The sequence below is a fragment of the Pseudarthrobacter sp. HLT1-3 genome, assembly GCF_059383535.1.
In genome coordinates, this window is the sequence record NZ_JBWZCJ010000014.1 from 54,417 (window position 1) to 112,087 (window position 57,671).

Consider the following 57,671-nt stretch of genomic DNA (forward strand, 5'->3'; position numbering starts at 1 on the left):
AGCCGGCTACGTCGGCGAGGACGTCGAGAATATCCTGCTGAAGCTGATCCAGGCCGCTGACTACGACGTCAAGAAAGCCGAACAGGGCATCATCTATATCGACGAAATCGACAAGATTTCGCGCAAGAGCGAGAACCCCTCCATCACCCGGGACGTCTCGGGCGAGGGTGTGCAGCAGGCCCTGCTGAAGATCCTTGAGGGCACGGTCGCCTCGGTCCCGCCGCAGGGCGGCCGCAAGCATCCGCACCAGGAATTTATCCAGATCGACACCACGAACGTGCTCTTCATCGTCGCCGGCGCCTTCGCCGGACTCGAGGAGATCATCGGGTCCCGGTCCGGACGCAAGGGCATCGGCTTCGGTGCGCCGCTCAACGAGGTCAAGAACAACACAGACTCCTACGGCGAGGTCATGCCCGAGGACTTGCTGAAGTTCGGGCTGATCCCGGAATTCATCGGCCGACTCCCGGTTATAACCACTGTGTCCAACCTGGACCGGTCGGCGCTGATCCAGATCCTGTCCACGCCCAAGAACGCCCTCGTGAAGCAGTACCAGAAGATGTTCCAGCTCGACGGCGTCGAACTTGTCTTCGAAGAGGAAGCGCTGAACACGATCGCCGACCAGGCGCTCGAACGCGGCACCGGCGCCCGCGGACTCCGCGCCATCATGGAGGAAGTCCTGCTGCCGGTGATGTTCGACCTACCCAGCCGTGACGATATCGCCACCGTGGTCATCACCGAAGACGTGGTCTCCAAGAAGGCCGAGCCCACGATGATCGCCCACGACGTCAAGCGCCGCAAGTCCGCCTGATCCGGGAGAATTCTGCTCCGGATCGGCCCTGACCCGGAATAAACGCGCCGTAGCGGGCGCTGAAGCTTGTGACGCGCCCGGCTGCACGCCGCAGCAGCGCACCCTTCCCTCGGACTTCCTTAGGAGATCACCTGTGTCTGAATCCCCGACCACCCAAGCAGAGACCACTCAAGCAGAGAACAAGGCCGACTTCTGGTTCGACCCGATGTGCCCGTTCGCCTGGGTGACCTCACGCTGGATCGGCGAGGTGGAAGGCGTCCGCAACATCAGCATGGAATGGCACGTGATGAGCCTTGCCATGCTGAACGCCGGCCGCGAGGAGCTCCCGGAGGACTACAAGGCATTCCTCACCAAGGCCTGGGCGCCCGTGCGGGTCATCACAGCCGCCGCGGAACAGTACGGTACCCAGTACGTCAAGGCGCTCTATGACGCCATGGGCACCAAGATCCACAATGAGGGCAACAAGGACATCGCCGAGGTCATCAGCAAGTCCCTCGCCGAGGTCGGCCTGCCCGCGGAGCTGGCGTCAGCAGGCGAGAACGACGACATCGACGCCAACTTGCGCACGAGCCACGAGGCCGGCATCTCGCTGGTGGGCCAGGACGTGGGCACCCCCATCGTGGCCTTCAACGGAACCGCCTTCTTCGGCCCCGTACTGACCCGGATTCCGCGCGGCGAGGAAGCCGGACGCCTGTGGGACGCCTCGGTAACCCTGGCCTCCTACCCCTACTTCTTTGAAATCAAGCGCAGCCGGACCGAAAGCCCTGAGTTCAACTGAGCGGTCTTTAACCAGCGTCGTGCGGGTGGCTGCCGCTGGCCAAAAGACGCTTAGGAATTACTGTGATGTAGTTCTTTCGCGGCCCTTGCGCATCGTGTGGAGCGGGACAACAATAGTACTTACCCACTTCGAAAGAAGCGGGACGCAGAAACCAAAGATTCAGTGACACTCATCCGACGCAGCCTTCGGCAAAGTCAGATGATGGCTACCAGTGACGAGGTAGGAAGACCTGAAAATCTAAGGATTCTGCCAGGTTGTCTAAGACGTCACGTGACAATCGAAAAGTCGAAGCCCCACCAACGGCAAAACGCTGATGGGGCTTCCCCTTTGCCCAAAAGCAGATTGACTCAAAACAGTTCAGCCAACGCACAGCTCAGCCAACGAACTGGGTGCCATGAGCAGTGAACCGATCGCCAGCTACGCCCTGCTGTCCGACTGCTCCTCGGCAGCCCTGGTCAGCGCGGCTGGCTCCTTGGACTGGCTGTGTTTCCCGCGCTTTGACAGCCCCTCGGTCTTCGGGCGGCTGCTGGGCCCGGAGGCCGGCTTCTGGTCGATCCACCCCGTCGGTGCCCACACCTCCACCCGCCGCTACCTCGGCCCCACGATGGTGCTGGAGACGACCCACACCACCGCGAGAGGCAGCGTCACCGTCACGGATGCCCTCGTGCTCGGCGACGGTAAACGGGGCCACGACCTGGGCTCGGATTCACCCGGGGCCCTACTCCGCCAGATGGCCTGCACCGCGGGGACGGTCGAGCTCGAGATCACCATCCGCCCCCGTCCGGACTACGGCCTCACCCGGCCCCGGTTGCGCGCAGTCGACGGCGGCTTCTTGGCCAGCGCGGGAAGCCAGGCACTTGCCGTCTCCAGCGCGGTTGCCTTCGACCTCCGGGAGGGCACAGCGAGGGCCCGGCTCATTCTCACCGCCGGCGACGTCACGGGCTTCGCCCTCCAGCACTACTTCGCCCCAGACGGTGTCCCCTCCGTCTGGAGCCAGTCCGACATCAGCCGCCGGCTCGCCGACACCGTGCAGGGCTGGACCAGCTGGTCGGAGATCCACCAGAGCTACCGTGGCCCCTGGCAGGACCTTGTCGACGGCAGCGGGCGGATCCTGCAGGCCCTTACCTACTACCCGACCGGAGCGATCGTGGCCGCCCCGACCACTTCGCTGCCGGAGGTGCCCGGAGGCATACGCAACTGGGATTACCGGTACACCTGGATCCGGGATGCCAGCATGACCCTGCAGGCACTCTGGGTGGCCGCCTGCCCGGACGAGGCAGGGAAGTTCTTCCAGTTTCTCGCCACGGCGGCCGCACGCCAGCTGGCCGGCGGGGAGGAGCTGCAGATCATGTTCGGCGTCGGCGGCGAACGCGAGCTGCCCGAACGAGTTCTGGCGCACCTGCCCGGCTGGCGCGGCAGCGCCCCGGTCCGGGTCGGCAACGGTGCGTGGGACCAGCGCCAACTCGACGTCTACGGTGAACTGCTCGACGCCGCCGCCACACTCCCGGAATACCTCGCCGCGCTCGCACCGGACACCCGGCGGTTCCTCGCCGACGCCGCAGACGCGGCGGCTGCACGCTGGCGCTCGACCGACCACGGCATCTGGGAAGTACGCGGGGAGCCACGCCACTACCTGCACTCAAAGCTCATGTGCTGGGTCGCCGTCGACCGGGCCATCAGCCTCGCCGGGATCCTCGGGACACCCGAGCGGGTACCGCGCTGGGCCGAGGCGCGGGAGCAGATCGCGGGTTCCATCCGCAGCGAGGGCTGGAGCCCCGCGGCGAACGCCTACACGCAGGCCTATGGCTCCGAGGACCTCGACGCCTCAGCGCTGATGCTCGCCATCGTGGGGTTCCTCCCCGCGGACGATCCGGGCATGCGTGCCACGATCGAGGCGGTGGAGCAGCGGCTCACCGATCCCCGCGGCCTCGTCTACCGCTACCGGGCCGATGACGGGTTCGCGGGCGAGGAAGGGACCTTTTTGTTATGCACCTTCTGGCTGGCGCAGGCCCTGGCCCTCGCCGGGGAAACCCGCCGCGCCCGGCGAGTCTTCGAACGGGCCGCCGGTTTCGCCACTGACCTGGGCCTGCTGGCCGAAGAGGTCGCACCGGACAGCAACGAGCTGCTGGGAAACTTCCCGCAGGCGTTCAGCCACATCGGCCTGGTCAACGCGGCCTGGGCCATCGGCGAAGCCGAGGCAGACGCCGGAGTGAATCTGCTTAGCTCCTGAGAAGTCCGGCGCGGCGTAGCCAGGATTCGATGTCCGGCCCTGCGCCCTGGACTTCCATACGGTCAAGGCTAAGCGGGCCCGAATCCATTGACCGCCTCCTGGCCGAGACATCAGTCATTCCGGCTGTAAACCAGATCGAGCTCCACCCCTACCTCCAGCAGAAGGAACTCCAGCGCCTGCACGCCAAGCACGGCATCCTCACCCAGGCTCGGTCGCCCATCGGCGGCATCACATCCTACGGCGGCGCCGAGAAGAGCGCCTTCGAGGACCCCACGCTGCTCAAAATCGGCCGTGAGCACGGGAAGTCGGCCGCCCAGATCATGCTGCGCTGGCACCTGCAGCAGGGCCGCTCGGCCATCCCGAATCGGTCAACCCTGGGCGCATCGCCGAGAACTTCGATGTCTTCGATTTCGAACTCACCGAGCAGCAGCGCGCCGCCATCGACGCACTCGACACCGGCGTGCGCGGCGGACCGGACCCGGACAGCATCACGCTCGAAACCTATGGCGTGCCCATCCCGGAGGCCTAACCCGGAGGCCAGTTACACACAGCGCGAGCCGACGTTCTTCCGGGCCCACACTAACCAGCACCAAGGGGTGCCGAACCAGACCGGTTCGGCACCCCTCCTGTCTCCGAGAATCCCGCGTCAGGATCCCGCCAGACGCTAGGCTAGACGCTACGCCTCGGCAGGTGCCAGAACGACGTCGCTCACGGTCAGTTCGCCGTCGCCGACCGCCAGGGTCAGCTCCCGGGCGTTGGCAGCAGCCTTCAGGTCGGCCAGGCCCGCCTTCAGCTGCGTGGTGAGGGATTCCGAGCCCGTGATGGTCGCGGACAGCACCTCGGTGCGTTGCTTGACCTTGGCCTCCGACTTGGCCTTGCGGATGCCGCTGAGCGCAGATCCCACCGTGGCCAGCAGCGTGGTGTCGCCGTCGGTCGCTACTGCGGAGGGCCAGGCGGCCCGGTGCACCGAGCCGGTGCGCCACCAGCTCCAGACTTCCTCCGTGGCGAACGGCAGGAACGGTGCGAAGAGGCGCAGCAGCGTGTCCAGGCTCGTCGCCAGCGCCGCGAGCACGGAAGCCTGCTCGGCCTCGCCTGCGGCACCGTAAGCGCGGTCCTTGATGAGCTCCACGTAGTCATCGGTGAAGTGCCAGAAGAAGCTCTCGGTGATCTGCAGGGCCCGGGCGTAGTCGTAGCCCTCGAACGCCTTGGTGGCCTGCTGGACCACGTCGGCGAGCTGGGCCAGCACCGCCCGGTCCAGGGTGTTGCTGAGCACGGAAAGGTCCCCGGACACCACGGAATTCTCGGTGGCGCCCAGGTTCAGCACGAACTTGGAGGCGTTAAGCAGCTTGATCGCCAGCCGGCGGCCGATCTTCATCTGGGCGATCTCGTAGGCCGTGTCCGCGCCCAGCTTGGCCGAGGCCGCCCAGTAACGGACGGCGTCCGAGCCGTACTCCTCGAGCACGTCGGTCGGGACGATCACGTTGCCCTTGGACTTGGACATCTTCTTCCGGTCCGGGTCCAAAATCCAGCCGGAAATTGCGGCGTGCTTCCACGGCGCGGAGTCCTGCAGCGCGTCGGCGCGCACCGCGGAGGAGAACAGCCAGGTCCGGATGATGTCGTGGCCCTGCGGTCGCACGTCGAAGGGATAGACCTTGGCGAACAGCGCCTCGTCGGTGCTCCAGCCGCCCACGATCTGCGGCGTCAGCGAGGACGTCGCCCAGGTGTCCAGCACGTCGGCGTCGCCGGTGAAGCCGCCCGGCAGATCGCGCTGGGCCTCCTCATATCCGGGGGCCGCGTCCGCTGCCGGGTCCACCGGCAGCTGCGTGTCGGACGGGACGATCGGAGCGGCGTAGTCCGGGTTGCCGTCGGCGTCCAGCGGGTACCAGACGGGCACCGGCACGCCGAAGAACCGCTGGCGGGAAACGAGCCAGTCGCCGTTCAGCCCGGAGATCCAGTTCTCGTACCGGGAGCGCATAAAGGCCGGGTGGAAATCGATCTCGTGGCCGCGGGCAATGAGCCGTTCGCGGCGTTCCGCGTCGCGGCCGCCGTTGCGGATGTACCACTGGCGGGAGGTCACGACCTCGAGGGGCTTGTCGCCCTTCTCGAAGAAATTCACCGGGTGCATGATCTTCTTCGGCTCACCGTCGAGGAGCCCGGCGGCGGTCAGGAGCTCCACCACCCCTTCTTTGGCGCTGAACACGGTCTTGCCGGCGATCGCCGCGAAGCTGGCGCGGCCCTCGTCGGTAGTGATCCACTCCGGGGTCTCGCCGACGATGCGGCCGTCGCGGCCCACGATCGCGCGGGTGGGCAGCTGCAGTTCACGCCACCAGGTGACGTCGGTGAGGTCGCCGAAGGTGCAGACCATGGCGACGCCGGAGCCCTTGTCCGCCTTGGCGAGCGGGTGGGCTTTGACCTCCACCTCCACGCCGAACAGCGGGGACGTGACTTTCTTGCCGAACAGCGGCTGGTACCGTTCGTCGTCGGGATTGGCCACCAGGGCGGCGCAGGCGGCCAGCAGTTCCGGGCGGGTGGTCTCGATGTAGATTTTTTCGCCGTCTTCGGTGAAGAACGGGTACCGGTAGTAGGCGCCCGCGACCTCGCGGTCCTCGAGTTCGGCCTGGGCCACCGCGGTCCGGAAGGTGACGTCCCACAGGGTGGGCGCCTCGGCCATGTAGGCGTCGCCGGCGGCGAGGTTCGCCAGGAAGGCGCGCTGGGAGATGGCCCGGGACTTGTCGTCGATGGTGCGGTAGGTCAGGTCCCAGTCCACGGACAGGCCGAGGGTCTGGAACAGGTTCGCGAAGACCTTTTCGTCCTCGACGGCGAGTTCCTCGCACAGTTCGATGAAGTTCCGGCGCGAGACGACGTCGAAGTCGCGCTGGTTCTTGGCGGGCTCGGCCGGGGGACGGTAGTCGGCGTCGTACGCGTGGGTCGGGTCGCAGCGCACTCCGTAGTAGTTCTGCACCCGGCGCTCGGTGGGCAGGCCGTTGTCATCCCAGCCCATCGGGTAGAAGACGTTTTTGCCGGTCATCCGCTGGTAGCGCGCCATGACGTCGGTCTGGGTGTAGGAGAACATGTGGCCCACGTGCAGCGAACCCGACGCCGTCGGCGGGGGAGTGTCGATCGAGTAGACCTGCTCCCGGGTGGTGTCCGGGTTGAACTTGTAGGTCCCTTCGTCAAGCCAGCGCCGGGTGAGGGCGTCTTCGAGCCCCTCCAGGGCCGGCTTGTCCGGAACGTTGATGGGGGCGGTGGTGGGCGTGTCTGTACCCTGCGTGTCTTCAGCCATGCCGCAATTCTTTCACGGTCCGCGCGCACAGACCGCCGTGCCTGCCGCCGGTGCCGGCGTAGCATGCGCAGATGGAGACATTCGCCGGGCCCTTCGCGATCAAGCGCATCTATGACGAACCCGCCGACGACGACGGCTGCCGGGTCCTGGTGGACCGGCTCTGGCCGCGCGGGATCAGCAAGGAACGCGCGCAGCTTCAGCTGTGGCTCAAGGAGGTGGCGCCCTCCCCGGCGCTGCGGACCGAGTTCGCGCACATGCAGGAGCGCTTCGCCGACTTCCGTGCCGCTTATGAGGCGGAACTCGACGGCAACCCGGCCGTCCAGACGCTGCGGGACCTGGCCGCCGAGCACGGGAAGGTGACGCTGCTGTTCGCGGCGAGGGACCCGCAGGCCAACCACGCCCGGGTCCTGCTGGAGTTCCTGGCGCGCTGACCGCTCCTGCGGCAGCCGAGTTCATCCTGGTTCATCCAGGTTCTCCCGTGGGGAGCCCGGCGCGGGTGCCCGGGGCTTGCCGTTAGGGTGGTGCCATGACTGAAGGAATCCAGAACAAAGCAGCAGTTGTCACCGGCGCGAGCACCGGAATCGGCGAGGCCACCGTGCGCGCGCTCCGGGGAGAGGGCTGGGCCGTGTACGCCGTTGCCCGCCGAGCGGACCGGCTGGCGGCGCTCGCCGCGGAAACCGGCGCTGTCGCCCTTCCGGCGGACGTGACTGACGACGCCGACATCGCCCGGCTCCTCGATGAGGTGACCCGCGCCGGCGGCATCGACACGCTCATCAACATCGCCGGCGGTGCCCGCGGCGCGGACAAGGTGGCCGAGGCCAAGACCGAGGACTGGGAATGGATGTTTGAGGTCAACGTCCTGGGCACCATGAAGCTCACCCGGGCGTTCCTGCCGATGCTGCGCGCCGGCGGTGAAGGCACCGTCCTGAACCTGACCTCGACGGCGGGACTCTCCGCCTATGAGGGCGGCGGCGGGTACAACGCCGCGAAGTTCGCCCAGCACGCCCTCACCGGTGCCCTGCGCCTCGAGGAGGCCGAGCACAACCTCCGGGTGATCGAGGTGGCACCCGGCCTGGTCCAGACCGAGGAGTTCGCCCTGAACCGGCTCGGCGACCAGTCCGCGGCCGCAAAGGTCTACCAGGGCGTCGAGAAGCCGCTGACCGCGGCAGACGTCGCCGACGTCGTCCGGTACGCCGTCACGGCGCCGCACCATGTCAACCTCGACCAGATTGTGATCCGCCCGGTCGCGCAGGCCGCGAATTACAAGCTGATCCGCAAGGCCTAGCTTCGTACCCCGGCGAGGCGTTCACTCGGCGGCCGGCGCTTGCCCGGCAGCGGCCCTTACCGGCACCAAAGCAGCAACGCGGGGTCACTTTCGGCCCATAAACCGGGGTTTTATGGGCCGAAAGTGACCCCGCGTTGCTTGGCCTACCCGGTTGCTTGGCTCACCGGGCGGCCGGGACGGACAGGGTCGCCGTGATGGCGGCGTGGTCCGTGCCGGGCACCCGGTGCACCGAATAGTCGGCGCTGCGCACCGACGGACTGGTCACCAGGTGGTCGATGGTGATGCCGGGGAGGAACAGGTCCTCCATCGGCCAGGTCGGGACCAGGCGTGAACCCTCTGCCATTCCCACGTCCACCATGGCCCGGCCACCGTCCTGCAGTACCCGGCGGAACTCGGCATGGTCGTAACTGGCGTTGAAATCACCGGCCAGCAGCACATTCCCGGAGCGCGATGCCAGCCGGCCGAGAGCGGCGAGGTCGTTGCGCCACTTCGGCAGGCCCACGCCCACCGGAGCCCTGGCATGCACGTTCGTGAGCTCGACGACGGCCCGCTGTCCGCCGGATTCGGCGGTGAGCCGGATCATCTGCATGTTGAAGTGCGAGCCAGGTACTGTCCCGGCGGCGACCAGCCGGTGGGCTGAGAAGACGGCGCTCCCGGAGGCCCTGCCGGCGGGGGCACTGATCCTGTTCGGGAGGAGTTCGGCCAGGCCGGCCTCCGCCAGCCGGTCTTCGAGCGCCTGCGTGTATTCCTGGACCGTCAGCAGGGTGATGCCGTTGTCCCGGACCAGCCGGACGATTTCCGCGGCGTCCGCCTTGCCAAGTTTGGCGTTCAGGCTCATCGTGCGCAGCTCCACCAAGCCCTGCCCGGACGCAGGCCCGGAACCCGCTCCGGAGCCAGCCGCGGGATCCGGCACGGCCCGGGCGTAGTCCAGCGGGACCAGCCAGAAGAGCTGCACTGCGACGAGCCCCGCCGCGGCGCCGGCCAGCCAGCGCCGCCGGCCCATCACTGCGAACAGCAGCGAGGCGCCCGCAGGCAGCACCAGCCACGGTGTGAAGGACACCAGTTGGACCACGGTGATGGGCCATTCCCGTGGCACGGCACGGAAGACCGAGACCACCGCAACGGGCGCCGCCGCCAGCCCGGCCAGCAGCCGCCAGCGGGCCGCCGCCCGGCCCGCGGGCGTTCGCGGGGCCGCATGGCCCCGGGTCCGGAACATCATGGGATTCAGTGTAGGCATTGCGGGCCCGTTCCAGTTGTTAGACTTCTGGTAGCAGCTTTGACCCGGCCATCACCGGTGAGCTTCCGGAAGAACGCCCCGACGCCAGGACTTTCCTGCAACTTAGTGCGCCAGGGCCGGTAGAACCGGACGGGTAAGCCCGTCACAGCAGTCAATGAGCGGCCGACGCCGGCGCTTCCTCGTTTACGGGGATCCGGCGACGGTAAGTGAGGTGGTACCGCGGTGCCGGCGTTGTCGAAAGACAGTGCAGGGGCCGTCCTCGCATCCTGAATGAACCCATTTGTTCACTAGCTCAACCCAGGATGTCGAGATGACTTATTACCCGAAGGCCTCCGCCGCAGCTTCCGGCGCGGGCGCCACCACCTCTGCTTCCAACACCTCTGGTGTGTCGGCCTCCGTGAAGTTCCCGGAGGTCGAAGAACGCATCCTCAAGTACTGGGATGAGGACGGCACCTTCCAGGCAAGCATCGACCAGCGCGACGCCGACCTTCCCGGCGGCGCGCCCGGCAGCAACGAATTCGTCTTCTACGACGGCCCCCCCTTCGCCAACGGCCTGCCGCACTACGGCCACCTGCTCACCGGCTACGCCAAGGACCTCGTGGGCCGCTACCAGACCCAGCGCGGCCGCCGGGTCGAGCGCCGGTTCGGCTGGGACACCCACGGGCTGCCCGCCGAACTCGAAGCCATGAAGCAGCTGGGCATGACGGACAAGACCCAGATCGAGGCGATGGGCATCGACAAGTTCAACGACGCCTGCCGCGCGTCCGTGATGAAGTACGCCGATGAGTGGAAGAGCTACGTCACCCGCCAGGCCCGCTGGGTCGACTTCGAAAACGACTACAAGACGCTCAACGTCGAGTACATGGAGTCCGTGCTCTGGGCCTTCAAGCAGCTGCACGAAAAGGGCCTGACCTACAACGGCTACCGCGTGCTGCCGTACTGCTGGAAGGACGAGACCCCGCTGTCCAACCATGAACTGCGGATGGACGACGACGTCTACAAGAACCGGCAGGACCAGACCGTCACGGTGACCTTCCCGATCACGGCGGGGGAGTCGGAGCTGTCGCGGCAGCTCGCCGGCGTGCAGGCCCTGGCCTGGACCACCACGCCCTGGACACTGCCCACCAATCTGGCGCTCGCCGTCGGGCCCGGCATCGACTACGCCGTGCTGCCGGCCGGCCCGCACGGCATCAAGGCCGCCGCAGCCGACGCGCCCGTCAGCGGCAGCTTCCTGCTGGCAGCCGAGCTGCTGGGCACCTACGCCAAGGACCTCGGCTACGGCGACGGCGCCGAGGGCGTGGCGGCCGCCGAGGCCGCCGTCACCTCCCGCCACACCGGCGCCGAGCTCGACGGGCTGACGTACGAGCCGCTCTGGGACTACTTCGAGGACGCCGAAAAGTACGGCACCGAGAACGCCTGGCGCTTCCTCACCGCCGACTACGTCACCACCACCGACGGCACCGGCATCGTCCACCAGGCCCCCGCCTACGGTGAAGACGATCAGAAGGTCTGTGAAGAAGCCGGCATCCCGGTGGTCCTGTCCGTGGACGAGGGCGCGAAGTTCCTGCCGCTGTTCGGCCACGGCGACCTCGCCGAGATCGCCGGACTCCAGGTCTTCGACGCGAACAAGCCGATCACCCAGGTGCTCCGCGCCCAGGGCCGCCTCGTCCGCCAGGCCAGCTACGAGCACAGCTACCCGCACTGCTGGCGCTGCCGCAACCCGCTGATCTACCGTGCGGTGTCGTCCTGGTACGTCGAGGTCACCAAGTTCAAGGACCGGATGTCCGAGCTGAACCAGGAGATCAACTGGATCCCCGGCAACGTCAAGGACGGCCAGTTCGGCAAGTGGCTCGCCAACGCCCGCGACTGGTCCATCAGCCGCAACCGCTACTGGGGCAGCCCCATCCCGGTCTGGCAGTCCAGCGACCCGGACTACCCGCGCACCGACGTCTACGGCTCGCTCGCCGAGATCGACGCCGACTTCGGCCGGCTGCCGCTGAACAACGCCGGCGAGGTGGACCTGCACCGTCCGTTCATCGACGAGCTGACCCGCCCGAACCCGGATGACCCGCGCACCCCGGCGGAAGGCCAGTCCGTGATGCGCCGCGTCGAGGACGTCCTGGACGTCTGGTTCGACTCCGGCTCGATGCCCTACGGCCAGGTGCACTACCCATTCGAGAACGAGAATTGGTTCGACACGCACAACCCGGCGGACTTCATCGTCGAGTACATCGGCCAGACCCGCGGCTGGTTCTACATGCTGCACATCCTCTCCACCGCACTGTTTGACCGGCCGGCGTTCCGCAACGTCATCAGCCACGGCATTGTGCTGGGCTCGGACGGGCAGAAGATGTCCAAGAGCCTGCGGAACTACCCGGACGTTTCCGAGGTCCTGGACCGTGACGGCTCCGACGCGATGCGCTGGTTCCTGATGTCCAGCCCGATCCTGCGCGGCGGCAACCTTGTGGTCACCGAGCAGGGCATCCGCGACGGCGTCCGCCAGGTCATCCTGCCGCTGTGGAACGTGTACAGCTTCTTCACGCTGTACACGAACGCGGCCGGTGGAGCCGGTGGAACAGAGCCGGGGTATGACGCGAAGCTGCGCTATGACGGCTACACCGACACCCTGGACCAGTACCTGCTGGCAAACACCGGGGACCTGGTCCGGAACATGACCGCGGCCCTGGACAGCTACGACATCTCCGGCGCCTGCGACGAACTGCGCAGCTACCTGGACATGCTCACCAACTGGTACGTCCGCCGCAGCCGCCAGCGCTTCTTCGACGAGAACGTGGACGCCTTCGACGCGCTCTACACCGCACTGGAAACGGTGTGCCGGGTTTCGGCCTCGCTGCTGCCGCTGGTCTCCGAGGAAATCTGGCGCGGGCTTACCGGCGGGCGCTCCGTCCACCTGGCCGACTGGCCGGACGCGGAGCTGTTCCCGGCCAACCCGGGCCTCGTCCAGGCGATGGACCGGGTCCAGCAGATCTGCTCCACCGGCTCCTCACTGCGCAAGGCCGCGAACCTCCGGGTGCGCCTGCCGCTGCAGGAACTCACCGTCGTGGCACCCGGCGCGGCCGCGCTGGAAGGCTTCGCCGCCGTCGTCGCCGATGAACTGAACCTGCGTTCGGTCCGCCTGCTCGACGCCGAGAGTGCCTCCCCGGAGGAATTCGGCATCGAGCAGAAGCTCGTGGTGAACGCCCGGGCCGCGGGCCCGCGGCTGGGCAAGAACGTCCAGCAGGCCATCAAGGGTTCCAAGTCCGGCGACTGGTCCGTTCAAACAATCGACGGAGTCGACGGAGTGGTCACCGCCGGCGGCCTGGAACTCGAGCCGCAGGAATACACCCTGGAAACCGTCGTGGCCGAGGCCGCGGAGGGCGAGGGATCCCGCGCCGCCGCCGTTTTGCCAGGCGGCGGATTCGTAGTCCTCAATACCGAGGTCACCCCGGAGCTCGAAGCCGAAGGCGCGGCCCGGGACATGGTCCGCGCCATCCAGCAGGCCCGCAAGGACGCCGGACTCAACGTCAGCGACCGGATCCACACCACCGTCACCGCACGGCAGGACGTCATCGACGCCCTGCTGGCCAACGCGGAGCTCGTCAAGACCGAAACCCTGACCCTTGAGCTGGAAACGGTTCCGGCCGACGTCAAGGAACCCCAGGTCAGCGTTGCCAAGAAAGTTGAGGCCTGAACCATGACCGACGAATTCTCCGTAGAAAGCGTCTACGCCGAACTGCTGGGCCGCGCCCCGGAAAACAAGATGGAGCCGCGGCTGGCCCCGCTGCACCGGGCGATGGACATCCTGGGGGAGCCGAACAAGGCGTTCCCGATCATCCACGTCACCGGCACCAACGGCAAAACCTCCACCGCCCGCATGATCGAGGCGGGGCTGCGCGCCCACGGCCTGAGCACCGGGCGCTACACCAGCCCGCACCTGTCCAAGGTCACCGAACGGATCAGCATCGACGGCGAACCGGTGTCGGATGAGACCTTCGTCCGGATCTGGGACGAGATCCGCCCGTACCTGGCCATCGTGGACGGCGAACTCGAGGCCGAGGGCCAGCCCCGGCTAACCTACTTCGAGTGCCTTACCATCCTGGGTTTCGCGGTCTTTGCCGACCAGCCGGTCAACGTCGCCGTCATCGAAGTGGGCCTGGGCGGCATCACCGACGCGACCAACGTCGGCGACGGCCAGGTCTTTGTGGTCACCCCGATCTCGCTGGACCACACCGAACTGCTCGGTGACACCACCGAGGACATCGCGCACGAAAAGGCCGGCATCATCAAGCCCGGCGGCTTCCTGGTCAGCGCCGCGCAGCCCCGGGACGCGGCCCAGGTCCTGCTGGACAAGGCCCAGGAAACGAACGTCCCGTTCCGCTTCGAAGGTGTCGAGTTCGGCGTCGAATCCCGCACCGTCGCCGTCGGCGGCCAGATGGTCACCATCCAGGGCATCGCCGGCCGCTACGAGGATCTGCTCATTCCGCTGCACGGCGCGCACCAGGCCGAGAACGCCGCCGTCGCGATCGCTGCGCTGGAGGCGTTCTTCGGCGCGGAAAAGCCGCTCGACGCCGAAATCGTGCAGGAGGCCTTCGCCTCCGTCACCTCGCCCGGGCGCCTCGAGGTGGTGCGCACCGCCCCGACGCTCATCGTGGACGCCGCGCACAACCCCGAAGGCATCCGGGTCTCGGCCGAGGCCATCCACGAGGCCTTCAGCTTCACCAAACTCGTGGTGGTGGTTGGGGTCCTGCGCGAAAAGGACGCCGAGGAAATCCTCCGCCAGCTGAAGGAATCACTCGGCGACCTGGCCGCCGAGTACTGCTTCACGCAGTCGAACTCGCCCCGAGCCGTACCGGCCGAGGACCTCGCGGAACTCGCGGTGGAGCTGGGCTTCGGCGAGGACAATATCCACGTGGCGGAGAAGCTCGACGACGCGATCGAGTGGGCGGTGGAACGGGCCGAAGCCAACGAAGACCTCGCCGGCGGCGTCCTCGTCACCGGTTCCATCACGCTGGTCGCGGAAGCACGGATCCTGCTCGGAAAGGCGGACGCCTAGACCATGGCGAAACTCACCAAGGCCCAGCGCGAATGGCGCCCGGGCATGCCCAAGAAACGCCGCTCCACCAAGGTCATGTTCGCGTCCACGGTGCTGCTGCTCGAAGCCTTCGTGGTGCTTTTCGGCACGCTGACCGTGTTCGGGCTGCGGCGGGACGAGTTCCCGCCGGCCCTGATCTTCTCCGTCGGGATCGCGCTGTGCCTCATCTACGCCTTCACCTGCGCGGTGCTGTCCAAACCGTGGGGCGTGGCCCTGGGCTGGGTCCTGCAGATTGTGCTGATCCTGACCGGCATCCTGGAGCCGGCGATGTTCCTCGTCGGCGCCCTGTTCGCCGTGGCATGGTGGTACGGGATCCGCACCGGCATCCGGATTGACCGCGAGGCCGCCCAGCGCGAACGCGACCAGGCCGCCTGGGACGCAGCCCACCCCGAAGACCAGAGCAACTAGACTTATTTCCAACCCACCCCCAACGCATTGGAGCAGCTGTGAGCATTGAGCGCACCCTCGTCCTGATCAAGCCCGACGGCGTCACCCGCAACCTGACCGGCAGCATCATCGCCCGGATCGAAGCCAAGGGCTACACCCTGGCCGAGCTCAAGAAGGTCAACGCGAGCCGTGAACTGCTGGAGCAGCACTACGAGGAGCACGTGGGCAAGCCGTTCTACGAGCCGCTCGTCGAGTTCATGCTCAGCGGGCCCGTCGTCGCAGCCATCTTCGAGGGCCACCGCGTGATCGAGGGCTTCCGCTCGCTCGCCGGCACCACCGACCCGACGACGGCGGCTCCCGGCACCATCCGCGGCGACTTCGGCCGCGACTGGGGCCTGAAGGTGCAGCAGAACCTGGTCCACGGCTCGGACTCCGTGGACTCCGCGGAGCGCGAGATCAAGATCTGGTTCCAGGACTAACTTCCCGGACCCACCCTCCCGCCCCCGCCCGCCGAGGTGACAGCTAAGGCCCATGTTCGTCGCGAACACGGGCCTTAGCTGTCACCTCGGCGGCGTTTAGGCGGCCGTCGGAGCGGGAAGGGTTATGCGGCGGGGATGTGCCTAGTAGCCGGATGTTCCGATGAAGACCTGGATGAAGGCGAAGAAGATGGAGGCAACCACGGCGACGTAAAGCAGCGCGGTGATGATCCAGCCGGAGTCGCCCAGGATCTTGGTGGGGCCCGCGGGGAGCGGGATCACGCCGTGGGTCACGTTCCGGACGGTGACCCAGACGAACAGCGGGATCATCGCGGCCCAGACCACCATGCAGAACGGGCACAGGATGTGGATGGAATACAGCGCCTGCGACCACAGCCACACCACGAAGGCGAAGCCCAGGGTCACACCGGCCTGCAGGCCCAGCCAGTACCAGCGCGCGAACGTGGCTCCCGCGAACATGCCCATCGCTGTGGTGATAATGACCGCGAACGCCACAATGCCCATGAACATGTTGGGGAACCCGAACACCGACCCCTGCCACGTCTGCATGACCTGGCCGCAGGAGATCCACGGGTTCACGTCGCACACGGTCACGTGGCTGGGATCCTTGAGGACCTCCAGTTTTTCCAGCACCAGGGTCCCGGAGGCAAGCCAGCCGACGACGCCGGTGATCAGCAGGAGCCACGCGAACGGGCGGTCGCGGGTCATCGGAGGCAGCGGCCGTTCCGGAGCAGGCGTGCTGGAGGCGTGCTGCTGCTGCACGGCGGCCTGGCCGGTGGCACTGGAGATGCTGGGCATGGAATGGATGTCCTTCGGGTCGGGTGCAACTGGTCCGATTCTATCGCCGGAGACTGAAGGAAGCCCGGGAAGCGACGGCCCTCACCGGTAATTCGGTACACGGTGTGAGCCGGATGACTTGCTTACGCCTGCTTTGTCAGGTCCTGTGAGACAATGATCGTGGCTGGAACCCGATCCACATCCGGATTCCGGTCCGGCGACTTTGTTCCCAAGACCGCCAATGATGAGCAGGGAGCTGCGGATCCTCTGATCCGGGCTGTCCCGCAATGCCATTGGACGGCACCTGGTTGTGGCGTGTAGATCAACGGGTTTCAGAACAATTCCGCCGGCCCTCCAGGGCTGCCGCACCCCACTGCCGGTGCGAACCTGAGGGTATCCAATTGACTTCTGTCGATGCCTGCGGGTGTTGACAAATATTTGCCCCAACGGGTGCCGGATGTGGCGGCACGTCAGGGGCAGGAGTGTCGCCACATATGGATAATGACCAGGTTGTAACAGGCAACGAAGACGCGATTGTCGCGAACGAATCATCCGAAGCAACAGCAACTGCCGCAGCCACGCCGCCGAAGCGGCCGGTCCGGACCCGCCGCAAGGCTCTGCCCAAGACCGGCGCCGCGGCGGACGCAGGCACCGCAGCTGTCACAGAAACCGCAGCTGAAGCCGACACCGCAGCAGACACTGCGGTTCCCGCCGAGGGCGCGGAGGCCCCAGCCGCTGAAGCCAAGGCCAAGGCGCCCGCCCGCCGATCCCGGGCCCGCAAGGTGGCCGAGCCGGCCGCACCCCTTCCGGCGTTCGCTGACGACGCAGCCGAGGCTCCCACCGCTGTGAACCCCGCAGTTGAGACGACGGCGGCCGCGGCCGCTGAGGCGCCTGTCGAGAAGCCGGTCCGGCGCCGCGTCGGCCGCGCCAAAGCTGGAGCCCCCGTGGCGGCCCCGACCGCCGAGACCCCGGCAGAGGAAGCCACCGCGGCCGCCCCGGCGGAAGCGCCGGAGGCAGGCGCCGCAGTGGACACTGCCACCGCCCGCACCGCCCGCGCTGGCCGCACCGCCCGGACCGGCCGCACCGCCCCGTCCGCGGGTTCGGCAGCCCAAGCCCCCGCGACGGCCGCAGCAACTGCAGCAGCCGAAGCGCCGGCGGCAACAGAAGCCCCCGCCGCAGCGGAGGCGCCCGCCGCCGAAGCACGCTCCGCCGCCTCACTCTTCCTCGAGCCGGGCGCGCTCTCCTCGATGATCTTCCAGGCGCCCGACCTGACCGCCGTCGTGCGCCCGGCCCCCGCCGTGGCAGCCGTGGCAGACACGGACGAAGAAGAAGAAGGCGAGGACGGCGAAGACGCAGGCAGCCGCCGTCGGCGCCGCAGCCGCGGCCGCCGCGGACGCACCAGCCGCGGAGCCGACAGTGAGGCCGGCGCCGGAAACGACACCGAAGCCGCCGGAGACGAAGAGGAGGACGGTTCCGAGGAGCCGCTCGAGGACGGCGTGACCTCGCGCCGCCGCCGCCGCCGCCGCCGTGGTGACCAGGACCTCGAACTGACCGGCGGGGAAGACGACGATCCGCCCAACACGGTGACCCGCGTCCGGGCACCCCGTGCGGCCACCGAGGCGCCGGTCAACAACCGTGTCACGTCCCTGAAGGGCTCCACCCGCCTCGAGGCGAAGAAGCAGCGCCGCCGCGAATCACGCGACACCGGCCGCCGCCGCACCGTGATCACCGAGGCCGAGTTCCTGGCCCGGCGCGAATCGGTCGACCGCCAGATGATCGTCCGCCAGCGCGACGACAGAATCCAGATCGGCGTCCTCGAGGACGGCGTCCTGGCCGAGCACTTTGTGTCCAAGACCCAGCAGGATTCCCTGATCGGCAACGTCTACCTGGGCAAGGTCCAGAACGTGCTGCCGTCGATGGAAGCCGCCTTCGTTGACATCGGACGCGGCCGCAACGCCGTGCTCTACGCCGGTGAAGTCAACTGGGAGTCCGTCAACCTCGAGGGCAAGCAGCGCCGGATCGAAAACGCGCTGAAGTCCGGCGACTCCGTGCTGGTCCAGGTCACCAAGGACCCGGTCGGCCACAAGGGCGCCCGCCTCACGAGCCAGATCTCACTGCCGGGCCGGTACCTCGTGTACGTTCCCGGCGGGTCCATGACCGGCATTTCCCGCAAGCTGCCCGACGTCGAGCGCAACCGCCTGAAGCGGATCCTCAAGGACCGGCTGCCGGAACACGCCGGCGTCATTGTCCGCACCGCGGCCGAGGGCGCGTCCGAGGAAGAGCTCACGCACGACATCAACCGCCTCCGCGCCCAGTGGGAAGGCATCGAAGGCCAGTCGACCTCCACCAAGATCCTCGCCCCCGAACTGCTCTACGGCGAACCCGATCTGACCATCAAGGTGGTCCGTGACGTCTTCAACGAGGACTTCTCCAAGCTGATCGTCTCCGGCGAGGAGGCTTGGGACACCATCGAGGCCTACGTCACCTACGTGGCGCCCGACCTCGTCGGCCGGCTGGAGAAGTGGACCAAGGACACGGACATCTTCGCGGCCTGGCGGATCGACGAGCAGATCCACAAGGCCCTGGACCGCAAGGTCTTCCTGCCCTCCGGCGGCTCGCTCGTGATCGACCGCACCGAAGCCATGACCGTGGTGGACGTCAACACCGGCAAGTTCACCGGCAGCGGCGGAAACCTTGAGGAAACCGTCACCAAGAACAACCTCGAAGCAGCCGAGGAAGTCGTCCGGCAGCTCCGGCTCCGCGACATCGGCGGCATCATCGTCATCGACTTCATCGACATGGTGCTCGAATCCAACCGCGACCTTGTGTTGCGCCGCATGGTCGAGTGCCTGGGCCGGGACCGGACCAAGCACCAGGTCGCCGAGGTGACCTCACTGGGCCTCGTGCAGATGACGCGCAAGCGGATGGGCACCGGACTGCTGGAAGTCTTCGGCGAGCAGTGCGAAACCTGCGCCGGCCGCGGCATCGTCACCCACGACGAGCCCGTGGAGCACCGCCGCGCCAACGTGGTGGCCGCAGAGCACCACGTACCGCGGACCGAGCACCAGCCCGCCGCACGCACCGAACGCAAGAGCCGCCGCCGCGGCAGGAGCGGCCAGGGCACGGACGAGCAGTCCGTCCCGGCAGCAGTCCACCCGGAGCCCACCGAGGCCGAACGCCACGCCAAGGCCGAGGCAACCCGCGCCGCGCTGGCGAACATCGCCGCAGCGGCGCACGCCGCGCACCTGCACGACGGCGAGACAGCCACCGCTGCCGACGCCCAGTCCCGCCAGGCCGCAGTCGATGCAGTGGTCGAGCTCGCCGCGTCGGAGGAGGCAGCCGGCCGCCCCGCCGCCGTGCTGACGTTCGGCGGTGAGCAGGTCGCCCTGCCCTTCGTCGAACACGCCGACCAGGCAAGTGCGCCCGCACTCACCCTGGACTTGCTGACGGAGGCCTTCGCCCACCTGGGTGAAGCCGAGGCAGCCCCGGAAGCGGCCGCCACCGCAGCAGCCCCGGAACCGGCGGCGGCGGCAGCCCCGGCTGCCCGGACCGCAGCGGCAGCTCCGGCGCGCACCGGCGGAACCGGCCCGGGACGCGCCCAGGCGCCGGGTTCCCAGACCGAGGCAGACACCGCGGGCGGCACCTCGCGCGCCCGCCGCGGCCGCCGCAACCGGAGCGCCAGCCGCGCCCAGGGTGCAGCCAACGAGACTTCGGTGGAACAGCGGAGGGAAACCCCGCAGGCCGCGCCCGTCTCGGTGCACGAGGCCAAGGTCCCGGCAGCACTGCCGGCCGCCAAGCCTGCCGCGAGCGAGCCGATCATCCTCGGTGTCGGCGTTCCGGCGTCCGAGCTCTAACAGCAGAACAGTTCAACCAGGCCGCGGGTGCGGTCCGGACCGCGTAGCAATACGCCAGGTTCGGGCCGTGCCCGCGGCTTCGTTAATGGATCCGGCTAGGCTGGATCCTGACACGGGGTGCCGCATCGAGCCGGCTGAGATCCAAACCCGTTGAACCTGTCCGGTTAGCACCGGCGAAGGGATGTCTTTTATGACCGCCGCCCCATCGTTTCTTCCGCCCGCCCCTGCCGTGCCCGTATCCCGGATCCCGAGGGTGCTGGCGATCGCCGGCTCCGACCCCTCCGGCGGCGCAGGCATCCAGGCCGACCTCAAAAGCATTGCGGCGCACGGCGGCTACGGCATGGCGGCGATCACCGCCCTGACCGCGCAGAACACCCGCGGCGTCAGCGCCGTGCACGTCCCGCCGGCGGACTTCCTGACCGCCCAGCTCGACGCCCTCAGCCAGGACATCAGCATCGACGCCGTCAAGATCGGGATGCTCGGGGATGCCGCCGTGATCGACGCCGTCCGCGGCTGGCTGGCGACGACCCGCCCCGGCGTCGTGGTCCTGGATCCTGTGATGGTGGCGACGAGCGGCGACCGGCTGCTGCAGGAGTCCGCGGAGGCGGCCCTGCACGCGCTGTTGCCCTTCACGGACCTGATCACGCCCAACCTGGCCGAGCTCGCGATCCTGCTCCGGGAAGCGGTCGCCGGGGACTGGGCCGGGGCGCTGGAGCAGGGCAAGCGGCTCGCCGCCCAGACCGGCACCACCGTCCTGGTGAAGGGCGGCCACCTCGACGGCGGCCGGCCCGGCGGCGGGACCGGAGATCCCTCCGGCCAGCTCGACGGCGGCGGCTGCCCGGACGCGCTGGTCAACACCGGCGGGCTCCTGGCCCAGGACCTGATCGTGGTGCCGGGGGAGCGGGTGCCCACCCGCAACAGCCACGGGACCGGCTGCTCGCTGTCCTCGGCGATCGCCACGGTGCAGGCCAGAATCATCGGGCAGGCCGGGACCGGGGACTGGGAGGCTGCGCTCCGGGAGGTCAAGCCCTGGCTCCGGGAGGCGCTGCGCACCTCGGACCGGCTCGACGTCGGCACCGGCAACGGCCCGGTGCACCACTTCCATCACGTCCAGCAGCAGACCGAAAATCATTCCAGCACCGGCCGGGTACCGGCCCAGGGTGAATTCACCGCCGTGCTCCGGGACGCCGCCACCGCCGACCTGGCCGCGATCCACGGGCTGGACTTCATCAGGGGCCTGGCCGACGGGTCGCTGCCGGAGCGGGAATTTGCCTACTACCTCAGCCAGGACGCCCTGTACCTGAACGGCTATTCCCGGGTCCTGGCCCGGGCCGCCGCCATCGCACCCACGGAGGCCGAACAGCTCTTCTGGCTCCGCTCCGCACAGAACTGCCTCGAAGTGGAATCCGAGCTGCACCGGACCTGGCTTGGCGCCGGCACGGCCGGCGTGGCTCCCGGGCCGGTCACCCGGTCCTACCTGGACCATCTGCTGGCCGCCTCGGCCGGCAGTTACGGCGTGCTGGTGGCAGCCGTGCTGCCGTGCTTCTGGCTCTATGCCGAGGTGGGGGAGACCCTGCACGCGCAGTTCCTCGCAGCGGGCGCCCCGGACGCGCATCCGTACGCGGTGTGGCTGCGCACCTACGCCGATGCGGAGTTCGCCGCCGCCACCCGGCAGGCAATCGCCTACACCGACGACGCCGCCCGGGCGGCGTCCCCGGCTGAACGGGACGCCATGACCCTGGTCTTCCGGCAGTCCTCCCGCTACGAGGTCGACTTCTTCGACGCGCCGCGGCTGCACGCCTGACGGCGGGGGCCCGCCGAGCCTGTACGATGGTTGGGCACGGTTCCGGAAGTCGTTACGGCAGGCTCTGTCCATACAGAGTGGCGCCTACCACGTATTTCACGTCGGAACCAGCCTCATTTGCGGCCGAAGGCAAAATTAGCGTAGTCTAGATCTTCGGTGCTTACGCCAACACTTGGGTTATGACCTTGAGGACGCTCCACTTGATTTCGAGTGCGATTGTCCACGGGATAGCTCATGGGTCCCCCCGGGGAACCCACCGGCGTAGAGGCACAGCGTGAGCCGGACCAGAATCTTTGGACCCAGGTTCCGCACGCAAATCTAGTAATAAACGTCGAGAGAAGTGAGTTCCCCAGTGGTGTACGCGATTGTCCGCGCAGGCGGCCGCCAAGAGAAGGTTTCCGTTGGAGACTTCGTTACCCTGAACCGCGTCCCCGGTGGAGCCGGCAGCACCTTTGAGTTGCCCGCACTGCTCCTGGTGGATGGTGACAAGGTCACGTCTGCAGCTTCGGACCTGGCCAAGGTAAAGGTTACGGCTGAGATCCTTGAGGACCTTCGCGGTCCCAAGATCGTCATCCAGAAGTTCAAGAACAAGACCGGCTACAAGAAGCGCCAGGGTCACCGTCAGGAATTGACCAAGGTCAAGATCACCGGTATCAAGTAACTAACCGTTACTGTTCAGGTTTTCAGCAGATTCCCCAGAATTTTAAGGCAGGCATTTCCAAATGGCACATAAAAAAGGCGCGAGTTCCACTCGCAACGGTCGTGACTCAAACGCCCAGTACCTCGGCGTCAAGCGCTTCGGCGGCCAGGTAGTTTCCGCAGGCGAGATCATCGTCCGCCAGCGTGGCACCCACTTCCACCCGGGCGCCGGCGTTGGCCGCGGCGGCGACGACACCCTGTTCGCACTGACCCCCGGCGCTGTCGAGTTCGGCACCCGCCGCGGTCGTCGCGTCGTGAACATTGTGACTGCTGCAGCTGCAGAGTAACAACAAGTCTTAAAACGGTGGGGCGGGCCATTAGGTCCGCTCCACCGGTGTTTTAACCGCATTACAATCATCTTGGGCGTCTTTGGAGGCCCGGGGAACAGCACTGAGGAGATCCACGTGGCGAGCTTTGTAGACCGGGTAGTACTGCACGTATCCGGCGGTACCGGCGGCCACGGCTGTGTCTCCGTCCACCGCGAGAAGTTCAAGCCGCTCGGCGGTCCCGACGGCGGCAACGGCGGCAACGGCGGCGACGTCATCCTGCGTGTCGACCCCCAGACCACCACCCTGCTTGACTACCACCACGCCCCGCACCGCCACGCCACCAACGGCGGCCCCGGGATGGGCGACTGGCGCGCCGGCAAGCACGGCGAAACCCTGATCCTCCCGGTTCCCGAGGGCACCGTAGTCAAGACCAAGGACGGCCGGGTCCTCGCTGACCTCGTCGGCGAAGGCACCGAATACATTGCCGCCGCCGGCGGCATCGGCGGGCTGGGCAACGCATCGCTTTCCTCGCAGAAGCGCCGCGCCCCCGGCTTCGCCCTCCTCGGCATCGAAGGCGAAGCCGCCGACGTCGTCCTGGAACTGAAGTCCATCGCCGACATTGCCCTGGTCGGCTTCCCCTCCGCCGGCAAGTCCAGCCTGATCGCCGCGATGTCCGCCGCGCGGCCCAAGATCGCCGACTACCCCTTCACCACGCTGATCCCGAACCTCGGTGTGGTCCAGGCCGGCGACGTGCGTTTCACCATCGCCGACGTCCCGGGCCTGATCGAAGGCGCCAGCGAAGGCAAGGGCCTCGGCCACCACTTCCTCCGCCACGTCGAGCGCTGCGCCGCCCTGGTGCACGTCCTTGACTGCGGAACGCTCGAATCGGACCGCGACCCGCTCTCCGACCTGGCCGTCATCGAGGCCGAGCTGGAAAAGTACGCCGTGGACATGAGCTTCGCGGGCTCCGACGGCGAAGTCGTCCCGCTGAACCACCGCCCGCGCCTCATCGCACTGAACAAGGTCGACCTGCCGGACGGCAAGGACATGGCCGAATTCGTGCGCCCGGAACTGGAATCCCGCGGCTACAAGGTCTTCGAAATCTCCGCGACCAGCCACGAGGGCCTCCGCCAGCTCGGCTTCGCCATGGGAGAAATCGTCCAGGCCGCCCGCGACGCCGTCGCCGCTGCCCCGCCGAAGGTGCACGCACCGGTGCTCAAGCCCCGCGCGGTCAACGAATCCGGCTTCAAGATCCGCCGCGAGGAGAAGAACCTGGAGCCGCTGTTCCGCGTGCTCGGCGACAAGCCGGTGCGCTGGGTCAAGCAGACCGACTTCACCAACGAGGAAGCCATCGGCTACCTCGCCGACCGTCTGGCGAAGCTCGGCGTCGAAAATGAACTGTTCAAGCAGGGCGCCAAGCCCGGCGACATGGTTGTTATCGGCGAGGACGATGGTGTTGTCTTCGACTGGGAGCCGACCATGATGGCCGGCGCCGAACTGCTGGCGGCGCCGCGAGGCACCGACGTGCGTTTCGCCGACATCGGCGACCGGCCCACCCGCGGCCAGAAGCGCGACGAGCAGGTCGAGCGCCGCGAGGCCAAGGCCGCGGCCCGCGCCGAACTCGAAGCCGAGCGCAAGGCCGGGATCTGGACCGAATCCGTCAGCGGACGCCGGCCCAAGCCGCTCAAGGAGAGTGCCCTGGACGAAGAAAATGAGGAAGTGAACCCGCAGAAGTGAGTGCCAGTTCCGCAGTATTGATCGAGGAACCCAGCAACGACCGGAGCGTGCTCGCCAGAGCGCGCCGCATCGTGGTCAAAGTGGGATCGTCGTCGCTCACCAGCATCAAAGGCGGCATTTCGGAAGAAGCGCTGATTGCACTTTCGGATGCGCTGGCGGTCAAGAGCAACGAGGGCATGGAAATCATCCTGGTGTCCTCGGGTGCAATCGCAGCCGGCCTGGCGCCGTTAGGACTGGCCAAGCGTCCCCGGGACCTGGCCACCCAGCAGGCAGCGGCCAGCGTGGGCCAGGGACTCCTGATGGCGCGCTACACGCACGCCTTCGGCGCCCACGGCGTGACTGTCAGCCAGGTGTTGCTCACAGCCGACGACCTCATGCGGCGCAGCCACCATACGAACGCCTTCCGCGCCCTGAACAGGCTACTGAACCTTGGCGTGGTGCCGGTGGTCAACGAAAACGACACCGTTGCCACGCACAAGATCCGCTTCGGCGACAATGACCGCCTGTCGGCGCTCGTGGCCCATCTGGTGCGAGCCGATGCCCTGGTGCTGCTGTCCGACGTTGACTCGCTCTACGACGGCCCTCCGGCGAAGGGCGCCAAGCGCATTCCCCGCGTGGACGGCCCGCAGGACCTCGAGGGTGTAACCATCGGCGAGCCCGGCAAGGCCGGAGTCGGAACCGGAGGGATGCAGACCAAGGTCGAGGCGGCCATCATGGCGGCCGATTCCGGAATCCCCGCGATGGTTACGTCGACCGCGAATGTCACTGCAGCCCTGGCCGGCGAGGACGTTGGAACGTGGTTCACCGTCAACGGGGCACGCAAGCCGGTGCGGATGATGTGGCTTGCCCACCTCGCACACGTGCAGGGCCGGCTGATCCTCGACGACGGCGCGGTCCGGGCCGTGCGCGACCGCCACACCTCGCTGCTCCCGGCCGGGATCTCCGCGGTTGAAGGCAATTTCGAGGCAGGCGACGCCGTGGAAATGGTCGCTGCCGACGGCACGGTCATTGCACGCGGTCTGGTCAACTACTCCGCTGCGGAGCTGCCCCAGATGCTGGGACGTTCCACGGTGGAACTCGGGGAGTCGCTGGGCCGTGGATTCGACCGCGAGGTTGTTCACGTTGACGACCTGGTTCTGGTTTAGCACGCAGGCCCGCCTAGACTTGAAGGATGACTGAGGCACAGATTTCCCAAGCCGCTGAGACTTCCCACGATGCCACGAAGGCAGCCTCGCTGCCGGACCAGGTGAACGTACAGCCTTCACCGGCCGCCGTCGAGGCCGCCGTCCACGCCATCGCCGACCGCTCGCGTCAGGCCGCCCGCAGGATGGCCCGCGCCAACCGGGCCTGGAAGGACCGCGGGCTGCGCGCCATCGCGGCCGCACTGCTGGAGCGAAAGACCCAGATCCTTGCCGCCAACACCAAGGATGTCGCGGCCGGCAAAGCCAACGGAACATCTGCGGCGATGCTTGACCGGCTGACCCTCACGGGCGCCCGCATCCAGGGCCTCGCTGACGCCCTGGAGAACCTCGCCAACCTGCCGGATCCGGTTGGCAACGTAGTGCGCGGCCAGACCCTCCCCAACGGGCTGCGGCTGCGCCAGATCAACGTGCCCATGGGTGTCGTCGCCGCCATCTACGAGGCGCGCCCCAACGTCACCGTGGACATCGCCGGGCTTGGCCTGAAGAGCGGCAACGCCGTCATCCTGCGCGGCGGGACCGCCGCCGCCGCCACCAACGCCGCCCTGGTCACGGTGCTCCGTGACGCCCTCGATTCGGTGGGCCTGCCCGCCGACGCCGTGCAGAGCGTCGACCAGTACGGCCGGGAAGGCGCCAACGCCCTGATGCGCGCCCGCGGGCGGGTCGACGTCCTGATTCCCCGCGGCGGCCGGGAGCTGATCCAGTCCGTCGTGACCAACGCCAGGGTCCCCGTGATCGAGACCGGCGAAGGCAACGTGCACATCTTCGTGGACGCCTCCGCGAACGAGGAAATGGCCGTGGAGATCCTGCTGAACGCCAAGACCCAGCGGCCCAGCGTGTGCAATACCGTCGAAACCCTGCTGGTCCACTCCGGCTCGACGGTGCTGCCGGCCGTTGCCGCCGCCCTGCGTGCCGCCGGCGTCACCCTGCACACCGACGAGCGGATCCGCGCCGCGCTGCCGGACTCGGTCGATTCGGTTCCGGCGACCGATGAGGACTGGGCAACCGAATACATGGACCTGGACCTGGCCGTGGCGATGGTGGACAGCCTGGACGACGCCGTCAAGCACATCCGCACCTGGTCTACCGGCCACACCGAGGCCATCCTGACCAACGACCTCGGCAACGCCGAGCGGTTCATTGCGGAGGTTGAGTCGGCTGCCGTGATCGTGAACGCGTCCACCCGCTTCACCGACGGCGGCGAACTGGGCCTGGGTGCCGAGGTCGGCATCTCCACCCAGAAGCTGCACGCCCGCGGCCCGATGGGATTGAAGGAACTGACCACCACCAAGTGGATCGTCCAGGGCGAGGGCCAGATCAGGGCCTAGTAACGCTGTAACATGGAACAGAACTCCGGAACGGCGGGGATACCCGCCGTCATCACTTCTTGAACTCACTAGGGGAGAACATGCTGTCGCAGCAGATCGCCACAATCGTCGCCGCCGCCGGCGGATCAGGCCACGAGGAACTCGCGCCGCTTATCGCGCCGCCGTGGGTCGTCGGCGTCGTAATGTTCGCGGTCCTGATGGTCCTGCTGTTCGTCACGCTGTCCTACGGCAACCTGGGCAGGCGCCACGAAGCCGTCGAGGAGCACTCTGACCCGCACCGCCAGCACCCCAACAAGCACGACCACGGCCAAGGGCACTAATATTTCCGCCATCGTGAAGCAGCGCGGCGCCCAGCGCCGCCTGCGGCTGGGTGTGATGGGTGGCACGTTCGATCCCATCCACCACGGCCACCTTGTCGCGGCCAGCGAAGTCGCGGCCAAGTTCGACTTGGACGAGGTGGTCTTTGTGCCCACCGGCCAGCCGTGGCAGAAGATGAGCAAGAAGGTCAGCGAGGCCGAGCACCGGTACCTCATGACCGTCATTGCGACCGCCTCAAACCCCCGCTTCACCGTCAGCCGCGTTGATGTGGACCGGCCCGGGCCGACATACACGATTGACACGCTCCGGGACCTGCACACGCTGCGTCCCGACGCGGACCTGTTCTTCATTACCGGAGCTGACGCCCTGGCGCAGATTCTGTCCTGGAAGGACATCGACGAGCTGTGGTCCCTCGCGCATTTTGTCGGCGTCACCCGTCCCGGCCACGTCCTGGACGGAATGGGCCGGAAGGACGTCAGCCTGCTTGAGGTTCCCGCTATGGCGATCTCCTCGACCGACTGCCGCACCAGGGTGGCGGACGGGAACCCCGTCTGGTATCTCGTCCCCGACGGCGTGGTTCAATACATCGCCAAATACCGACTTTACGGCGGCGACCCGGACACCGGGGACACCTCCGCCGGCAATGGCGCCGCACGCTATGATCGCAGCACCGAGATAGCCCAACCCGCCAGCACCGAATGAGTTTGCCATGAGTCAGGAACAGCCACCGATCCGCAGCCGTCGCGAACTGCGGCAGGCCAGAGATGAACGTCTGGAAGCGAACCAGGATGCCGGTACCCCGGGTCCCGGTGCGGTTCACCCTGCCTCCGAACGCCCGGCCCCGAAAACCCCAGCCGGCCCGCCGCCGTCCCCCACCGCTCCGCCGCTGACCCGCGCCGTGAAGCCCGACGAGCCGACAGAATCAGAAGTGAGCGGCCGCCGTCGAATTCCGGGCCCCGTGGACTCCATCCGCAGCACCACAGGCTCGGAACGGTCCTCACAGGTCCGCGCCCGGGACCGCGCCAACTTGCGCACCATCAAGGAGCTCGCCGAAAAAGAGGGCAACCTCGCCGGCGGCGGTCCGCTCACCCGGCGCCAGCTGCGGCTGCTGCAGTTGGCCGCCGAAACTGCTCCGGCGACCTCCGCCAACCTGATCGTCCCCGCCTCGCCGCGGACCCGCGCGACCCCGGTCGTGCCCCGGCCCGGCAAGGGCCCCGGCGCGGAGCCCGCTCCCGGCGCCAACGCTCCCGCCCCCGGCCCCGACGCCGCCGGGCAGAAGGCCAACACTCCCGCGGCCGGCGCCGCGGCCCCCCGGACGACCGACGCCGGCCCCGCCCGCCGCGGAGGTCAGGCTCCCGAGGGAATGACCGTGGAACAGGCCCTGGCCGCCCGGGAACTCCTGGCCGAGCAGGCCAAGAACCAGCTGGCCAAAATGGAGCACATCAACGCGACCGACCCTGACGCCGTCGACCCTGACGTGCTGGCGGAGCAGATTGCCCTGGCCGAGCGGGCCGCCGTGCTGAACCGGCGGGCCGCCGCGAAGCAGAAACTGGCCGAGCAGAACAGCGCACCGGAACCAGCGCGGAATGATCCCACCACCGCCAACAACCTGGCCATGGTGACGCCCCTGGAGTTCGTCCAGGTCCCCGGCGTGGAGCGGCCCGTCCTCAAGCGCCCTGCCACGTCCTACGTTCCGGTCGTCACCCACCCGGGTCCCCGGGTGGAGCCGGCCCGGAAGTCCGGCAACCGCCGTCCGGCGCCTTTCCGCCAGCGCGGTGATGGCTCCAGCGGCAGCCGCGCCGGAGTGCTGGCCCGCGCCGAAGCCGCCGCCCTTGCCGCCGCCGCACCGGGCGGAACCGCCAAGCCGGCAACCGGAGCTGAGGCCACAGCCCGGCAAGGCGCGGCCAACCCCGCCGCAGCCTTGTCAGAAGAAGACTTCACCGGCAGGGGACCCGTCGCGGCGAATGCCGCCTACGGGCTCGACCCCCTGGACGCGGCCACGGCCGGCCTCGGCCGGGCACGCCGCCTCCGCCTGGTGCAGCTGGCGGTGCTGGCCCTGGGCCTGATTGCGCTGATCGCCGGCATCACGCTGATCATCACCGGCCTCTCCGGTTAGTCAGCTTCGTTCCCGGCCGCGCTGTCTTGGCAGCAGGCCGTTCCACGCATTTTCACAACACAAGCTTTTCACCCCAACAAGGAGTCCCGTGACTGCAACAGATTCATCCATCGCCACAGCCCGCCACGCAGCCCGCGCTGCCGCGGAGAAACTCGCCGAGGACATCATCGCGATGGATGTCAGCGAGCGGCTGGCCCTGGCCGATATCTTCCTGATCGCCTCGGCACCGTCCGAGCGCCAGGTCAACGCCATCGTCGACGGCATTGAAGACGAGCTCTCCAAGTTCGAACTCAAGCCGATCCGCCGTGAAGGTCGCTCCGGCGGCCGCTGGGTCCTGCTCGACTACGGCGACATCGTCATCCACGTCCAGCACGAGGAAGACCGCGTCTTCTATGCACTGGAGCGACTCTGGAAGGACTGCCCAGTGGTGGACCTGCAGCTCGGCGACGACACCTCGGCGAAGGCAGCGGCTGCAGCCGACTCGGAGTAGCAGCCAGGCGTAAAAAGCAGAATATGCCCGATTTGGAATTTTCCAGCGGGCTGTTCTAAGATATTTGAGTTGCTTCGGAGAGATCCGGACAAAAGAGCCGGAGCCGAAAGCGCAAGCAGACGGGGTCGGAGCAACGAAAATTCGGGGCTGTGGCGCAGCTGGTAGCGCACCTGCATGGCATGCAGGGGGTCAGGGGTTCGAGTCCCCTCAGCTCCACCGGACAATCCGCCGGAATCGAAAGATTCCGGCGGATTTTTTTATGGTCTGAAGTAGTCTCCGTTCCACAAATTGGCGGCATGCGCGCGATGTCAAGCTGAGTGGAGTCACTTGGGTTAGCTTGTGACGGTTTCGTCGGGGAGATGATTGATCCCGACGACGCCGGCTGGTGCCTGGAACCTGGGATCACAGACCAACATCGGCATAATCACAACGTCGGCATAACAACTCCAGACCTGCCCGGGCCCGGTCGCTATCAGCACCGGCTTCTCCCGGGGCGTTCTGGACCCCCGCCCCGTGGGCGCGATGGGGCGTGCGCTCTGGTCCTCAATATCGGCTGCGATACGCCACCATGACCGGCGCCCGGCAAGCATCACACCCTCGTCCCAGACGGACGCGAACGTGTGATCGACCGCGTGCCCGTTGGCCCAGCCCGCCGTGATCTTCTCCGCGATCGCGGTCCGATCGACCGTGGAGATGCGGGACGGGTAAGCACGATCCTTCTGCAGGACCGGCTCGGATACCCGGGCGCGGGGCTTGTGCCGGTACTGCCATGTGGATCGTGCGACGCCGGCGATAGCCAACGCGCTACGTTGCGAGCCTGTCATGCGCGTTAGCTCCGCGACGAGCTCGTTCTCCAGCGTCAGGAATTGGACGAGTCGGGGGTCATCGGGTTGTCTGCGGGCTCTTCCTCGCTCATCGCGTGCAAGAGCCCGATAGCTTTTCCCAGCGCGGTGTTGGTCTCCTCCAACTCGCGCACACGCCCGCTCAGCTTTGCGACCTCAGCCGCGTGTGCTTCGCGCTCAGCAGCACGCAATTTCGCCAGCGCTGTGCGCTTATCCGGTGGAATAGTCATCTGACTACCATCTCGCGGAATCAACCCACGGTCGAGGTCACCCTCGAACACCGCGCTCCGCCAACGCCGCAGCCTGTGATAGCTGACCTCGCGCTCTGCCAGCCAGACACCTTTCTGCCCCTGCGGCACGCTCTGATAGTCATGAACGAACTCGAGGATCTCCGCCGCCGTGAACCCTGGACTAATAGACATTCCCTTGCCTCCTACTGATCATGAACTGACTCACAACCAGCTTGACGTAGAGGGATGCCGGCCCTTTTGGCCGCTGACCGGCTCCTTTGTCACCGTCGGGCGTGCCGATTCGCGTGAACCGGAAATGTGGTTTAAGATAAACAGGTTGCTTCAGGGAAGACGGTCCTTCGCGGGACGGAATTCCCCGGCAAATTCGGGGCTGTGGCGCAGCTGGTAGCGCACCTGCATGGCATGCAGGGGGTCAGGGGTTCGAGTCCCCTCAGCTCCACCGAAGAGGTCCTGCTCACTGAGCAGGGCCTCCTTTGTTTTGCCGCCGGGACCGCCAGGCGCCCGTGCACCACAGCGCCCACAGCACCAGCAGCGGCTGGAAGAGCAGGCGGAGTCCGCGGCTCAGGTCAGAATTGAGGCCGAATGAATCGGTGCCGGTGGCGAACTGTGAGATGTTTCCCGGGAAGATTGCCACGAAGAAGGCCGCAACAATCCAGCCGATGGCAGCCCGCCACCGCTGGAGCAGCAGCAGGCTCAGGCCCAGGGCAATCTCCACCAGTCCCGAGGCGACCACCACAAAGTCCTTGTCCAGCGGAAGCCAGGCCGGCACCTGCGCATAGAACGCCTCCCGGCTCCACCAGAGGTGGCTGGCGCCGGCCAGAACAAGGAACACGCCCAGCACCAGCCGGCCGGCGGTCCGCAAGCCGGCGTGCAGCCGGGAGTCCGCGCGGCCGGATTGAACGGGGGGCCGTGCCATGGTGTGCCGCCTTCGCTGGGGTTGGGCCAGCTTAGCAATGCAGCTTGAAAAGCCCCTGGCCCCCAGCACTGCCGAAATGTTGTTATTCCATGGCTGAATTTGGTGGTTTGGCCTGGGACGCTGCGCGTGTTAGACATGGCTCAGACCCAGTCCTCCCACGCGAGTAGGAAGTTATGGCTGAAACGCCTTGGATGCCACCCGGTTGCAGCCGATGAACGGGCGTACGGCGCGATGGATGGATGCGCTGCGCACACACTTATGGCCTCTTCCGGTGGCGGCAGTCGCCCTGGCCGTCGCCCTGGGAACGATGGTGCCCGCCTTGGACGCTGCCGTCGACGGTCATTTGCCCGGGGTCGTTGCCGTTCTCCTCTTCAGCGGTGGACCCGAGGCGGCAAGGTCCGTCCTGCAGGCCATTTCCGGGTCACTCATCACCGTTACGTCCCTGACGTTCTCCCTGACAGTCGTCACGCTGCAGCTGGCCAGCAGCCAGTTCTCGCCACGGTTGCTAAGGACCTTCACCTCGGACCGGTTCGTCCACATCACGCTGGCCCTGTTTCTGGCTGCGTTCGCTTACTCTTTAACTGTCCTTCGAAGTGTGCGCGGCGAGGGCAACGGGAACCAGGCGTTTGTCCCTGAGATCTCCGTCACTGTGGCTTTCGGGCTGGCCATTGCCAGCGTCATCGGCCTCGTGCTGTTCCTGGCACACCTCACCCGGGAAATCCGCGTGGAGACGATGATGCGGCGGGTCAACGTCGAAACGCAGGGGACCATAAACCGCGTCTTCCCCCAGGACCGCTCCAGCCGAGGACCGGAACCGGCACCTGTCCAGACGGCATTCCTTATCAAATCCGCCCGCTCCGGATTCCTGACATCGCTGGATAAAGCATCGCTCATGCAGGCGGCCGCCGACGTGGGAGGAGTCATAAGGCTAGACCGTGAACCGGGAAGTTCCCTGGTCGAAGGCGTTCCCTTCGCGACCGCATGGCCGGTCAAGGCCGGGGAAACCTTCACACCTGCAATCCGGGAAGAGCTGGGAACCAGAGTCAACTCCGCCGTCGCAACGGGGTTTGAACGAACCAACGTCCAGGACGTCGGATTCGGGTTCCGCCAGCTGGTCGACGTCGCCGCACGGGCACTTTCCCCAGGGATCAACGACCCCACCACGGCAGTGCACATCATCGGGCACCTCTCCGCGCTCCTGTGCCGCCTGACGGAGAGAAACCCCGGCCCCGAGCACCTCACTGATGACGAGGGGCGGGTAAGGGTGGTAGTCGCACTGCCCACATTCAAGGACCTTCTGGATATGGCCATGAACCAGCCCAGGCTATATGGCGCGGCGGACCCCGTCGTGGCCGGGCGCCTCCTTGCACTCCTCCAGGAGCTCACCTGGTGCGACCGGAGCGGCCAATATCGGACGGAAATCCTGGAACACCGGGGACGGATGCGCGCGGCTATCGGCGTCGGAAAATACTCACCAGCCGAACGACAGCATCTTCTGGACCTGGCAGACGCTGTGGGCTCCACCCAACCCTATGACTGAGTATCCCCGACCTCTTTCGCTGCTGTTGGCTCAGCGGTTCAGCTTTGTTCTAGGCCTCGGGAGGATGTTTCTGCTCCAGTCACTTTTCCGTAAACACAAGGCAAGCCAGGAGGGTCATGAATGAGTCACCGTCCCCGGCACCGGGCAGGAGAGAAGTCCGTCGGAGGCTGTGGGGAGCGCTCGGCGGGGGAACCGCAGGCTTTGTGCTGGCATCCGTCGTATACCTGTTGATCACTCCTGTACTGGAAGCCAGCACCGGGTTGCTCCGGGAGCTGCAAGGTCTGTTGTGGAATCTTGTTCCAGGCCTCACGGTGCTCGGCGGCGTCACCGGATGGATGTTAGCTGGCCCCAGACGCCCGCGCTGAACACGGCAACTGCTAACCACAAAGTCCTTGAGCATCGGGAGCCGGGGCGGCGGCTTAGCAATGCCGCCGCACAGGCCCCTGGCCCGACCGGCTGGACTAAGATTGGGGACGTGAATGAGACCCTGCCCCCGTGCCCCGAATGCTCCAGCGAGTACACCTACGAGATGGGGGCGCTCCTGGTCTGCCCGGAGTGCGCGCATGAGTGGTCGCCGGCCGCGGAGCCGGAGTCCGAGGACCAGGAAGCGAAGCCGATCAAGGACGCCGTCGGCAACATCCTTGCCGACGGGGACACCGTGACGGTCATCAAGGACCTCAAGATCAAAGGCAGTTCCACCGTGATCAAGGTCGGCACCAAGGTCCGCGGCATCCGGCTCGTCAACGGCGTCGGCGACCACGACATCGACTGCAAGGTCGACGGCGTCGGGCCCATGCAGCTTAAATCCAGCGTCGTCAAGAAGATCTGAGCCCCATGCCAGCGGGGCTTGACGGCCCGGACCGGTCCGCCGACGTCGTGGTGATCGGCGCCGGCCAGGCGGGGCTCTCCGCCGCTTACCACCTGCAACGCCGGGGCCTTGTCCCGGCAGGGACCGGACCGGCAGACCCTGACCCCGCGGGCGGACCGGCCATGACCTACACCGTCCTGGACGCCGAGGAAGGCCCGGGCGGCGCCTGGCGCCACCGCTGGAAGAGCCTCCGGATGGCCACGGTGAACGGCATCAGCGACCTGCCCGGCATCCCGCAGCCCTCCGTCGACCCGAGGGAAGCCAGCTCAAGCTTCCTGACCCGCTATTTCGGCGGGTACGAAGACCAGCTCGCGCTGGCCATCGAACGTCCCGTCAAGGTCCGGGCCGTTTCCCGCGAGGACACCGACACGGCCGGGCGGCTGCGGATCAGCACCTCCCACGGCGACTGGTCCGCCCGGGCCATCATCAACGCCACCGGGACCTGGACCCGGCCGTTCTGGCCGATCTACCCCGGCCAGGCCTCCTTCCGCGGACGGCAGCTGCACGTCGCGGACTACGTTTCCGCCGAGGAGTTCCGCGGCCGGCACGTGATCGTGGTCGGCGGCGGCATCTCCGCCGTCGGCCTGCTCGACGAGATCTCCCAGGTCACCAGCACCAGCTGGTTCACCCGCCGGGAACCGGTCTGGCGGGACGCCCCCTTCGACCGGCAGGCCGGGCACGACGCCGTAGCCCTCGTCGAGGAGCGCGTCCGGCAGGGCCTGCCGCCGCAAAGCGTCGTGGCGGTGACCGGACTGATCTGGACCCCGGCGCTGCGCGCGGCCGCCGCCCGGGGCGCACTGGAGCGCCGCCCCATGTTCAGCGCCATCGAACCCGGGGGAGTGCGGCTGGCGGACGGCAGCTTCCTGGCCGCCGACGTGATCCTCTGGGCCACCGGATTCCGGGCCGAGCTGGAACACCTCGCCCCGCTGCACCTGCGCGGCCCCGGCGGCGGGATCGCCATGGACGGCACCCAGGTGGCCGTCGAGCCGCGGGTCCACCTGGTCGGCTACGGGCCGTCCTCCTCCACCATCGGCGCCAACCGCGCCGGCCGGACCGCGGTGGCCGGCATCCTGCATTTACTGCGGGAGCAGGATAAGTTTGCGGGGGCCCGCAACCTCACGGCCCCAACACCCTGACTCACAAAAAGGCGGCAGCTCGCGCGTGGCGGACGACACTCTTGAATCCCTCTTCTCCCGGCTGGCCAGATTCCCCGACGTGGAAGCGGCCAACCTGCAGGCCTGGGACGCCACGGACCGGCTCCTGCTGGCCGCCGGAGTGCTGCAGCGCGGCAGCAGAATCGCCATCGTGGGGGACCGCTACGGTGCGCTAACCCTCGGCGCCCTCGCCCCCGGCCCCGGTTCACTCGCCTCCGACGCCGGCCCTCTCGCCTCCGACGCCGGCTCCGGCGGCGGGACCGCTTCGGTCCGGGTGCACCAGGACCTCATCACCGGCGAGCGTGCCCTCCGCCGCAACGCCGCGACACTGGGCATCGACGGCGGCTTCGAACAGCTCCCGCTAGGGGCCAGCCTGCTGGCGGGGGCGAACCTGGTGCTCCTCCAGCTGCCCAAGTCCCTCGCGGAGCTTGAAGAGATTTCCGACGCCGTCGCCCGCCACGCGGCCCCCGACGTCGTGCTGCTGGCTGGCGGCCGGGTCAAACACATGAGCCTGGGCATGAACGCCGTCCTCGAGCGCTACTTCAGCGAGGTCCAGCCCCAGCATGCCCGGCAAAAATCCCGGGTCCTGCTGGCCCGCGGACCCCGGCCCCCCGCGGGCCCGCCGCCGTTCCCCGTCGCCGAGCCCAACACCGAGCTGGGACTGACAGTCTGCGCCCGCGGTGCCGTGTTTGCCGGCACCGGGCTGGACATCGGCACCCGCTTCCTGCTCGAGTTCCTGCCGCAGATGCCGGCCGCACGGCACGCCGTCGACCTCGGCTGCGGCACCGGGATCCTCGCCGCCATGTACGCCCGCAGCAACCCGGGGGCCCGCGTCACGGCCACCGACCAGTCCGCGGCCGCCGTCGACTCCGCCCGGGCGACTGCCGAAGCCAACGGGCTCGCCGACCAGATCACCGTCCGCCAGGACGACGCCATGGAACTGCTGCCGGCCGGTGACGCCGATCTGATCCTGCTCAACCCGCCCTTCCACGCAGGCGCGGCGGTGCATGCCGGGGCCGGCCTCAAACTCATCGAGGCGGCCGGACGCGTCCTCGCTCCCGGCGGGGAGCTGTGGACGGTGTTCAACAGCCACCTTCACTACCAGCCTGCGCTGCAGCGGCTGATCGGCCCGACCCGCGAGGTTGGCAGGAACCCGAAATTCACCGTGACCGCCAGCATCCGGAAATCCGCCGAAGTGTGAAGCAGCGCGCGTGGGTGGCCACGGGGGCGTAACGTACGATTCTGACATAAGCAGTGCGCAGCCAAAGACGTTTAGGGGTTATCAGTGTCTGAGATCCGCCAGCCCTCGCCGCGGCGCGGAACCAATCTGCCCCGTATGGGGGATTTCAACCTCACGGTGATCCTCGACGCCATCCGGCGTTCCCCGGCAGGATTGAGCCGGGTCGAGCTGGCCCAGATCGTGGGGCTGTCCCCGCAGACCATCTCCAACATCTCGCGCCGGCTGCTGGACCAGGAACTCATCTATGAGGCCGGCAAGGAAGGCACCGGACCCGGCAAACCCCGGACCATGCTCCGGCTTAATTCCACCGGAATGTACGCTGTGGGCGTCCACCTGGACCCGGCAGTCACCACGTTCGTGGTGCTGGACCTGGTCGGTGCCGTCGTCAAGCACTCCCGGATCAAGACCCCGTCCGGCACCGACGCCGGAGCCGTCATCGACACCATCGCCGCAGAAATCAAGCAGCTCATCTCGGATTCCGGCGTCGACCCGGCAAGGATCGCCGGCCTGGGCATCGCCTCGCCCGGCCCGATCGACCTCGAGGAGGGCACCGTCGTGGACCCGCCGCTCCTGCTCGGCTGGGACCGGGTGCCGCTCCGCGACGCCCTCGCCGCGGCCACCGGCCTGTCCACCATCGTTGACAAGGACGTCACCAGTGCCGCCGTGGCGGAGACCTGGGCAGGCGGACCGAGCGGCGCCGGCAGCTTCATCTTTATGTACATGGGGACCGGAATCGGGTGCGGCATCGTGCTGAACGATGAAGTCGTGCGCGGCACCTCAGGGAACGCCGGCGAAATCGGGCACATCATCGTCGACCCTGACGGCGCACCCTGTGACTGCGGACTGCGCGGCTGCATCAAATCCACCTGCATCCCGCAGGTGCTGGTGGCCCAGGCGGTCGACGCGGGCGTGCTGGCCGGACCCCTCGAACACATGATCGGTCCCGCCCTGCAGGAGAGCTTCCTCGAACTTTGTGCCGCCGCCGGCGCCGGAGACCCGCGGGCTACGGACATCATCGACCGCTCCGCAGTGCTTGTCGCCCGAGCGGTCTCCTCCGTTACCAACGTCCTGGACGTGGACCGTGTGGTCTTCGGAGGACCGTTCTGGACCTGCCTATCGCAGCGCTACCTGGAACGGATCCCTGAGCTCGTCCGGGAAGGCAGCGCCACCCGGAAGATCCATGAGATCGAGGTGGTTGGCACCGGCGTCGGCGAGGATGTCGGCGCGGTCGGGGCAGCCTGCCTCGTGCTGGAACACACGCTGGCACCCCGCTCGCAGCGGCTCCTGCTGGGGGACTAGCGCTGAAAAGCCCCGCCCTGGGGGACTAGGACAGGCCGCGGCCCGGGGCTATGCCGTCAGTCGATGTCCTCGACGACAGTGCCGAACGGGATCGAATCGTCCAGGTGCGCCTGGTGGTCGTGTGGATGCACCACCACCCGGACCCCATGCAACCTGTCCGCCGCCGACTGCATCAGAATCGGCCGGACCGTGTTGATGAAACTCTCGCTCTTGCCGGCGAGATACTGCTGGTAGCTGGCTGGAAGCTGGATCATGGCAAAAGGATAGTCCTGCGCAGGCACAATGGGGAGGGCTCCCATTTGCCGGAGGCGCAGCCTGAGCAGCTCGAGGACTCCGGAAAATCGGCCCAGCGGGAGAGCAGCCGCGGTCCGGAACGGGAAGAGTATCTCGACGGCACGGTCACCGGACCGCTCACGGACAAGCCGTGGTGAGCCCCCGGGCGAAGAATGTTCTGTGCGGGGCCGGAATGGGGCGTAAAGGTGCGTCTTAATTCGGCAGCCGACTTGAACCGTTTGCCGGGGGGCCCTAGAGTTCTATCCAAGTTACCTCAGTAACGTGTCAGCGATCCTCCGCTGAAGGTCTGCCCCACGGCGGCCGAGGAGGGTGTGGGTGCCCCCATGTGGGCCTGACATTTGCTCACGGAAAACTTCGTATCAGGCGTAACAGTCGCGGCTGCGTCCTGCTGGAGTTTCCTCCGTGTTCCCCAAACTCAATTCACCGACGGACCCCTTGACCGGGCACAGCTGTCGGTGTTCACAGCCAAGGACGCAAATGTCTCCACCAAGCCTTATTGACACCCATCCAAATCTGGCCGGCACGGCCCCGGTCGCACTGTCCTATGAGCTGTTTCCGCCGCGGTCCGCCGCGGCCGCGGAGTCGCTCTGGACCACCATCGGCGAACTGGAAGCCACGGATCCGGACTACGTGTCCGTGACCTACGGCGCCAGCGGCTCCAACCGGAACACCGCCGTCGAACTCATCAACCGCCTCGTCCAGGAAACCACCCTGCGGCCGCTGGCGCACCTGACCTGCGTCGGGAACTCCCCGCAGGAGCTCGCCGACATCATCGGCGAACTGCTCGACGTCGGCGTGCGCGGCATCCTGGCCCTGCGCGGCGACCAGCCCAAGGACGGCAGCGTCCCCGCCGAGGGATCGCTGCGCTACGCCCAGGACCTGATCGAGCTCATCCGCCGGGTCGAACAGCGCCGCTCCGCGCTGCTGTGCGCCGGCAAGGTCGCCGTCGGCGTCGCCGCTTACCCCACCCGGCACCCGGAATCCCCGAGTGAGGCGCATGACGTCGAGGTGCTGCTCGCCAAGCAGCGTTCCGGCGCCGACTTCGCGATCACCCAGGTCTTTTTCCACACCGAGCAGTACGCGGACCTGCTGACCCGGGCACGCCGGGCCGGCGTCACGATCCCGATCATCCCGGGTGTTATGCCGCTTACCAGCCTCCGGCGGCTCGCCCGGCTCAGCGAACTGACCGGCGTCGACCCCGACCCGGTACTTATCGGACGGCTCTCCGCCGCCGATACCGACGCCGAGCGCACCCGGATCGGGGTCAGCGCCACCGTGGACCTGGCCAACGCGGCCCTGGACGCCGGCGCCCCCGGACTGCACCTCTACACCTTCAATGAACACGCCGCGGCCCTTGACGTGCTGGACAAGCTCGCGCTGCCCCGCCCGCGAAGGCGCAACCGGCACAGTACCCACCAGCGCAACCACGGCCGCCGCCAGCTCGCCAGCTGACCGCGGCACCACAACTTCCCTCCGCACCACACCCCCAACACCTAGGGACTTTCGCCATGACTGAACAGATCACGCTCAACCCCACTCCGTTCCCGGCTGCCTCGATCCTGGGCTACCCGCGCATCGGCCGCCGCCGCGAACTCAAGAAGGCCGTGGAGGCCTACTGGGCCGGCAAGATCGACGCCGCCGCCCTTGACGCCGCTGCCAAGGAAATCCAGCTCGGCACCGCCCGGCGCCTCACGGACCTCGGCCTCACCGAAGCCGCCGCCGTTCCCGGCACCTTCTCCTACTACGACCAGGTGCTCGACGCCGCCGCCCACCTCGGCGCCGTTCCCGCCCGCTTCGGCAACCTCCTGGACGCGCAGGGCCAGCTCGACATCGACGGCTACTTCACCCTCGCCCGTGGCAACAAGGACCAGCAGCCGCTCGAAATGACCAAGTGGTTCGACACCAACTACCACTACCTCGTTCCGGAAATCGGACCGGAGACGGACTTCTCGCTCACCTCCAACCGGATCGTTGAGGAATTCACCTACGCCCTCGCCAACGGCGTCGAGACCCGCCCGTACCTCGTGGGCCCGGTCACCTTCCTGCTGCTGAGCAAGGCCTCCGACGGCGCCCCGGCCGGCTTCAGCCCGCTGTCCCGCCTCGAGGACGTCCTGCCGGTCTACACCGCCCTGCTGGAGAAGCTGGCCGCCGCCGGCGCGAGCTGGGTCCAGCTCGACGAGCCCGCCCTCGTGGTGGACCAGGACACTCCGGCCGAGGCGATCCAGGCCGCCGTCGCCCGCTCCTACGAGGTCCTCTCCGCCACCGCCAACCGCCCGCAGCTGTTCGTCTCCACCCCGTACGGTGCGCTTAACGGCCAGCTCGGCACCCTCGCCGCGACCGGCATCGACGCCCTGCACCTCGACGTCTTCAAGGGCGGGGTGCCCTCCGCCGCGGCCCTGGCCGCCCTGGCCAACAAGACCCTCGTCGCCGGCGTCGTGGACGGCCACAACATCTGGCTCAACGACCTTGCTGCCTCGGCGGAGAAGATCGCCGAGCTGAAGAAGTCCGTCGCCAAGCTGGCCGTCAGCACCTCCACCACCACCGCGCACGTCCCGCACGACGTCGACGAGGAAACCCAGCTCTCCGGGCAGCTGCGCAGCTGGCTCGCGTTCGCGGACCAGAAGACGGCCGAGGTCGTCACCCTCGCCGGCCTGCTGACCGACCCGGCAGCTGTCCAGCCGGCCATCGATGAGGCCACCCGCATCATCGCCGACCGCGCCGCAGCCGACGGCGTCCGCCGCGCCGAGGTCCGGAACCGCACCGCGGCCCTGACCGACGCCGACTTCAGCCGCTCCGCCTACGGCGTCCGCGAAGCCGCGCAGACCAAGGCGCTGCACCTGCCGCCGCTGCCCACGACCACGATCGGTTCCTTCCCGCAGACCGGCGAGATCCGCACCGCCCGGGCCCGCGCGAACAAGGGCGAGCTCAGCACCGAACAGTACAAGCAGCTGATGAAGGATGAGATCAAGCGTGTGGTGAAGCTCCAGGAAGAGCTCGGCTTCGACGTCCTGGTCCACGGCGAGCCCGAACGCAACGACATGGTGCAGTACTTCGCCGAGAACCTCGACGGCTTCGACGTCACGGTGCACGGCTGGGTCCAGTCCTACGGCTCACGCTGCACCCGCCCCTCGATCCTGTGGGGCGACGTCACCCGCAGCGCCCCCATCACGGTGGAATGGGCCGAGTACGCGCAGTCCCTCACCAGCAAACCGATGAAGGGCATGCTCACCGGCCCGGTCACCATCCTGGCGTGGTCCTTCGTCCGCGACGACCAGCCCCTGGGCGAGACCGCCAACCAGGTGGCCCTCGCGCTCCGCGACGAGATCGCCGGCCTCGAAGCCGCCGGCATCAAGATCATCCAGGTCGACGAGCCCGCCCTGCGCGAACTCCTGCCGCTGCGCAAGGCCGACCAGGCCGCGTACCTGGACTGGTCGGTGAAGTCGTTCCGGCTCGCCACCGCCGGTGCCGGGGACGCCACCCAGGTCCACACCCACCTGTGCTACTCGGAGTTCGGTGCCATCATCGACGCGATCGACGGCCTCGACGCCGACGTCACCTCGATCGAGGCCGCCCGCTCCCGGATGGAGGTCGTCCACGACCTCGAGTCCCACGGCTTCGGCCGCGGCGTGGGCCCGGGCGTCTACGACATCCACTCCCCGCGCGTCCCGGGCGAGCAGGAAGTCACCGAACTGCTCAGCACCGCGGTCAAGCACGTCCCGTCCCGCCAGCTCTGGGTCAACCCGGACTGCGGCCTGAAGACCCGCGGCTACGCCGAGACCGAGGAGTCCCTGCGCAACCTGGTCACCGCCACCAAGACAGTCCGCGCCGGGCTGCTGCAGGCGGCCCAGTAGCACGCAGCTGCCCTGACCAGCTGGACTGACAGCTGGGTTAGCGAACGCTGAACCAACGACGCCGGCCGGCCACCTTCGAGAGGTGACCGGCCGGCGTCGTACCTTCTTATTCATCGACTGCTGAGCAGAAGCCCTTTAGACCCCTCAAAAGGGCCGTTGCGGAGCAATGGATTGGAGCTTAATCGGTTCAGGACTCCCAGAGGATCTCGTCGTCCACGACGCCGTCCTCGTCCGCGGAGGCCACCAGGACCTCGTCGGTGAAGTGCTTGCCGAGGGTGAAGTCCAGGACGAAGTAGCGTTCCGGCTGGCCGGGGAAGATGCCCACATGGCCCAGCTTCAGCGCCTTGAGGAAGACCGCGTCGGTGAGCTGGCTCTTGTCCTCGACGCCGAACACTGTCTTCAGGTACTCGTCCTTGATCGCGTTGCAGTGGAAGTGCCGGTACTCCTGCGGGCTGGTGCCGTCCTGCTCGAGCTCGTCGGCGATCATTTCGCGGACCTGGTCCACGAGTTCAGGCAGGAAGCGCAGCCGGTAGTCAACCTTGTGCAGCGCCGCTTCATCGAAGCGGTCATGCGCGTTGACATTCAGGTCAAGCTCCACGGTCTCGCCCGCCAGTTCGTGCTTGGCGGTGAAGTTATGGTCCCTGCCGTGGTTAAGCTCGACCTCTCCGAAGTGCTTGCTCGCTACCTTGTTCATATCTTCAACATAGTCCTCAAATCCGGCCCGTTCCAGCATTCCCAAGGTTTTATCCGGTACCGGACCCGGCAGGGCGCCCGGTGCCGGTACATTGGGCGGATGCAAAACGTTGCCCCCGCCGTCGCCCGAGCCCGTGAACTGTTCGACACCGGCGCCACCCGTCCGCTCGCCTGGCGGCTCGAGCAGCTGGGCAGCCTGCGCCGGATGCTGGCCGAACGCCAAACGGAATTCGCCGAAGCGCTGGACAGCGACCTGGGCAAACACGCCACCGAGGCCCTGCTGACGGAAATCGGCTTCGCCACGGCCGAAATCGTGCACCTGGAAAAGAACCTTGAGGCCTGGCTGCGGCCACGCCCCGTCCCCGTGCCGCTTGCCGTGCAGCCGGCCAAGGCCTGGACCGAGCTGACCCCGCTGGGCGTTGTCCTGGTGATCGGCCCATGGAACTACCCGCTGCAGCTGCTGCTCGCCCCGCTGGCCGGTGCCCTCGCCGCCGGCAACACCGTGGTGCTCAAGCCGAGCGAACACGCCCCGGCCACTTCGGCGGCGCTGGCCCGCTGGATCCCGGAATACCTGCCCGGCGCGGCGGAGGTCGTGGAGGGCGGCATCCCGGAAACCACCGCCCTGCTGGCGATGCGCTTCGACCACATCTTCTTCACCGGCGGAGAGGCCGCCGGCAAGGTGGTGCTGCGCGCCGCGGCGGAGCACCTGACCCCGGTCACCCTGGAACTGGGCGGCAAGTCCCCGGCGTACGTGGACGCCACCACGGACCTGGCGAAGGCCGCCAAACGGCTCGCCTGGGGCCGGTTCCTGAACGCCGGCCAGACCTGCGTGGCGCCGGACTACATCCTGGCCACCGAGGACGTGCTGGTGCCGCTGGAACGCGAACTGGTCAAGGCGATCGGCGCGCTGTTCGGCCCGGACGCCTCGCGCAGCGAGTCCTACGGCCGGATCGTCAACGACCGGCACTTCGCCCGGATCGCAGCCCTCGCGGACGGCAGCACCGTGGTCCACGGCGGCGAACGGAACGCCGCCAGCCGCCACTTCGCCCCCACCCTGCTCCGGCCCGCCCCGGGTGACGCCGTGATGGGAGAGGAGATCTTCGGACCGTTGCTGCCGCTGGTCCCGGTCGCCGGGCGGGATGAAGCCATCCGGATCATCAACGACGGCGCCAAACCGCTGGCGCTGTACGTGTTCAGCAACGACGCCGAGACCCGCCGGGCCTTCTCCGAACGCACCTCCTCGGGGGCGCTGTGCTTCGACGTCCCGGCGGCGCACCTGATGGTGCCCGGCCTGCCGTTCGGCGGGGTCGGCGGCAGCGGGATGGGCGCCTACCACGGGGAGCACTCGCTGAAGACGTTCTCGCACGAACGCTCCACCCTGGCCAAGCCGTTCCGGCCGGACACCCTGGAACTGATCTACCCGCCCTACACCCGGACCAAGCACCGGATTGCCAGCGCCCTCGCCGGCACTGGAACAAGCCTGCGGCAGCAGCTGATGCAGCGGTTCCGGAAGGGCTGACTCAGCGCCCGTGCGTTGAATCGGCGCCCGTGCGTTGAATCGGCGCCCCTGCGCTGAGTCAGCCCCTGCGCTGGCCCGCGGGCTTCAGGGCCGGGGAGTTGAAGGTGTCCCCGAGCAGGTCGAGGAAGAGCTGGACCTGCGCGGTCTGCTTCTCATTGATCAGCAGGGCAAAGACGTTGCGCGCCAGCCGGATCTCGGGAACGTCCAGCACCACCACCCCGGCCGGGCGGTGCAGCAGCGCAAGCTCCGGAACCAGCGCCGCGCCGAGCCCCGCCGCGGCCATCTCGAGGCTGGCGTGGAAGTCATCGCTGTAGGCCACCACCCGCGGGTGCAGGTTACAGCTGGCAAAGAGCCGCTCGATCACGGTCGCGTCGGAGGTGCCCGGGTGGTGCACAATCCACGGCATGTCGGACAGGTGGTCGGCCGCGACCTTCGAATCCGTGCCGATGCCCCAGGCCGCGGGCAGCACCACCCGGAAGTCGTCGTCGCCGATCCACTGCCGGTTGACGGTGTGCGGCCAGGCCAGGCCGGACTGGCCCACCTGGTAGACCAGGGCGACGTCGAGTTCGCCGCCGGTGCGCAGGCCCTGGATGGTCTGGGCCGGCTCCGCCACGGACACCCGCAGGTCGATGCCGAGCTTCTTCCAGGCCGGGTTGGCGAGGATCCGCGGCAGCACATAAGTGGCCAGGCTGGGGAAAATACCGAGCCGGAGTTCCTGCCGGGTGGTGTCCCCGGTGCGGGACGCCGCCGCCATCAGCGCCTCGATATCGGTGAGGACCTTCGCCGCGTGCCGGGTCATGACCAGGGCGGCTTCGGTGGGCTGGATGCTGCGGGCGGAGCGCTGGAACAGCTCGACGCCGGTGTCGCGCTCCAGGGCGGACATCTGCTGGGAGACCGCCGACGCCGTGTACCCGAGCCGGGTGGCGGCCGCCGCGAAGGAGCCCATCCGGGTGACTTCGACAAGGGTCCGCAGGTGGACGGGGTTAATCAAGGGTTGCCCTTCGCCTAATTCCGGTGAGCCGGGACCGCAATCCCGCTTCATTCTGGCACATTTGGCAGAAGTGGAAATTGTTGGAAGCCGGACACATCCGCCGGCGCTCCCGCGACGAATTGCCCCTAAGAGGATTCACCAGGACGATTCAGCCAGTCGACGTACCAGCCAACAGGAGCAGATCAGTGTCAGATGCAGCAGGGATTCCCGAGGGCCGGCGGATAGCCGTGATCGGCAGCGGCGTGGCGGGACTGACCGCCGCCTATGTGCTGAACCGGCAGGACACCGTGACTCTCTTCGAGTCCGAGGCCCGACTCGGCGGCCACGCCCACACCCACGACGTGCCGCAGGCCGGCGGCCCGGTGCTCGGGATCGACACCGGCTTCATCGTCCACAACGAGCGGACCTACCCGACGCTGCTGCGGCTCTTCGCCGAACTGGGCATTAAAACGCAGGACTCGGAAATGAGCATGTCCGTCCGTTGCGACGGCTGCGGGCTGGAATACGCCGGCGCCCGGGCCAAGGGCCGCGGCATCCTTCCCCGGCCCGCCACCCTGCTGCGCGGACGGTACCTGCTGATGCTGCTCGAGGTGATGCGCTTCTACCGCCGCGCCAGTGCCCTGCTCGCCGAGGAGACCCCCGCAGGGGAGAACACAGCGGAGAGCTCAGGGGAAAACCCAGTGGACAACTCAGGGGAGCCCGAGCTGACCCTGGGCGAGTTCCTGGCCCGGGAGAAGTTCAGCGGCTACTTCATCTCGCACTTCATGACCCCGATCGTCAGCGCGGTCTGGTCCTGCGACCCCACCACGGCGCTTGCGTACCCGGCCCGCTACCTCTTCACCTTCCTGGCGCACCACGGCCTGCTCGGCGTCTCGGGCTCACCGCAGTGGCGCACCGTCACCGGCGGCTCGCGCAGCTACGTGGACAAGCTCGCCGCCACACTGCCGGACATCCGCCTGGCCAGCCCGGTCACCGGCGTGCGCCGCCACGCGGACGGCGTCACGGTGTCCATCGCCACCGGCGCCGGCACCGTAACCACCGAGACCTTCGACGCCGTCGTGATCGCCACGCACCCGGCGCAGGCGCTGGGCATGCTCAGCGACGCCTCGCCCGCCGAACGCGCTGCGCTCGCCGGGATGCCGTACTCGGTCAACCACACCGTCTTCCACCGCGACTCCGCCGTGCTGCCCTCCAGTGACAACGCGAAGGCGTCCTGGAACTACCGGCTGCCGTCCTGCGACGCCCGCCCGGACAAGGTCCTGGTCAGCTACGACATGACCCGGCTGCAGCGGCTCGAACCCGCCGACGGCGGCCGCTACATCGTCAGCCTGGGCGAATCCGAGCTGATCGCGGACCACACGGTGCTTGAACGGATGGTCTACGAGCACCCGCAGTACACTCCCGAGTCCCTGAAGGCCCAGCAGCGGATCCTGGCGCTCGGCGACGACCGGCTGGCCTTCGCCGGCGCCTACCACGGCTGGGGATTCCACGAGGACGGCGCCCTCTCCGGGGTCCGCGCCGCGGCCCGGCTGGGACGCAGCTGGGACGACGCCGCCGTCGCGCTGAACCAGGAGTACCGGGCCGTCGCGATCGACCCGGACCTGCAGAGCGTCGCCGCGGAGGGCTCATGAGCGCCCCGGCCGCCATCTACCGCACGTCCATCGCGCATGTGCGCCGCACCCCGCTGAAAAACGCCTTCACCTACCGCAGCTACAGCTGGTATGTCGACGTCGACCGGCTTCCCGTGCTGCCCCGCCTGCTCCGGCCGCTCGCCGGCTTCAGCGCCGCGGACCACCTGGGCGACCCGGACGGCACCCTGCGCGGCAATGTCGAGGCGTTCCTCGCCACCCGGGGGATCAGCCTCGACGGCGGCCGGATCACCATGCTGGCCAGCGCCCGGATGTTCGGGCATGTCTTCAACCCGCTGAGCCTGTTCTGGTGCCACGACGCCGCCGGGGAGTTGCGCTGCGTCCTCGCCGAGGTGCACAACACGTACGGGGAGCGGCACTGCTACCTGCTCGAAACGGACGACGCCGGCCGGGCCAGCGTCCCCAAGGCGTTCTACGTCTCCCCGTTCAACGACGTCGACGGCCAGTACCGGATGAAACTTCCGGAACCCGGCGACCGGCTCGCCGTCTCGATCGTGCTGGAACGCGAGGGGCAACAGCCCTTTATCGCCAGCATGGACGGCGAACGCCGCGAAGCCACCGTGCCGAACATCCTCGCCGCGGCGCTCGCGGTCCCGCTGGCACCCCTGCGCGTCTCCGTGCAGATCCGCTGGCAGGGAATTAAGCTTTGGGCACGTCGGCTGCCCATCATCAAACGACCGCACCACCCTTCACAGGAGGCTGTTCAGTGACCATCACCGAAGCGACCGGACCCGCCGCAGGGCGCCCGCACCAGGCGACGTCGGCTGCCCCCACCGGGCTGGCCACGGACACAGAAGCCCCCGACGCTGCCGCACCTGACACAGCTGCAGCTTCTACCGACACCACGTCGGCAGCCGCGACGTCGGCCGCCGCCACTCCGGCGGCAGCGACGGCGACGGCGTACCGGACCGGCGTCCCGTACACCGTCCCGCAGCCGCCCGCGGTGGTCGACGCCGACTTCTGGCCCGGCATCGCCACCGTCCCCTCCGGACTGAAAGCAGCGGTCGCCGGCCGCGTGGCCGAGGCCATCTTCAAGACCGCGGTGCGCCGGCTTCCGCTGGAGGTCCGGTACCCCGACGGCGCCGTGCTCGGCAAAGCCGCTTCCGGCAAAGGCAATGCCGATAAGCCCACCGCCGGGGAGTCAGGGTCCGGCCCGGCCCACCCCGTGATGACGATCAACCGGCCCGAGGCCTTCGCGGCCCGGGTTGGCGACGGCGGCCTGATCGGCCTGGGTGAGTCGTACATGGCCGGCGACTGGGACGCCGAGGACCTCACCGCGGTGCTCGAGGTCTTCGCGGGCAGCGTCGGCAACCTCGTGCCCGAACCGCTGCAGAAACTGCGCGCGCTGTACCTGCCGCGCCAGCCGCGCCGGGAACGCAACACCGAGCAGAACACCCGCTCGAACATCTCCCGGCACTACGACCTCTCCAACGAACTCTTTGCCACGTTCCTGGACGAGACCATGACCTACTCCAGCGCGCTCTTCCCGGCGTCCGGCGAGGCGATCAAGGGCGCGGCCTGGGACGGTCTGGCCGACGCGCAGCAGGCCAAGATCGACCGGCTGCTGGACAAGGCTGGCGTCACCCAGGGCACCAGGGTGCTGGAGATCGGGACCGGCTGGGGGGAACTCGCCCTCCGGGCCGCCCAGCGCGGCGCCACGGTCTACTCGGTCACCCTCTCCAGCGAGCAGCAGGAACTGGCCCGCCAGCGGGTCGCCGAGGCCGGCTACGCCGACGCGGTCACCATCGAACTCAAGGACTACCGCGCCGTCGAAGGCGAGTACGACGCCGTCGTCTCCGTCGAGATGATCGAGGCCGTGGGCTTCGAGTACTGGGCCACCTACTTCCAGACCATCGAACGGGTCCTCGCCCCGGGCGGGAAGGTCGCCATCCAGGCGATCACGATCGCGCACGACCGGCTGCTGGCCACCCGTTCCAGCTACACCTGGGTGCACAAATACATCTTCCCGGGCGGCGTCATTCCCTCCGTGCGGGCCATCGAGGAGATCACCGAGAAGCAGACCGGACTCCGCGTCCGCGAACGCCTCGCCATGGGGGAGCACTACGCCCAGACGCTCCGGCTCTGGGAGGAGCGCTTTATGGCCCGCGCCGCCGAGGTCCACGGCCTCGGCTTCGACGAAATCTTCCAGCGGATGTGGCTGTTCTACCTCTGCTACTCCCGGGCGGGTTTCGAAACCGGCTACCTCGATGTGCAGCAGATCGTGTTGGACAGCCGCAGGGTGGGCGAGCCGGGCGGCGGATCCGCCGCCTGACCGTGCCGCGCCCGGCGTCGCACGTGGCGGCGAACTGGGCGCAGCTGCCGGCGTCGCTCGGCGGCGAACTGAGCGCAGCTGTTAGACGCCTCACGCCGACAAAGGCGGGCACCCTCCTGGTGCCCGCCTTTGTCGTGTTCCCGGACACCATATGTGGTGTTGTGTGGCACCTTCCGGCCCCAAGCGCCGCACCCGCGACACGCCGTCTCCGGGGCGACACGCGGGGGAGTTAATTGTGCAAAGGTACTCCACAGCCTGTGGATTTCGTCCGGTTAAACTGCGGAATTACGGACATTTTGAGACACCCTGCCTGTGGACTGGCGGTGCATTAAATGACATACTTGTAATACATCATCTAGGGGTCCACGTCGGGCTCTTGCACTACATGTAGTATCGACATACAGTTCCAGCGGAGCAGCAATGCTCGCCAGGCAAGGCCAGTAACGGATGAGGATTCCTGTCCCGGATCGGCCCGCCCGGACTACTGGCACCAGAGGCTTACAAGGGGCTCCGCAAGGGGCCCGGCACCAAAGACGCAACAGAGACTCAGCTCAAACGCAGTGGCTAGATCGCAGCAAAAACTACGCAGTACCAAAGACTTCAACAAAGGGGACAGGGACCATGACCGTTACGGTTTACACGAAGCCGGCCTGTGTTCAGTGCAACGCTACATACCGCGCGCTGGACAAGAAGGGCATTACCTACCAGAGCGTCGACATCTCGCAGGATGCGGATGCCCTCGAGCGCCTGAAGGCCCTGGGCTACATGCAGGCCCCGGTTGTCGTCACGGACCAGGACCACTGGTCAGGGTTCCGCCCGGACAAGATCGAAGAACTGGCGCAGGCTGTCTCCGTCGCCGTAGCCTGAACCGCTTCGCAAGAAATCACGTCAGATGAGGTGAGGAACTCCATGGCATTGGCAACAGCCGATACGCCGCTGGCAGCAGACACCGTCCAAACCACCAGCAACCACCTCATCTACTTCTCCTCCACGTCGGAGAACACCGCACGCTTCGTCCGGAAGCTGGGCTTCGACGCGGCACGGATCCCCCTCCACGCGAAGGAACCCGCGCTCGTGGCCACCGAGCCCTTCGTGCTGGTGCTTCCCACCTACGGCGGCACCGGGGGAGAGGGATCCGTTCCGAAACAGGTCATCCGCTTCCTGAACGATCCGCGCAACCGGCAACAGATCCGCGGAGTGATCGCGGCGGGCAACACGAACTTTGGGGACAACTACTGCATGGCCGGCGACATCATCGCCGCGAAATGCAAGGTCCCGCATTTATATCGATTCGAACTCATGGGGACGCCGGAAGACGTCAGCCGAGTACAACAAGGATTGGAACAATTTTGGACACGACTGTCGCAGACACAGAAGTAACCGGGTCCGGCTCCGCCGCAGCGAAGCCCGCCGCCGCCGTCGAAAAGCACGTCGAGAAGCACACCGTCCCGGGTGAGAAGCCGGCGATGCCGGCGGCCTTCCAGGGCCTGGGCTACCACGAGCTCAACGCCATGCTGAACCTCTACGGCCCGAACGGGGAGATCCAGTTCGACGCCGACCGCGAGGCCGCGCACCAGTACTTCCTGCAGCACGTGAACAACAACACCGTTTTCTTCCACGACCTTGAGGAAAAGCTCGACTACCTCGTCAAGAACGACTACTACGAGCGCGAAACCCTCGACCAGTACACGATGAACTTCATCCGCGATCTCTACAACCGCGCGTACAAAAAGAAGTTCCGCTTCGAGACGTTCCTCGGCGCGTTCAAGTTCTACACCTCCTACACGCTGAAGACGTTCGACGGAAAGCGCTTCCTGGAGCGCTACGAGGACCGCGTCTGCATGGTGGCCCTGCACCTGGCCCGCGGCGACGAGCGGCTCGCCACCCAGATGGTCGACGAGATCATCGAGGGCCGCTTCCAGCCGGCCACCCCGACGTTCCTGAACGCCGGCAAGAAGCAGCGCGGCGAGCTGGTCTCCTGCTTCCTGCTCCGCATCGAAGACAACATGGAGTCGATCGGCCGTTCCATCAACTCCGCGCTGCAGCTGTCCAAGCGCGGCGGCGGCGTGGCGTTCGCGCTGACCAACATCCGCGAGGTCGGCGCGCCGATCAAGCAGATCGAGAACCAGTCCTCCGGCGTCATCCCCGTGATGAAGCTTCTCGAGGACAGCTTCTCCTACGCCAACCAGCTCGGTGCCCGCCAGGGTGCCGGCGCGGTGTACCTGCACGCCCACCACCCGGACATCTACCGCTTCCTGGACACCAAGCGGGAGAACGCGGACGAGAAGATCCGCATCAAGACCCTCTCGCTCGGCGTCGTGATCCCGGACATCACCTTCGAGCTGGCCAAGAAGGACGAGGACATGTACCTGTTCTCGCCGTACGACGTCGAACGCGTCTACGGGATGCCGTTCTCCGACGTCTCGGTCACCGAGAAGTACTACGAGATGGTGGACGATTCCCGGATCAAGAAGACCAAGATCAAGGCGCGCGAATTCTTCCAGACCCTCGCCGAGATCCAGTTCGAATCCGGATACCCGTACATCATGTTCGAGGACACCGTGAACCGGGAAAACCCGATCGACGGCAAGATCATCATGTCCAACCTGTGCTCCGAGATCCTCCAGGTCTCCCAGCCCACGACCTACCACGATGACCTGTCCTACGACCAGACAGGCAAGGACATCTCCTGCAACCTGGGCTCGCTGAACATCGCCAAGGCGATGGACTCACCGGACTTCGGCCTGACCATCGAGACCGCCATTCGGTCCCTCTCAGCCGTCTCGGACATGTCCAACATCACCTCGGTGCCCTCGATCGCCCGCGGCAACGACCAGAGCCACGCCATCGGCCTCGGCCAGATGAACCTGCACGGCTACCTGGCCCGCGAGCGGGTGCACTACGGGTCCGAAGAAGGCATTGACTTCACCAACATCTACTTCTACTCGGTGGTGTTCCACGCGGTCCGCGCCTCCAACCGGCTGTCCATCCAGACCGGCCAGACCTTCGGCGGCTTTGAGAAGTCCAAGTACGCCTCGGGCGAGTTCTTCGACAAGTACACGAACCAGGAATGGGTCCCGCAGACCGCCAAGGTCGCGGAACTGTTCAAGAACATCCACATCCCCACGCAGGATGACTGGCGCGAGCTGAAGGCATCCGTCATGGAGCACGGCATCTACAACCAGAACCTGCAGGCCGTCCCGCCGACGGGCTCGATCAGCTACATCAACAACTCCACCTCCTCGATCCACCCGGTGGCGTCCAAGATCGAGATCCGCAAGGAAGGCAAGCTGGGCCGCGTGTACTACCCGGCGCCGTACCTGACGAACGACAACCTGGAGTACTACCAGGACGCGTACGAGATCGGCTACGAGAAGGTCATCGACACCTACGCCGCGGCCACCCAGCACGTGGACCAGGGCCTGTCCCTGACGCTGTTCTTCAAAGACACCGCCACCACGCGCGACATCAACAAGGCCCAGATCTATGCCTGGAAGAAGGGCATCAAGACCATCTACTACATCCGTCTCCGCCAGCTCGCGCTGGAAGGGACTGAGGTGGACGGCTGCGTCAGCTGCATGTTGTAACCGATATCGGTTGATTTTGCTTCAGTACGACGGCGGGCGCCCGCCCGCCGTCGTACGCTTTAACCAGAGACTTAACCCAACTTTTAGGGGATGACATGACCGAGAAGGTCAAGCTGCTTAGCCACGTTGAGGCCATTAACTGGAACCGCATCCAGGACGACAAGGACGTGGACGTCTGGAACCGCCTGGTCAACAACTTCTGGCTGCCGGAGAAGATCCCGCTGTCCAACGACGTGCAGTCGTGGGCGACACTGACCCCGGACGAGCAGCAGCTCACCATGCGCGTGTTCACCGGTCTGACCCTGCTGGACACCATCCAGGGCACCGTCGGCGCCGTCTCGCTGATTCCGGACGCGATCACTCCGCATGAAGAGGCTGTCTATACGAACATCGCCTTCATGGAGTCCGTGCACGCGAAGAGCTACTCCTCCATCTTCTCCACGCTGGCCTCCACCAAGGAGATCGACGAGGCGTTCCGCTGGTCCACCGAGAACGTGAACCTGCAGAAGAAGGCCCAGATCGTCATGGACTACTACCAGGGCGACGATCCCCTGAAGCGCAAGGTGGCCTCCACTCTGCTGGAGAGCTTCCTGTTCTACTCCGGCTTCTACCTGCCGATGTACTGGTCCTCGCGGGCCAAGCTGACGAACACGGCCGACCTGATCCGCCTGATCATCCGCGACGAGGCAGTGCACGGCTACTACATTGGCTACAAGTTCCAGAAGGGCCTGGAGGGCCTGTCCGAGGAGCGCAAGCAGGAGATCAAGGACTACACCTTCGAGCTGCTCTTCGAGCTGTACGAAAACGAGGTCCAGTACACGCACGACCTCTACGACTCCGTCGGCCTGGCCGAGGACGTCAAGAAGTTCCTGCACTACAACGCCAACAAGGCGCTGATGAACCTGGGCTACGAGGCCATGTTCCCGGCCTCCGTCACCGACGTGAACCCGGCCATCCTGTCGGCCCTGTCACCGAACGCGGACGAGAACCACGACTTCTTCTCGGGGTCGGGTTCGTCTTATGTGATTGGCAAGGCTGTTAATACTGAGGATGACGACTGGGACTTCTAGGTTGTGTGGTTCGTCCGTCGTCCTTCTTCTTCTTCTCCGTTCCGTCCGTCCGGTCCATTTACCTTCTTGGTTGACCGGACACTTGGTCTTTTCGTCCAGTTAGTTTGTCGCTAGTGCACTTGGGTCTTTGGTCCTTCGGATGCCGACGCGGTGGCGGCGACGCCCGCCGGCCTGCGGTTCGCGGGTAGTTTGCGAGGGCCGGCGTGTCGGTGGTTATTTCGGATGTCTTCGGTACTTGACCGTGCAACGTGGGGGCGACCTAGACGTAAGCAACCAGATTACGCGCGTTCGGGGGGGAGAGTTCGGCTCGTTTGGAAGTAGTGGAACTGTTATTCGGAAGCCAAAGGGGCATCATTGAGTTACGAAAGCGAGTTGCGGCGCCTGCGTTCTGAATAATCCAGGCACAGGGGCGACGTTGCCAAGGCTTCTGGGGTGGTGGCAGCTCAACGGAAGAAGGCAGCAGACGCGAGCAGTGCGGCCAGCAGATCGACAAGCACGTCGACAGTCAAAAGCAAGCTTGCCGAAGCGGAGCGTGCGACTAAGGCAGCAAATGACGCCGAGAAGAAGCGCGCTGATTCCGAAACCAAACTCGCTGGCATCGAAACGAAGGTCTACGCCACTCAACAGAAGTACGAGAAGGAACAACGAGACGCGCAGACTAAGGCCTTCGCCCAGCTGAGGCGGGAAAATGATCGGGCTGCCCTTCAATTTCGCGCTCCTGCTCGAATTGGATCAGCGATCTCGGCCGCCCTGCCTGTCACTGCAACATCAGACGTGTTCCTCTCCCACGCCAGTGAAGATAAGGACGACATCGCACGTCCACTGAAGGACGCCCTTGAGAGCCGCGGAATCTCAGTCTGGTTCGATGAACTAAAGATTAAGCTGGGCCAGAGTATCCGACAGGAGATTGAGACCGGGATAGCGAACTGCCGGTTCGGCGTGGTCATTGTCTCGCCGGATTTCTTCAGAAAGCAATGGACTCAGGCGGAACTGGATGCTCTCTTCGGGAGAAAGATGGAATCCGGAGAGAACCTGATCCTCCCGGTTTGGCATCGAGTGTCCAAGAACGAGGTCATGACCCAATCCCCCTTGCTTGCCGGGATTCTGGCGCTGAACTCGTCACTTACGACCATCGAGGAAATGGCGGAGGAAATTGCGGGGGTCATTCGTGCTAGCTAAGGGAGTTCTTGCGTCGGTGCTCGTAGACTGAGTTGATGACTGGGGGAATTGGTTTGCGGAACGCCTCGGCAGGTTGGTCTGGCAATTGGCGGCAGACAGTTAATGAGAATTCCTAGGGCGGATATGTATTTATTGAGCCTCCTCGTTCGTCGACCATGGCTGGCCCCATTGGAGGAATAACATTATTTCTGCCCGTTACTGACTGCCTGGGTGATGTTCTTCAATTGCTGGATGACTTCCTTCATCTGCTGATCTAAGTCCCTGCTAGACGTGGTGGTGAGGTCGTGCATACGCTTTACCATAGCCAGGGGATATGTCTCTGTGTAACGACGATTTACTCCTGGTATGAGATTTAAGATGCTTCGTCTGTCGTACGAAATGGTGATCTCTTCGTCATCCTTAGGTAGGCCGTCTATTGCTTTCTGATGTTCCGTTCCCAAGATCCAGCCATTTACTTCCTTCTGCCCAGGACCCCACGTGTGAATAGGCGTAGAATACTTCTTCAGGAGGTATTCCTTATATAGCTCCGCGTTACTTCCGGCCGGAGCCTTTGTGTCGACATAGTTCTTGGTAAATTTGACTAAAACGTTGGAAGCAGGCGAAGCACCGTGATTCGTGATTGCGAGATCAAGCCCGCCTCCCCATTTCGTCAGCTCGAGTTCTGGAGTCAGAACTGGCCTGTTCCGGCCCCGGCTGTCGCCTATGGCAGCCGCTACGGTGGCTACACCGGCGAGGACCAAGAGTGCAGTGGCCAAGGCCGTCAAGGCCGTCCAGCCTGTGGAAGATAGGCCTAGAAATGTCTCAGTCGTCGGCACAAACTCGTCGGCTGTTGCAACCATTTGGTATCCTTCTCTTGACATGATCGGTACAGTTACTATCGCTTCAGGCGCGTGAGATTTCGACAAACCGTGACAGGACTGAACTCGAGGATCGGATCGGATTCAGCGCCGTGCGTCGGCAAAACGCGGGGCCATGGACTCCATCTGTTCCATGACCAGCTTGATGGCCTCCGGCTGCTTGTCCGGCGGGTAGCCGAAACGGACCAGGAGCCGTTTGATTGACGACCGCAGCTTCGCCCGGACATCGTCACGCACAGTCCAGTCAGTACGCACGTCACGGCGCATCACCGACACTAGTTCGCGGGCGATGTCCGCCAGCATGCCTTCGCCCTGGACCTCCACCGCAGACTGGTTCTGCGCCACGGCATCGTAAAACGCCAGCTCATCGGAATTCAGCGGGGGAGTGAACCGGGCGCCGCGGTGGCTCTCGGCGGCCACTTCACGGGCCAGCTCCACGAGCTCCGCGATTACCTCCGCAGACGTCAACTGCTGGTTAGTGTACTTCTTCATGAGCTCGGTGATCCGCTCGGAGAAGGCGCGCTGGCGGATCACGTTGTTCCGGGTTGTCTTCGCTGACTCGTCGGAAATGAGCTTCCGCAGTGCCTCGATGGCCAGCTGCGGGTTGCGCGCCTGCTGGGTCTTGACGATGAACTCCGGGGTCAGGTCATCCAAGGATGGCTTGGGCATGCCTGCAGCCTCGTAGATGTCCAGCACTTCGCCGGACGACGTCGCGGTAGCGATCAGGTTGCCGAGCAGCCGCTGGATCTCTTCCGGCACCGGTTCGCCGCTGGCCTGCCGGTCGGCGGCGTCGAACTTGGCCATGTACACCCGGGTCTCTTCGTAGACCTGGATCTCCGGGCGCAGCTCGGCCAGGGTCTCGGACCCAGAGCACAGCGCCCACGCCCGGGAGAGCTGGCTGGAAAAGCGCCGGTACTTTGAGGCCAGTGTCTCCTCTCCCGCGACGGGCTGGTTCCCCGGTGTCTCCGGGCTGCGAAGGTAGTTCGCCGCGCCCGTCGCCGCCGACACGAACGCCTTTGGGCCGCCCTTCATCAGCACGTCCCTCCAGTCGTAGCCGGCGAGCAGCCCCCGCAGGGACTCCACCAGGTCACGCGCGGCAGCAGCGGCCTCGTCAATGTTCTTGCCCACCGGCTTGTTCGCCCGGTCGGATTGCGTGTATTCACCCAGAGCCTTGGCCAGGTTCTCCGCCAGGGGGGCGTACGCCACCAGCAGCCCGTCCTTCTTGCCGCGGAACGTGCGGTTTACGCGGGCCAGGGTCTGCATCAGCAGGGCGCCCTTGAGCGGCCGGTCCAGATACAGGGTGTGCAGCGGCGGCGAGTCGTAGCCAGTGAGCATCATGTCTTTGACGATCACCAGTTCCAGCTCGTCGTCCACGTCCTTGAGCCGTTCCTTCACGGTCGCGTTCAGTGAG

49 protein-coding genes, 2 tRNA genes and 1 riboswitch (2 of these 52 cut by a window edge) are annotated in these 57,671 nt (G+C 66.8%); of the genes, 40 read left to right on the forward strand and 11 right to left on the reverse strand.

Going from position 1 to position 57,671, the window contains the following annotated elements:
* From clpX to AC50X9_RS13235, 4 genes are all read left to right on the forward strand, one after another.
* A protein-coding gene (gene clpX / locus AC50X9_RS13220; protein ID WP_494894223.1) for an ATP-dependent Clp protease ATP-binding subunit ClpX crosses the window boundary here: on the forward strand, window positions 1-808 show its 3' portion. The gene continues 473 nt to the left of window position 1, outside the view; 808 of the gene's 1,281 nt are visible here — the last part of the coding sequence; the start codon falls outside the window, past its left edge; its stop codon occupies window positions 806-808.
* Window positions 809-941: 133 nt separating this feature from the next.
* The gene (locus AC50X9_RS13225; RefSeq protein WP_494894224.1) at window positions 942-1,586 is read left to right on the forward strand and encodes a mycothiol-dependent nitroreductase Rv2466c family protein; all 645 of its coding nucleotides are present in this window, start codon (window positions 942-944) and stop codon (window positions 1,584-1,586) included.
* 394 nt (window positions 1,587-1,980) lie between these two features.
* A complete protein-coding gene (locus AC50X9_RS13230; protein ID WP_494894225.1) occupies window positions 1,981-3,816 on the forward strand; it encodes a glycoside hydrolase family 15 protein in 1,836 nt (611 codons plus the stop codon).
* Window positions 3,817-3,845: 29 nt separating this feature from the next.
* Entirely contained in the window at window positions 3,846-4,484 is a 639-nt protein-coding gene (locus tag AC50X9_RS13235; RefSeq protein WP_494894226.1) for an aldo/keto reductase, read from the forward strand.
* A gap of 8 nt (window positions 4,485-4,492) precedes the next feature.
* Here the strand turns inward: AC50X9_RS13235 and valS are convergent, their stop codons facing one another.
* Window positions 4,493-7,099 (reverse strand): valine--tRNA ligase, encoded by a 2,607-nt coding sequence (valS, locus tag AC50X9_RS13240; protein WP_494894227.1) that lies wholly within the window; start codon window positions 7,097-7,099, stop codon window positions 4,493-4,495.
* Between the two features lie 71 nt (window positions 7,100-7,170).
* Between valS and AC50X9_RS13245 the strand changes: the two genes are divergently transcribed.
* Both AC50X9_RS13245 and AC50X9_RS13250 read left to right on the forward strand, forming a co-directional pair.
* Window positions 7,171-7,530, forward strand: a complete 360-nt coding sequence (locus AC50X9_RS13245) for a DUF488 domain-containing protein (RefSeq protein WP_494894228.1) — start codon at window positions 7,171-7,173, stop codon at window positions 7,528-7,530.
* A 95-nt stretch (window positions 7,531-7,625) separates the two neighbouring features.
* The gene (locus tag AC50X9_RS13250; protein WP_494894229.1) at window positions 7,626-8,384 is read left to right on the forward strand and encodes an SDR family oxidoreductase; all 759 of its coding nucleotides are present in this window, start codon (window positions 7,626-7,628) and stop codon (window positions 8,382-8,384) included.
* 160 nt (window positions 8,385-8,544) lie between these two features.
* On the opposite strand, the gene AC50X9_RS13255 is transcribed toward AC50X9_RS13250, so the two are convergent.
* Window positions 8,545-9,603 carry an endonuclease/exonuclease/phosphatase family protein gene (locus AC50X9_RS13255; protein ID WP_494894230.1) on the reverse strand — a complete coding sequence of 353 codons (1,059 nt, stop codon included), beginning with the start codon at window positions 9,601-9,603 and terminating at the stop codon, window positions 8,545-8,547.
* A 328-nt stretch (window positions 9,604-9,931) separates the two neighbouring features.
* Between AC50X9_RS13255 and ileS the strand changes: the two genes are divergently transcribed.
* From ileS to ndk, 4 genes are read left to right on the forward strand one after another with little or no spacing between them, the layout of a single operon-like run.
* Window positions 9,932-13,312, forward strand: coding sequence for an isoleucine--tRNA ligase (gene ileS, locus AC50X9_RS13260; protein WP_494894231.1), 3,381 nt, complete (start codon window positions 9,932-9,934; stop codon window positions 13,310-13,312).
* A gap of 3 nt (window positions 13,313-13,315) precedes the next feature.
* Window positions 13,316-14,674: a bifunctional folylpolyglutamate synthase/dihydrofolate synthase gene (locus tag AC50X9_RS13265; protein ID WP_494894232.1), complete on the forward strand. Its 1,359-nt coding sequence runs from the start codon at window positions 13,316-13,318 to the stop codon at window positions 14,672-14,674.
* A 3-nt stretch (window positions 14,675-14,677) separates the two neighbouring features.
* Window positions 14,678-15,121, forward strand: a complete 444-nt coding sequence (locus tag AC50X9_RS13270; protein ID WP_494894233.1) for a DUF4233 domain-containing protein — start codon at window positions 14,678-14,680, stop codon at window positions 15,119-15,121.
* 38 nt (window positions 15,122-15,159) lie between these two features.
* Complete coding sequence (gene ndk / locus AC50X9_RS13275; protein WP_479822180.1) at window positions 15,160-15,579, forward strand: nucleoside-diphosphate kinase; 420 nt, start codon at window positions 15,160-15,162, stop codon at window positions 15,577-15,579.
* 141 nt (window positions 15,580-15,720) lie between these two features.
* On the opposite strand, the gene AC50X9_RS13280 is transcribed toward ndk, so the two are convergent.
* Complete coding sequence (locus AC50X9_RS13280; RefSeq protein WP_494894234.1) at window positions 15,721-16,395, reverse strand: vitamin K epoxide reductase family protein; 675 nt, start codon at window positions 16,393-16,395, stop codon at window positions 15,721-15,723.
* A gap of 473 nt (window positions 16,396-16,868) precedes the next feature.
* Here AC50X9_RS13280 and AC50X9_RS13285 point away from each other — a divergent pair, with 473 nt between their 5' ends.
* From AC50X9_RS13285 to AC50X9_RS13340, 12 genes are all read left to right on the forward strand, one after another.
* The gene (locus tag AC50X9_RS13285) at window positions 16,869-20,228 is read left to right on the forward strand and encodes an Rne/Rng family ribonuclease (protein ID WP_494894235.1); all 3,360 of its coding nucleotides are present in this window, start codon (window positions 16,869-16,871) and stop codon (window positions 20,226-20,228) included.
* A 103-nt stretch (window positions 20,229-20,331) separates the two neighbouring features.
* A riboswitch (TPP riboswitch) is annotated at window positions 20,332-20,427 on the forward strand.
* Window positions 20,419-22,032, forward strand: coding sequence for a bifunctional hydroxymethylpyrimidine kinase/phosphomethylpyrimidine kinase (locus tag AC50X9_RS13290; RefSeq protein WP_494894236.1), 1,614 nt, complete (start codon window positions 20,419-20,421; stop codon window positions 22,030-22,032). It overlaps the preceding riboswitch by 9 nt.
* Before the next feature lie 352 nt (window positions 22,033-22,384).
* Window positions 22,385-22,693: a 50S ribosomal protein L21 gene (rplU, locus tag AC50X9_RS13295; protein ID WP_024368343.1), complete on the forward strand. Its 309-nt coding sequence runs from the start codon at window positions 22,385-22,387 to the stop codon at window positions 22,691-22,693.
* A gap of 61 nt (window positions 22,694-22,754) precedes the next feature.
* The gene (rpmA, locus tag AC50X9_RS13300; RefSeq protein WP_120949928.1) at window positions 22,755-23,018 is read left to right on the forward strand and encodes a 50S ribosomal protein L27; all 264 of its coding nucleotides are present in this window, start codon (window positions 22,755-22,757) and stop codon (window positions 23,016-23,018) included.
* A gap of 117 nt (window positions 23,019-23,135) precedes the next feature.
* On the forward strand, window positions 23,136-24,737 hold the full coding sequence (obgE, locus tag AC50X9_RS13305) for a GTPase ObgE (RefSeq protein WP_494894237.1): 1,602 nt from the start codon (window positions 23,136-23,138) through the stop codon (window positions 24,735-24,737).
* Window positions 24,734-25,882, forward strand: coding sequence for a glutamate 5-kinase (gene proB / locus AC50X9_RS13310; RefSeq protein ID WP_494894238.1), 1,149 nt, complete (start codon window positions 24,734-24,736; stop codon window positions 25,880-25,882). Before obgE ends, proB begins: the two co-directional genes overlap by 4 nt.
* Window positions 25,883-25,908: 26 nt before the next feature.
* Window positions 25,909-27,264 (forward strand): glutamate-5-semialdehyde dehydrogenase, encoded by a 1,356-nt coding sequence (locus tag AC50X9_RS13315; protein ID WP_494894239.1) that lies wholly within the window; start codon window positions 25,909-25,911, stop codon window positions 27,262-27,264.
* 80 nt (window positions 27,265-27,344) lie between these two features.
* Window positions 27,345-27,584 (forward strand): hypothetical protein, encoded by a 240-nt coding sequence (locus AC50X9_RS13320; protein WP_494894240.1) that lies wholly within the window; start codon window positions 27,345-27,347, stop codon window positions 27,582-27,584.
* 55 nt (window positions 27,585-27,639) lie between these two features.
* The gene (nadD, locus tag AC50X9_RS13325) at window positions 27,640-28,284 is read left to right on the forward strand and encodes a nicotinate-nucleotide adenylyltransferase (protein WP_494894268.1); all 645 of its coding nucleotides are present in this window, start codon (window positions 27,640-27,642) and stop codon (window positions 28,282-28,284) included.
* 7 nt (window positions 28,285-28,291) lie between these two features.
* Complete coding sequence (locus tag AC50X9_RS13330) at window positions 28,292-29,698, forward strand: hypothetical protein (protein ID WP_494894241.1); 1,407 nt, start codon at window positions 28,292-28,294, stop codon at window positions 29,696-29,698.
* Between the two features lie 88 nt (window positions 29,699-29,786).
* Window positions 29,787-30,188, forward strand: a complete 402-nt coding sequence (gene rsfS / locus AC50X9_RS13335) for a ribosome silencing factor (RefSeq protein ID WP_494894242.1) — start codon at window positions 29,787-29,789, stop codon at window positions 30,186-30,188.
* 143 nt (window positions 30,189-30,331) lie between these two features.
* A tRNA-Ala gene (locus tag AC50X9_RS13340) sits at window positions 30,332-30,404 on the forward strand.
* A gap of 116 nt (window positions 30,405-30,520) precedes the next feature.
* Here AC50X9_RS13340 and AC50X9_RS13345 read toward each other — a convergent pair.
* Both AC50X9_RS13345 and AC50X9_RS13350 read right to left on the reverse strand, forming a co-directional pair.
* Window positions 30,521-31,012 (reverse strand): hypothetical protein, encoded by a 492-nt coding sequence (locus AC50X9_RS13345; RefSeq protein WP_494894243.1) that lies wholly within the window; start codon window positions 31,010-31,012, stop codon window positions 30,521-30,523.
* Between the two features lie 35 nt (window positions 31,013-31,047).
* On the reverse strand, window positions 31,048-31,452 hold the full coding sequence (locus tag AC50X9_RS13350) for a hypothetical protein (RefSeq protein ID WP_494894244.1): 405 nt from the start codon (window positions 31,450-31,452) through the stop codon (window positions 31,048-31,050).
* Between the two features lie 195 nt (window positions 31,453-31,647).
* On the opposite strand from AC50X9_RS13350, the gene AC50X9_RS13355 reads away from it, so the two are divergent.
* Window positions 31,648-31,720 (forward strand) — tRNA-Ala (locus AC50X9_RS13355).
* 15 nt (window positions 31,721-31,735) lie between these two features.
* On the opposite strand, the gene AC50X9_RS13360 is transcribed toward AC50X9_RS13355, so the two are convergent.
* The gene (locus tag AC50X9_RS13360) at window positions 31,736-32,197 is read right to left on the reverse strand and encodes a DoxX family protein (protein ID WP_494894245.1); all 462 of its coding nucleotides are present in this window, start codon (window positions 32,195-32,197) and stop codon (window positions 31,736-31,738) included.
* A 235-nt stretch (window positions 32,198-32,432) separates the two neighbouring features.
* On the opposite strand from AC50X9_RS13360, the gene AC50X9_RS13365 reads away from it, so the two are divergent.
* From AC50X9_RS13365 to AC50X9_RS13385, 5 genes are all read left to right on the forward strand, one after another.
* Window positions 32,433-33,737, forward strand: coding sequence for a DUF2254 domain-containing protein (locus AC50X9_RS13365; RefSeq protein ID WP_494894246.1), 1,305 nt, complete (start codon window positions 32,433-32,435; stop codon window positions 33,735-33,737).
* 475 nt (window positions 33,738-34,212) lie between these two features.
* Entirely contained in the window at window positions 34,213-34,566 is a 354-nt protein-coding gene (locus tag AC50X9_RS13370; protein WP_494894247.1) for a zinc ribbon domain-containing protein YjdM, read from the forward strand.
* 5 nt (window positions 34,567-34,571) lie between these two features.
* Window positions 34,572-35,741 (forward strand): NAD(P)-binding domain-containing protein, encoded by a 1,170-nt coding sequence (locus AC50X9_RS13375; RefSeq protein ID WP_494894248.1) that lies wholly within the window; start codon window positions 34,572-34,574, stop codon window positions 35,739-35,741.
* Window positions 35,742-35,766: 25 nt separating this feature from the next.
* Window positions 35,767-36,960 carry a class I SAM-dependent methyltransferase gene (locus AC50X9_RS13380; RefSeq protein WP_494894249.1) on the forward strand — a complete coding sequence of 398 codons (1,194 nt, stop codon included), beginning with the start codon at window positions 35,767-35,769 and terminating at the stop codon, window positions 36,958-36,960.
* Window positions 36,961-37,095: 135 nt separating this feature from the next.
* Window positions 37,096-38,298 (forward strand): ROK family transcriptional regulator, encoded by a 1,203-nt coding sequence (locus AC50X9_RS13385; protein ID WP_494894269.1) that lies wholly within the window; start codon window positions 37,096-37,098, stop codon window positions 38,296-38,298.
* A gap of 56 nt (window positions 38,299-38,354) precedes the next feature.
* Here the strand turns inward: AC50X9_RS13385 and AC50X9_RS13390 are convergent, their stop codons facing one another.
* Complete coding sequence (locus AC50X9_RS13390; protein ID WP_494894250.1) at window positions 38,355-38,552, reverse strand: hypothetical protein; 198 nt, start codon at window positions 38,550-38,552, stop codon at window positions 38,355-38,357.
* A 45-nt stretch (window positions 38,553-38,597) separates the two neighbouring features.
* On the opposite strand from AC50X9_RS13390, the gene AC50X9_RS13395 reads away from it, so the two are divergent.
* The 3 genes from AC50X9_RS13395 (at window position 38,598) to metE (ending at window position 42,443) form a co-directional block, all read left to right on the forward strand.
* Window positions 38,598-38,729: a hypothetical protein gene (locus tag AC50X9_RS13395; protein WP_494894251.1), complete on the forward strand. Its 132-nt coding sequence runs from the start codon at window positions 38,598-38,600 to the stop codon at window positions 38,727-38,729.
* Window positions 38,730-39,069: 340 nt separating this feature from the next.
* Complete coding sequence (locus tag AC50X9_RS13400; protein ID WP_494894252.1) at window positions 39,070-40,044, forward strand: methylenetetrahydrofolate reductase; 975 nt, start codon at window positions 39,070-39,072, stop codon at window positions 40,042-40,044.
* A 56-nt stretch (window positions 40,045-40,100) separates the two neighbouring features.
* Window positions 40,101-42,443: a 5-methyltetrahydropteroyltriglutamate--homocysteine S-methyltransferase gene (gene metE / locus AC50X9_RS13405; protein WP_494894253.1), complete on the forward strand. Its 2,343-nt coding sequence runs from the start codon at window positions 40,101-40,103 to the stop codon at window positions 42,441-42,443.
* 187 nt (window positions 42,444-42,630) lie between these two features.
* On the opposite strand, the gene AC50X9_RS13410 is transcribed toward metE, so the two are convergent.
* Window positions 42,631-43,137: a DUF2004 domain-containing protein gene (locus tag AC50X9_RS13410; RefSeq protein WP_494894254.1), complete on the reverse strand. Its 507-nt coding sequence runs from the start codon at window positions 43,135-43,137 to the stop codon at window positions 42,631-42,633.
* 99 nt (window positions 43,138-43,236) lie between these two features.
* Between AC50X9_RS13410 and AC50X9_RS13415 the strand changes: the two genes are divergently transcribed.
* Entirely contained in the window at window positions 43,237-44,655 is a 1,419-nt protein-coding gene (locus AC50X9_RS13415) for an aldehyde dehydrogenase family protein (RefSeq protein ID WP_494894255.1), read from the forward strand.
* A 58-nt stretch (window positions 44,656-44,713) separates the two neighbouring features.
* On the opposite strand, the gene AC50X9_RS13420 is transcribed toward AC50X9_RS13415, so the two are convergent.
* Window positions 44,714-45,646, reverse strand: coding sequence for a LysR family transcriptional regulator (locus AC50X9_RS13420; protein ID WP_494894256.1), 933 nt, complete (start codon window positions 45,644-45,646; stop codon window positions 44,714-44,716).
* A 185-nt stretch (window positions 45,647-45,831) separates the two neighbouring features.
* On the opposite strand from AC50X9_RS13420, the gene AC50X9_RS13425 reads away from it, so the two are divergent.
* From AC50X9_RS13425 to AC50X9_RS13460, 8 genes are all read left to right on the forward strand, one after another.
* A complete protein-coding gene (locus tag AC50X9_RS13425) occupies window positions 45,832-47,277 on the forward strand; it encodes an NAD(P)/FAD-dependent oxidoreductase (RefSeq protein ID WP_494894257.1) in 1,446 nt (481 codons plus the stop codon).
* Window positions 47,274-48,005 carry a DUF1365 domain-containing protein gene (locus AC50X9_RS13430; RefSeq protein WP_494894258.1) on the forward strand — a complete coding sequence of 244 codons (732 nt, stop codon included), beginning with the start codon at window positions 47,274-47,276 and terminating at the stop codon, window positions 48,003-48,005. The genes AC50X9_RS13425 and AC50X9_RS13430 overlap by 4 nt, the downstream gene beginning before the upstream one ends.
* A complete protein-coding gene (locus tag AC50X9_RS13435) occupies window positions 48,002-49,567 on the forward strand; it encodes a class I SAM-dependent methyltransferase (protein ID WP_494894259.1) in 1,566 nt (521 codons plus the stop codon). The genes AC50X9_RS13430 and AC50X9_RS13435 overlap by 4 nt, the downstream gene beginning before the upstream one ends.
* 621 nt (window positions 49,568-50,188) lie before the next feature.
* On the forward strand, window positions 50,189-50,434 hold the full coding sequence (nrdH, locus tag AC50X9_RS13440; RefSeq protein ID WP_494894260.1) for a glutaredoxin-like protein NrdH: 246 nt from the start codon (window positions 50,189-50,191) through the stop codon (window positions 50,432-50,434).
* 42 nt (window positions 50,435-50,476) lie between these two features.
* A complete protein-coding gene (nrdI, locus tag AC50X9_RS13445; protein WP_494894261.1) occupies window positions 50,477-50,947 on the forward strand; it encodes a class Ib ribonucleoside-diphosphate reductase assembly flavoprotein NrdI in 471 nt (156 codons plus the stop codon).
* Between the two features lie 86 nt (window positions 50,948-51,033).
* The gene (gene nrdE / locus AC50X9_RS13450; protein WP_494894270.1) at window positions 51,034-53,154 is read left to right on the forward strand and encodes a class 1b ribonucleoside-diphosphate reductase subunit alpha; all 2,121 of its coding nucleotides are present in this window, start codon (window positions 51,034-51,036) and stop codon (window positions 53,152-53,154) included.
* Window positions 53,155-53,249: 95 nt separating this feature from the next.
* Window positions 53,250-54,224: a class 1b ribonucleoside-diphosphate reductase subunit beta gene (gene nrdF, locus AC50X9_RS13455; protein ID WP_024368367.1), complete on the forward strand. Its 975-nt coding sequence runs from the start codon at window positions 53,250-53,252 to the stop codon at window positions 54,222-54,224.
* A 432-nt stretch (window positions 54,225-54,656) separates the two neighbouring features.
* Entirely contained in the window at window positions 54,657-55,403 is a 747-nt protein-coding gene (locus tag AC50X9_RS13460; protein WP_494894262.1) for a toll/interleukin-1 receptor domain-containing protein, read from the forward strand.
* 182 nt (window positions 55,404-55,585) lie between these two features.
* Here AC50X9_RS13460 and AC50X9_RS13465 read toward each other — a convergent pair whose 3' ends face one another.
* Window positions 55,586-56,242 carry a DUF8453 domain-containing protein gene (locus AC50X9_RS13465; protein ID WP_494894263.1) on the reverse strand — a complete coding sequence of 219 codons (657 nt, stop codon included), beginning with the start codon at window positions 56,240-56,242 and terminating at the stop codon, window positions 55,586-55,588.
* Window positions 56,243-56,344: 102 nt separating this feature from the next.
* On the reverse strand, window positions 56,345-57,671 hold the 3' portion of the coding sequence (locus tag AC50X9_RS13470) for a type I restriction endonuclease subunit R (protein WP_494894264.1). It continues 1,898 nt past the right edge of the window; only the last 1,327 of its 3,225 coding nucleotides appear in the window; the start codon falls outside the window, past its right edge; its stop codon occupies window positions 56,345-56,347.

Bases quoted from the DNA above. Each gene is read 5' to 3' on its own strand.
- nrdH (WP_494894260.1), top strand. From the start codon at position 50,189: ATGACCGTTACGGTTTACACGAAGCCGGCCTGTGTTCAGTGCAACGCT.
- AC50X9_RS13365 (WP_494894246.1), top strand. From the start codon at position 32,433: ATGGATGCGCTGCGCACACACTTATGGCCTCTTCCGGTGGCGGCAGTC.
- rpmA (WP_120949928.1), top strand. From the start codon at position 22,755: ATGGCACATAAAAAAGGCGCGAGTTCCACTCGCAACGGTCGTGACTCA.
- nrdI (WP_494894261.1), top strand. From the start codon at position 50,477: ATGGCATTGGCAACAGCCGATACGCCGCTGGCAGCAGACACCGTCCAA.
- AC50X9_RS13255 (WP_494894230.1), bottom strand. From the start codon at position 9,603: ATGATGTTCCGGACCCGGGGCCATGCGGCCCCGCGAACGCCCGCGGGC.
- AC50X9_RS13350 (WP_494894244.1), bottom strand. From the start codon at position 31,452: ATGTCTATTAGTCCAGGGTTCACGGCGGCGGAGATCCTCGAGTTCGTT.
- AC50X9_RS13390 (WP_494894250.1), bottom strand. From the start codon at position 38,552: ATGATCCAGCTTCCAGCCAGCTACCAGCAGTATCTCGCCGGCAAGAGC.
- AC50X9_RS13400 (WP_494894252.1), top strand. From the start codon at position 39,070: ATGTCTCCACCAAGCCTTATTGACACCCATCCAAATCTGGCCGGCACG.
- nrdF (WP_024368367.1), top strand. From the start codon at position 53,250: ATGACCGAGAAGGTCAAGCTGCTTAGCCACGTTGAGGCCATTAACTGG.
- AC50X9_RS13430 (WP_494894258.1), top strand. From the start codon at position 47,274: ATGAGCGCCCCGGCCGCCATCTACCGCACGTCCATCGCGCATGTGCGC.
- ileS (WP_494894231.1), top strand. From the start codon at position 9,932: ATGACTTATTACCCGAAGGCCTCCGCCGCAGCTTCCGGCGCGGGCGCC.
- AC50X9_RS13415 (WP_494894255.1), top strand. From the start codon at position 43,237: ATGCAAAACGTTGCCCCCGCCGTCGCCCGAGCCCGTGAACTGTTCGAC.
- AC50X9_RS13375 (WP_494894248.1), top strand. From the start codon at position 34,572: ATGCCAGCGGGGCTTGACGGCCCGGACCGGTCCGCCGACGTCGTGGTG.
- AC50X9_RS13315 (WP_494894239.1), top strand. From the start codon at position 25,909: ATGACTGAGGCACAGATTTCCCAAGCCGCTGAGACTTCCCACGATGCC.
- AC50X9_RS13290 (WP_494894236.1), top strand. From the start codon at position 20,419: ATGACCGCCGCCCCATCGTTTCTTCCGCCCGCCCCTGCCGTGCCCGTA.
- AC50X9_RS13280 (WP_494894234.1), bottom strand. From the start codon at position 16,395: ATGCCCAGCATCTCCAGTGCCACCGGCCAGGCCGCCGTGCAGCAGCAG.
- AC50X9_RS13270 (WP_494894233.1), top strand. From the start codon at position 14,678: ATGGCGAAACTCACCAAGGCCCAGCGCGAATGGCGCCCGGGCATGCCC.
- AC50X9_RS13230 (WP_494894225.1), top strand. From the start codon at position 1,981: ATGAGCAGTGAACCGATCGCCAGCTACGCCCTGCTGTCCGACTGCTCC.
- AC50X9_RS13385 (WP_494894269.1), top strand. From the start codon at position 37,096: ATGGGGGATTTCAACCTCACGGTGATCCTCGACGCCATCCGGCGTTCC.
- valS (WP_494894227.1), bottom strand. From the start codon at position 7,099: ATGGCTGAAGACACGCAGGGTACAGACACGCCCACCACCGCCCCCATC.
- AC50X9_RS13250 (WP_494894229.1), top strand. From the start codon at position 7,626: ATGACTGAAGGAATCCAGAACAAAGCAGCAGTTGTCACCGGCGCGAGC.
- metE (WP_494894253.1), top strand. From the start codon at position 40,101: ATGACTGAACAGATCACGCTCAACCCCACTCCGTTCCCGGCTGCCTCG.
- nadD (WP_494894268.1), top strand. From the start codon at position 27,640: ATGGGTGGCACGTTCGATCCCATCCACCACGGCCACCTTGTCGCGGCC.
- AC50X9_RS13330 (WP_494894241.1), top strand. From the start codon at position 28,292: ATGAGTCAGGAACAGCCACCGATCCGCAGCCGTCGCGAACTGCGGCAG.
- AC50X9_RS13245 (WP_494894228.1), top strand. From the start codon at position 7,171: ATGGAGACATTCGCCGGGCCCTTCGCGATCAAGCGCATCTATGACGAA.
- AC50X9_RS13410 (WP_494894254.1), bottom strand. From the start codon at position 43,137: ATGAACAAGGTAGCGAGCAAGCACTTCGGAGAGGTCGAGCTTAACCAC.
- nrdE (WP_494894270.1), top strand. From the start codon at position 51,034: ATGCCGGCGGCCTTCCAGGGCCTGGGCTACCACGAGCTCAACGCCATG.
- AC50X9_RS13235 (WP_494894226.1), top strand. From the start codon at position 3,846: ATGTCCGGCCCTGCGCCCTGGACTTCCATACGGTCAAGGCTAAGCGGG.
- AC50X9_RS13320 (WP_494894240.1), top strand. From the start codon at position 27,345: ATGCTGTCGCAGCAGATCGCCACAATCGTCGCCGCCGCCGGCGGATCA.
- AC50X9_RS13345 (WP_494894243.1), bottom strand. From the start codon at position 31,012: ATGACAGGCTCGCAACGTAGCGCGTTGGCTATCGCCGGCGTCGCACGA.
- AC50X9_RS13465 (WP_494894263.1), bottom strand. From the start codon at position 56,242: ATGGTTGCAACAGCCGACGAGTTTGTGCCGACGACTGAGACATTTCTA.
- AC50X9_RS13360 (WP_494894245.1), bottom strand. From the start codon at position 32,197: ATGGCACGGCCCCCCGTTCAATCCGGCCGCGCGGACTCCCGGCTGCAC.
- AC50X9_RS13265 (WP_494894232.1), top strand. From the start codon at position 13,316: ATGACCGACGAATTCTCCGTAGAAAGCGTCTACGCCGAACTGCTGGGC.
- AC50X9_RS13285 (WP_494894235.1), top strand. From the start codon at position 16,869: ATGGATAATGACCAGGTTGTAACAGGCAACGAAGACGCGATTGTCGCG.